Origin of the sequence: Sporosarcina sp. NCCP-2222, from assembly GCF_023168145.1 — a bacterium.
GTDB lineage: Bacteria > Bacillota > Bacilli > Bacillales_A > Planococcaceae > Sporosarcina.
The window spans coordinates 297,723-353,256 of sequence record NZ_BQYK01000004.1 but is presented as its reverse complement, the minus strand read 5'-3'; the positions used below and the strand labels follow the sequence as shown (position 1 = coordinate 353,256).

Below are 55,534 nucleotides of genomic sequence, written 5' to 3'. Positions count from 1 at the left end.
AAACAATTGAGCCAATTGGGATTGGGTGCGTGCGCCTACGAATAGGATATGATCTTCCACTCCATTGACTGCTTTTTTTAATTTAGGGCAGATGGGTGTTTTGTTCTGTGGATCCACTTTGTTCGTGTCGCCTCCCGCAATCACGAGCTTTGTAGATGTAGAAAGTTCGTTTTTTTCTTTTAATAAACGAAAAGCGCGGATAAGTGTGAAGATCCCTTTTGTCGATTCCAAGCGACCGGCAAAAGCGAAATAGGGGGAGTCGCTTTGTGTAGAAAAAGCTTTTGATTCAAAGCTTTTATCAACCCCGATCGGAATCACTTGGATTGGTGCGGGGTCCGTCACAAATCCTTGGATTAGATTCCGCTCCGTTTTAGTAGTAGCGACAATTGTGTCTGCATGCTCCAAGATGACACGTTCCGCCTGAAGGCGCTCTTGCTCGCGCTGACCTGTCGCTTGCGCTTTCGCAATTCCGAGTGAGTGGGACGTATGGATCCACGGCAACCCGTAATCTTTGACCATGTTTAAGCCGAGCAGGCCGGAAAGCCAATAATGGGTATGCATGGCGTCATATGACGACGGATCGATCGTCTCACACATTTCTGCGTAAAAGTCAGGAAGCAAGTCATACAAATCGCTTTTTGGCACGTATCCTTTCTTGCCACCAGCGATGCGAATGACACGGCATCGATTGCCAAATGATTCAGTATGTGGTTTTGATTCATCTGCCCAATGTGTAATTACATCGACTTGATGTCCTGTTTGATCAAGTGCCAGGGCCAGTTGTTTTACATAGTTGTTTTGTCCGCCTGCTTGTTCACCACCTAGGGCTGCCAGCGGATCGCCATGATCGGAAATGAATAATAGCTTTTTCCGCATAAAGATTCCCCTTTCCAAATTGGATTCTAGTGAACGTCTATCACTATATCTATACCCTGTTGTTTGTGACAGTAACATTACGTCTCTGTGAAGTTTGGAAAGAGCCGAGTGGTATCAAGTGAATTGGAAAAATGGAGAAGAATACTGAAAATGTTCTTGAATCGCCTGCCATGCAGGGGATGGCACAGGTACAGGCTCGAATACAGGTCCTGCCCTTTGGGGAGATGGTTCATTCAATGATGGAGCAGGAATTGCGCGTATGTCCAAAATGGCCGGATATATTCAAAATAACATGCCTGTAGGCCAGGCAGGCACTTTGACAGACCAAGAGGCGAGTGACTTGGCAGCTTTTATACTGTCAAAGGATCGCCCGGAATGGAAGAATCATGACAAAGATTGGCCAAAAGGCGATCGGCCGACTGATATTATGAATAAAGAACGACGCGATCAGATCAAAGACGGCACAATTGACTGGAACGAAGTGTTAGGAAAAGAGTAAAAAAAGGCGGTCCTGGATATCCAGGCCGCCTGTTTTAGGGATTTATTGCAAGATTGTCTTCTCCATAGCTTCAAGCAGTTCATCCGCCAGCATTGTGCGCTCGCCGCCGCCTTGGACGAATGCATCGTTGCCGCCCCCTTTTCCATTTAGGAGAGGAAGTACGCCGGAAGCGACTTGTTTCATGCTAGTCGAAACAGCCGCACCTCGTGCTGCAACGAATTGAAGCTTCGTATCATTTTTTGCCACGAGGAAAACAATTGCAGATTCATCTTCCTGGGCGATGAGCCGCGCCAGTTTTTGCAATTCCTGAACGGTCCGGTTAGTGAAAGCCGCCTTGATGACAGATGTCTCCTCTTTGGAATCCGCCAGCTCTTTCGCTTCGACAGCTAATAACGTCTCGTTCGCATCTTCCAATGATTTTTCGAGAATGTGATGGGAGGATTGCAGTTTTGCAATGGCTTCGCTGACACCATCCTCTGGGGCACTTAATAACTGGGATGCCTCCCGCAGCTCCGCATTTTTCTTATGAAGCTGTTTAAGCACCCGTCCGCCGCAAACGAAATGGACTCGGGTTTTCCGTTTTTGTTTTTCTGTGCCAAGAATCGAAATGAGACCGACTTCTCCTGTCGATTTCGGATGAGTTCCCCCACAGCCGTTATAATCAAAATCAGGGATGATGACGAGACGGATCTCATCGGTGACAGCCAGTTGTTTGCGCAAAGCGTATTGGTCCAGTTCTTCCTCCGTTACCCATTTCGTTTCGATCGGCCGGTTGTTTAGCAGGATGTCGTTGGCCAGCCGTTCTGCTGCACGCAATTGTTCCTCCGTTACCTCTTCAACATCCAGATCGATGCTGACAAGCTCTTTTCCTAGGTGGAAACTGACTGTAGGGAATCCGAACAATTCTACGAAGGAGGCGGTTAAAATATGCTGGCCCGCATGCTGTTGCATATGATCAAAGCGTCGCTCCCAATCGATAACCCCTTCCACCTGAACAGCTTCTTGAAGTGGTTCGGCCAGGTAATGACGGATCTCGCTGTCGACTTCTTCCACATCCACAACGGCTATCCTCTGGATTGAGCCCGTGTCATGAGGCTGCCCGCCGCCGGTCGGATAGAAGGCCGTATTGGAAAGGACGACATAAGGCCGGCCATTCTCGTCCTCCGCTTGCCGCAAAACTTCCGCTGTAAATTCCTTCTGATATGCGTCTTGGTAATAAAACCGTTCATGAAGTGCCATCTGACCACGCTTCTTTCCGTTATGTAATACAAATATTGTAACGCGGCAGAAGATGGAATCAAACTAAAAAACTCCCCGCTTATTTTAGCGAGAAGCTTCGTTCTGTCTTGAATGTAATAATCCAATCCAACATTTTTTCATACTGCTGGTGCCATAACTTCTTCATGGCGAGCGTTACGAATAAAAGAATGCCGATCAGGACGAGCGAGATAATGGTCGTCAGCTGGAAAAATAGGAGCGACTCTTCGAATCCGCCTGTTCCAAGAAAGATGGCAAGACTCGTAACGAATGTGAGAATAAAGACAGGAATCAATTGAAAAAATATATCGTAGTTCCTTTTTTGCAAGACTTTCATTAAGATGGGCGTAATAAATGCGATCAATGTGATGTACAACAGGATAATGAGCGTATCGAAAGCCGCGAGGATGATATCCATCGATTGTACCTCCTTGTCATGATGAAGTTCCCGCCAAGATAGCGGAATGCATAATACATATCAATCTATACCCTAACTGACTTGCAAGTATGCATAGACTCAAAAAAATAGTTATTTTAGTTTATTCAAAGGCGCGAAGAATGTCACAGCACTGGTATGGATTTCAGGTGATGAGTCAGGTACTTATTTTGTATAATGAAAATGAAAAGAAAGGGAGTTATTGTGGCATGAAACGAGTAGTAGTGTATGGTGATGCGTTCGTTGATTATGTAGCAGATGACGCAACAAATCGAACCTTTACGACGCATGTGGGCGGAACGACTGTCAACGTGGCAGTTGGAATATCAAGGCTCGGCGTTCCGGCATCTTATATAACGGTGACTGGGGATGATGATACCTCATCCGATGTCAGGAAGAAGATAGAAGAAGAAGGCGTCGACTTGTCTTTCGCTAAACGGGTTCCGGACAAGCGGGTAAGTGGTGTGATTGTTCATTTAACAGAAGGATTTGAGCGGATTTTCCATTCGTATATCGATGAGACGCCTGATATTCAAGTGCAGCCGGAAGACTTGCAGGAAGAGATATTTGATCAGGCGTCTATCTTTCACTTTGCATCGGGCACCATGTTTCATCCTACAGCGCTCCGAACGTCTCGGGAAGCCGTCAAGATGGCAAAGCAAAGAGGGCTTTTCCTTTCCTTTGATGCCAATATCCGGCTGAAGCGCTGGAAAAGCGAGATGGAGTGCAGGGAGACAATTACTTCTTTCCTCCCGGATGTGGATTTGTTGAAAGTGACAGAAGAGGAACTGTCCTTTTTAACAGGTTCCCATACAGTGGAGGGCGGAATCCGGCGGCTTTCCGGTTATGAAATTCCTGTTATTCTCGTCACAGCAGGCGAACGGGGCACGATCGGTGTCATCGACGGTGAACAGCATCGCGTTGGCGTAGAACCTGTCAAAGTTGTGGATACGACAGGAGCGGGAGATGCATTTATGGCAGGCATCCTTCGCGAACTCTATACAAAAGGGATACCGGAAGATCCAAAGGGATGGATAGAATTCATTCGCTTCGCCAATCGAATGGGGGCATTGGCAACGACAAAGCAAGGGGCATTGACCGCTTTGCCGAGATTACATGAACTTTAAGAAGCAGGAGAGAGACGGATTGTCGTCACTCTCTTTTTTATTTTTTTATTTTGTTATATACAGAATAGAACAGTCGTATTATACTTAAGACAATACAGAATAGAGGAAAGGTTGTGAGGGAATGGCTGAATTGGCTAATATCCCGTGGAATCTCATCTTGCCGATACTTGGCTTGCAGTTGATTCTAATGATTGTTGCGTTAATTGACCTAATCCGGAACCAACGGACGAACGGGCCGTTTATCATGTGGATTTTCATCATCCTCCTGCTGAATCTTGTCGGTCCTATTCTATATTTCATATTCGGGAGGCGACAAGCATGAATGTCCTGTTAGAAGCAACGGGTTTATCGAAACGGTATGGTGAGCAAAAGGCGGTCGATGCTGTCAGTTTTACATTGGATGCCTTTACGGCGACAGCGTTGATTGGGCCGAATGGAGCCGGCAAGACGACAACGCTGTCGATGCTGGCGGGCTTAGTCACGCAGACGGAAGGAAGCATTTCATTCGAAGGATCAGCGGATCAGGAAATTCGTTCCCACATTGGTTTCCTCCCGCAATATCCAAAGTTTTTCCCCTGGTTATCAGCAATTGAATTTACCGAAATGGCGGCCAAGCTCAGTGGTTTAGGAGCGCGAGAAGCCCGGGCTGAGGCACAAAAAACGCTTGAGTTCGTTGGTCTTGGGAAGGCATTGAATAAGCGGACGGGTACCTTTTCCGGTGGGATGAAACAGCGGCTTGGCTTGGCGCAAGCCATCGTTCACAAACCAAAACTCCTGTTGCTGGATGAGCCAGTTTCCGCCCTTGATCCGGTAGGGAGACGGCAAATCATGAATTTATTGAAGGAATTGCAGCATCAGACGACCATCCTTTATTCCACTCATATTCTGAACGATGCGGAAGAAATGACGGATCAGCTCCTGTTCATGCAGCATGGAAAGTTGATTGAGCAAGGTTCTCTCAATGAGTTTAGGCAGCGTTATGCGGAACCAAAAATCCGTATTGAATTTGAAGGGGCGGAGGAAACGCAGCGCTTTGAGCAGGCATCTCCGTGGAAAGTGGAGCTGGCAGGTGCGATTGGCTGGATTGATCTGACTGGGAAGCAAGTCTCAATGTCGGACGTGCTGGCGTTACTGAGCAGCGGGCGTTATGGCGTTCGCAAGGTGGAGAAACAGTCCGCGAGCCTGGAAGAAATCTTTATGAAGGTGGTGCAATAATGAAGGGATTTAGTGTGTTGCTTCATAAAGAATGGCGCGAACAGGTCCGGAATTTTAAGTTGCTTTGGATTCCTCTCGTCTTCATCATCTTCGGAATTATAGAGCCGGTGACCAATCATTTCTTGCCTCAAATCATGAAAAGTGTTGGGAATATGCCGGACGGAATGGATTTTCCATGGCCGGAATTCGCGCCAAAAGAGATCCTCGTCTCCCTAATGGGACAATATCAGTCAATCGGATTGTTGATCATCGTGCTTGCATTCATGGGGGCGATTTCGAGTGAACGGAAAAACGGAACAGCGACGTTGTTATATGTACGGCCTATTTCATATGCAAGCTATTTTCTAAGCAAATGGACGATGATCAATATCCTCGTGTTGGCCAGTGTTTGGGTCGGCTTTTTAGCAGGGTGGTATTATACGGCCCAATTATTCGGTTCCATACCTGCCGCGGACGTATTCGCCTTTCTCGCCGCCTACAGTTTATGGATCATCTTCGTCGTGTCAATCGTGTTAGCCCTCAGCGCTTGGCTGCCGACGGGCGGAGTGGCGGCACTTGGCTTATTCTTGACATTGATCATGGCGATATTAGACTCCGTCATCGGTGCCTACTGGACGGTGACGCCTTGGAAGATTTCTACGTATGCCTCTTATATCTTGATGGGAAGCATGGATTACCCGACATTTTGGAAGGCGGCGGGACTGACAGTGTTCTTGATCATTTTGCTCGTCCTATTCGGCTCCTACATGTCCGGGCGGAATGCGGCCAAGACAACAGTATAAAGAATAGAAAAGAGCGACGGAATGGGATATCCGCCGCTCTTTCTTATGTTAGTTGTATTATCCAGGAAATTTTTCTTCAGTAGAGGAATCACTTTTTGTCTTATGGTGATTCTCCTGCTTTTCTTCGTTCCATTCCATTTTGGCATCTTCGAGAGGGACTGTGTCGACCGTCTGCATATCTTCATGCATATCGTAAATACTTTCCTTGTCCGTCTTCATGTTTTCCGGATTGTCCATATACGGTCCTTCCGCATCCTTCCGGTCGTGCTCCGTAAAAACTCTCTTTCGATTCATGAAAACCACATCCTTTCGATGTTATGCTTGGCGAACTAATTTTAACAGCATATGCGCAAGCGCATGTTGCTCTTCCTTATCGCCGGCATTCCATAATTCCTGCAAAAGATACTGCTCACGGTTACGCGGTTCTTCGTGCTTGGATAAATAATTGGCTACAAATTCTGTCGTCTTGGCAAGCTGTTCCTCGTTCAAGCCTAAGCTCTCGCCTTTGCTTACTTTATCCGACAGATACATTTTAAAGCGATTGAAGTTTTCCAGAATATCTTCTTTCTTCTCCGCGTCCATTTGATTCAATTCCTTAGCCACACGATCTTTCGCGTCCATCTATCCACACTCCTCTTAGGTGATACTCCAAGTATTGACCTTTCAGATCATGTCTAAACATTTAATTTCGACTTGCTTTGCCAAGAGTAGAGGAATCGAATGGAACGATGGAGGACAGAAGCGAGTGGCTGGAATCCGCGATGCGATGGAAGCGGTTGCTGTGAAATACGATCGGTTTAGACACAGAAATGAGCGGTAACCAGGATATACGAGAGGTACGAAAACTTCATTTCAACGGGACGAAATGCCGGTGTGTGAATTCCATTTTACTGGGGTACAGTGAATAAAAAGGAAAAGGAGAGTGTCAGGATGGAAATGAAATATGTCGGGACATTTCATTCGGTTGATGTCGCTTTAGATAAGATCACCCAGCTCAAGTCGGAAGGCTATGAGGAATCTGCTATTCATGTAGTCGCCCAAAGGGAGGATGAGCTAGAGCGGTTGCGTAGTCAGTCCTATGTGAGGGTGATTAGCCAAGAAAATAATCAATTGTTAAGCAACTCTGGGATAGAAGATGCAAAAAAAGTGAGTGCGCGAGTGGAGGAAGACATCCGAAATGGCGGTATTGCCCTATTCATAGACAGCGATCCATTAGCGAAAGTCCAAATGGAACACGACAGCCAGGCGGCATTGTCTGAGAGCGGTGAGTCGTTGCAAAACGATGCGGATTATCAGCCAAGAAACGATAATGAAGGAACCGTACCGAGGCTTAATACAGAGGGATTGTAAAAAAGCCGCATTCTTATGGCTAGTATCGTGTAAATTGGCAATGGCACCGGAACTTCTACTGCGTAAATACAGCCGCCTTGGCTTCGAACGGCTATCTTGCCGAGGGAAGTCTTGGCGGCTGATCTATTAAAGTGGCCAAAGCCAATTTGTGTTGTTTATCAATAGGTGCCTTACAGCAGCCTGTTGTTACCATTTATCATCATTGTTTGCACGGTCTTTCATGTTGCCGACCTGCTTTTGCACTTCGCCTTTCATCTTATCCAATTTTCCTTCTGCTTGGAGCATCGGATCATCCGAAGCATTACCGACCTGGTCCTTCACTTCGCCTTTCGCTTTGCTGACAGCGCCTTTCATCTTATCTGAAAATCCATTGTCTTTCATAAGCAATCCCTCCATTTTTTGTGGTTATTACTATATACCCTTCATCAAATATGTTTAAACGAGATGAAAAAAGGGTAAAATTTATAATTACTATCATTTTTTTAGGTACAATTAACTGGTTAACTTTGGTAAAATGCATCTAAATCATCTATCTAAATTATCGGTACATTCGTATAATGAACGTAATCAATAATTCGGGGGTGACGGAATGATTCGGAAAGGACGCTTTGCCATTTGGAATGGAAAAGAATATGCACTCGTATCCTATCAACGACAGTATTATTTGCAGACTGAGGAAGTTGCTGAGGAAAGTAATGGGTTTGAACGGATGAACGGAAAAGAGCATGTACTAATTCGTTCTGTATCGTTGAAAGAGTTGCAAGAGGCCTATGAGGTAATTCCGTATACAATGCTCGAAGGGTATCGCTTTGCAGTGGAAGGAATTAACCATGCGAATGGAAAGGTCGCGCTCGTGACAAATAATCCATTTGTACAAGGAAAAGTCGACGTTCAGCCATATGGCAGCCTGGAGTATATTATCGAGATGCCGGTCGATCAAGTGGACGTTTTAGAAGAACGTTTTCCGCTTTACGGAATGTAATGCGTAAAAATACAAAAGATCAACGTGCTGTCAAACAAGGACAACCTGTTGATCTTTTTTCTTATGTCTTTAAAAGTTGAAGAACCGATTGGGCTTGCTGCATATGAAGGGATAATACATATTGTCCCGCCTGGAGCAGAATATTCGCTTTCGTCAGAGCCATCATTTCTTTTGCGATATCCACGTCCCGTATGCGTGATTCGGCGGCTGTCAAATTCTCCTCCATGGTCATAGCATTGTTGTATGCATGCTCCAGCCGGTTCGCGTAGGCTCCCAGTTTAGAACGCTCGGAGGATACATTGTCAATGGCTTTATCCAGCTTGGAAATGGCGTTATTTGCTCCTTCTTGGGTAGCAATGGAGACATCGTCCAAGCCCAAATTATTTAAATTCCCAATTTCCAAATCGATCGTTTGCCCCGCATTCGCCCCTACCTGAATTTTGATGGATTTTTGGCTGCCATCCAATAAAGGCTTCGTATTAAACTCCGATTGCGTTGCCTGTCGTGTAATTTCATCTTTCAACTGCTGGAACTCCTGATTGAGCAGCTCGCGGTCTTTGTCAGATAATGTCCCATTTGATGCCTGCACACTTAATTCACGCATCCTTTGTAAGACGGCATGCGTTTCATTCAATACGCCTTCCGCGGTTTGCACCATGGAAATGCCGTCTTGGATATTCCGTTGTGCTACTTGAAGACCTCGTATCTGGGCTCTCATTCTTTCAGAAATGGCAAGTCCAGCCGGATCATCTGCAGCCCGGTTGATCCGTTTTCCTGTTGAAAGCCGTTCCATGGATAACATCACTTGATTATTATGCATCGACATGTTGCGGATGATGTTCAACCCGGTGGCATTCCATTTACCCAGCAATTCGCTCCCCCTCCTTTACTTTACTATCGTCCATCTGGAAGATTTGTGAACTTGTTTCCAGTAAATTTTACTGATTTCTCCAAAAGCGCCGAGATTGCACTCGCCGATTATTTTCCGGTTACCTATGGCGGGATTTAATCTGGCTTAAATCTGTACAGCTTGTCATCATCCTGCTTCGGATTTCCTCTCCCATCCGTGTTGTTTGTAATGAAATATAGATATTCCCCGTCCGAATATATATCACGGATTCGACCATATCCTTCGATGGAATGAACAATTTCTTCTTTTTCCAGATCAATAACAAGAATTTTTTCTCCGCGCAAGGTGGCCACGTATAAAAGATTTTGGTGAAACGTCATACCGGACGGAGCCCATGTCTCATCGCTCCCTGAAGTAAGCAGCGGCGGCTGCAAGCCTGTAGCTGTTTCTGCTCCCTCGATAAGCGGCCACCCATAGTTGAATCCTTCTTGAATCAGATTAATTTCATCATTTGCCGATGGTCCATGTTCTGACGAATATAGTGTCCCTTTCTTATCCCATGCAAGTCCTTGAGGATTCCGGTGTCCTAACGAGAAAATTCGAAATGAGCCGTCCGGCTGCCGTTCTAAAATTTTTCCATTATATGCCGAAGGATGTTGTGCTGTTTCAGGTTTTGCCCCGTCCCCTACAGTCGCGAACAGGATACCGTCTGGAGAGATGGCAAGACGGCCGCCGTGATGAACCGGGCCAGATTCAATGCCATCAAGCAATACGTCTTGCTCGTTCCACATGGCTCCATCGTAGGAAAGAGTAACGATTCTGCTGCTAGGCGCCCCATCCAGATCGGCCGTGTAAAAGGCGTATGCCAAATGGGACGATTCAAAATCAGGTGACAGGATGAAGCCTAACAAACCTGCTTCTGCAACGGTAGACAATGGTTTGGATAACCTTACTGCTTCTCTTTTGGTGCTCCCATCCTTATCAACACTTGTAATGGTTCCTGCTCGTTCACTTATGAATATCTTATTGCCGTCAGATGTAATAGACCATGGGGCCTCCAAGCCAGTCGCTACAATCTCTGCTTGGTTTTCTTCAGAAAAATCTTGACTACAGCCGAATAATAAGAAAACGAGAAAAAGGTTGTGTAAGCGTTTCAATTGTATCGCCTCCATGCATTGGTAACTCTATCGTAACTATTTTAGCTGCCTAAACAAAACAATAATGACGAAACGTTCCATTAATTTTGGTAAAAAGATGTTTTCTCTGTATGAAAAGAGGAGAGTCACGGACATGCTGATAGGTAGTTACGTAATTTGAAACATAATAAAGGAGGAAATAGCATGGCAGAAGAACAGAAAGGGTTATCCAGGCGTGATTTCCTGAAAACAACGGGTATTGCGACCGGCGCCTTGGTTGGCGGAGGAATTATTGGCGGATTAGTTGGATATAACGTCAAAAAAGAAGATAAAGCATTGCAAGGAACGGAACAAGGCGGTACCCATACAGATGCGACCAGCGTACGCGGTTTAATGTTTTTCAGGAATCCGCATGATTTCCAAGTGCTGTCGCAGGCTGTCGAAAGAATTTTCCCTGAAGATGATTTAGGTCCAGGTGCTATTAAGCTTGGGGTTGCTTACTTTATTGACAATCAATTGGCAGGGAACTACGGCAGTAATGCCAGAGAGTATATGCAAGGACCATTTTTTGCGGGAGAAGTGACACAGGGCTATCAAAGCCGTTTAACCCGAGCAGAAATTTTCTCGCAAGGGATTGCAAAAATGGATGAAGAAGCGAATAAACGCTTCCAAAAGAGCTTTGTCGATCTAGATGGAGGACAGATGGATGAAATCATCACGGCCTTCCAGAAAAATGAAGTGGAAATGAAAGGGGTATCCTCTGAGTTCTTCTTCCGGCTTCTACGACAGGCCACATTGGAGGGAGCCTATGCCGACCCGATCTATAACGGCAACAACAATATGGATGGGTGGCGGATGAAAGGATTCCCGGGCCATCAGATGGCGTATATCAATGTCATAGAAGAAGAGAAGTTTCAAAAGATCGAACCAAAATCGATTAGCAGTATGCAACATTAAGGGAGAGAAGAACAATGGCAATTACGATGGATAAAGTAGACGTGGTAGTAATTGGAGTCGGTTGGACAGGCGGCATCATTGCGGCAGAATGCGCAAAGGCAGGCTTGAAAGTGCGAGGGCTGGAGAGGGGCGGTGCCAGAAGCACTGCTGACTACGTTATGGTCCATGATGAATATCGTTATGCGATTCGCTATGAACTTATGCAGGACCTTTCTAGGGAGACGATCACCTTCCGCAATAATCGTAAAATGAGGGCGCTGCCGATGCGCCAGATGGGTTCATTCCTGCTCGGCGAAGGACTTGGCGGTTCGGGTACGCACTGGAACGGCATGACCTATCGTTTCCTGCCGTACGATTTTCAAATTAAAACGATGACAGATAAAAAGTACGGTAAAAATAAACTGCCAGCCGAATACCTGATCCAGGATTGGGGCATTACGTACGAGGAACTGGAACCCTACTTTACGAAGTTCGACAAGACTATTGGACTTTCCGGTGAAGACAAAAATCCGTTTTGGGGCAAACGATCTGAAGAATTCCCGACGCCTCCAATGAAACGGACCCCGATTTTAAAAAAATTCGAGGATGCCACGACATCTCTTGGTTATCATCCATACATGGTTCCGTCGGCTAACTTGTCTCAGCCATACGAAAATCCAGATGGTGAGTCAATTGGCGCTTGTCAGTACTGCGGTTTTTGTGAAAGATTCGGCTGTGAATATGGAGCCAAATCATCGCCGGAAGTGACAGTCGTACCAACTGCGATGAAAACAAATAACTTCGAACTGACCGTCCATGCTAATGTTGTTGAAATCATGAAGTCTGGCAATAAAGTGACGGGCGTCCGTTATATCGACACACAATCCGGGGCGGAATATATCCAGCCTGCTGAAATGGTCATTTTAACAAGTTATGTATTAAATAATGCGAAGCTGCTTATGGTATCTAAAATTGGAGAACAGTATAATCCGGACACAGGACGAGGGACATTGGGCAAAAACTATGGCTATCAAATTGAACCGGGTACTACTGGATTCTTTGAAGAGCCGATGAATGTATTCATGGGAGCAGGAGCTCTTGGGATGACAATCGATGATTTCAATGGCGACAGTTTCGACCATTCAGATGTCGATTTTATTCATGGTGCCAGCATTACATTATCCCAGACTGGGGTACGGCCGATCCAGACAAACCCGGTTCCGCCGGATGTGCCGGTATGGGGCGCGGAATTTAAAAAGGAATCGATTCTTAATTATCCGAGAACACTATCGGTATATGGGCAAGGTGCTTCTATGCCGCATCGGGAAAATTTCTTATCGCTTGATCCTGATTATCGGGATGCATATGGCTTACCGCTACTACAGATGACGTATAACTTCACCGATCAGGATCGCAATCTGCATAAGTACATCACAGACCGCACGGCAGAGATCATGAAGGAGATGGGTGCCAAAACGGTAGTGCCTGGAGGCCCGATCAGTGATTATGACATTGTGCCGTATCAATCTACGCATAATACAGGCGGAACGACGATGGGCGATGACCCTGCAACAAGTGTTGTCAATAATTACTTGCAACATTGGGATGCGGAGAATTTATTTGTAGTAGGAGCCGGAAATTTCGCACACAATGGAGGGTATAACCCGACGGCCACAGTCGGAGCGCTTGCGTATCGCGCGGCGGAAGGCATCATCAAGTACAGCAAAAGCGGAGGTTCACTAGTGTGAATAAAAGGAGGATGACAGCATGAGTTTAGCAAGCATCGGCGTTCCGGGGTTAATAATCATCCTAGTCATTGTGCTAATTTTGTTCGGTCCTCGGAAATTGCCTGAGGTCGGATCCGCAGTCGGAAAAACGTTGGCTGAATTTAAAAAATCAGCCAGGGATATTTTAGATGAAGAGGATAAACCGGACACCCCTAAGAAAAAAGATCCTTCATGAGCAGGTGAATGGAATGGATCCTTACGAGCATCATCATCGCAAAATCTTAAGTCCATTAGATAAAAAACAGGAAACGCCAAGAGAGCAGGTCGAAGAATTGGTGGAAAAGCTGCCTAATTCGAAAGAGAAAAAGGAACCGAATCCGTCGCTTGTTGATCATCTTACTGATTTACGAAAGCAGCTCATCAAGAGTGCATTTGTATTCCTCTTTTTCTTTATCGTCGTTTTCTCAACAATTAATTTCTGGTTTCCGTTTGTGACGAGGGGACATGAATTGATCGTTCTTGGTCCGCTAGAAGTGGTGACATTTTATATGTCCATTTCGACGGCATTGGCTTTCGGTTTATCGTTGCCTTTCCTCTGCCATTTTCTTTGGCAATTTGTGAAGCCAGGTTTGCTTGAAAGGGAGAGCCAGTTCCTCAGTCTCTATTCCCCTGTGATGTTCCTTTTGTTTATCGGGGGTCTTTCTTTCGGCTATTTTATCGTCAACCCGCTTAGTTATGAGTTTTTAGTCTCAATCGGTAAAGTGAATTTTTCAGTATTAATTTCCGCACAGGAATACGTAAGATTTCTTCTCATGACAACGATGCCGGTCGGACTTCTTTTCGAATTGCCCATTGTTGCGATGTTTCTTTCGGCAATTGGCCTGTTGACTGCAGATGCAATGAAAAAAATCCGCAAATGGTCGTATGTGGTGCTGGCGGTTGTCTCGGCTCTCATCACGCCACCTGATTTTGTAAGTCAATTGATTGTCCTCATTCCGATGATTTTATTGTATGAGGCGAGCATCTTCATTGTCATGCAAGGGGAACGGCGGGCAAAGAAGATGGAAGAAGTGAGCGTGGATTAACAAAGCGAAAAAATCGGAGTCCTAATTAGGACCCCGATTTTTCATTTTACGGACGTTAGCTGTTTTTCATCATGCCCATTGCGCCCGTAAGCGATCCAAATTGTTTCATTAGCTTGTCACGGGCTTCTTTATTACGCATTAAATACGCAGCACCCAATCCTATAGCGGCTATGGCCATTTTGTTCATGGGACATACACCCTTTCGCTTCATGATTTTTTGAATCGCCTTATATTCACCGGAATTATATAAATTATACATGATCAGTAAGAAAATTAATCAAATAGTCTTATAAAATGTCATTTACCTCCGATGTATATAGTAAGGAGGGTTTATTATGAAGACTTCAATTCGTATAAAATTAATAGTCATTACGTTGGCTCTTTTGATTTTACCGAGTGTGACTATAGGCATATCAGGTTACTGGACAGCCAAAACCAACTTGGATGAGCTTGGATCTACAGGACTTGAAAATAATGTAATGTCGGCTCTCGATTTGATTGCCAGGCTGAATGAACAAGTCGAAAACGGTTCCATGACGCTTGAGGAAGCGCAAAACAAGGCGAAGGAGACATTGATCGGTCCTCTACAAGCTGATGGAACGCGCTCTATAGAGAATAAGGTGGATATGGGTAAGTATGGGTACTACTTCGTTTTGGATAAGGAAGGAAACGCACTTGTCCACCCGACGATGGAAGGGAAAAACTTATATGATTCCCAATCGAACGATGGGCGTTATACAACACGTGAAATGCTCAAAGCCGCGGAGGATGGAGGCGGTTTTGTCACATTCGATTTCAAAGTGCCCGGTGAAGAAAGGGTAGCGCCGAAAATCGTTTACGCCGAAACGGATCCTGCATGGGGATGGATTGTTATTTCAGGTACATACTTGAGTGACTTCAATAGCGGCGCGAATGATTTGCTAATTACGTTGGCAATAGTATTGGCCGTTTCAATCATTTTAGGTACAGTTCTTATTATTTGGTTCTCCGGCCATTTATCTAAGCCGATCCGGATGGTGACGGAACAGGTCGGCAAGGTGGCGGATGGCGACTTGTCGTCTGAGCAAATGGTAATTAAAAATAAAGATGAAATTGGTGAACTGGCTCGTTATGTGAACCGGATGTCAGGAAATCTGAAGCAGATGATTGAGCAAGTATCGACGGCATCCATGCAAGTGGCTGCAACATCAGAGGAACTATCCGCGAGCAGCGAGCAGACAAGCCGCTCCGTTGAGCAGGTCTCAGGAGCCATTCAGGATTTGGCCTACGGGACGGATGCCCAAATGGAAAAAATGGAACAATCCAACGAGGCAATCCATCAAATGACCGATGAAATGAAAGAGCTGTCGGCGGCCATGGGGAAAGCGAATGAGACGTCCAAGAAAACAGCGGATATAGCGGGTAATGGCGGGGAAGTCATCTCCCGAACCATTAACCATATGCAGACCATTCAACAGGAAACAGCATCCACGGCTGACTTGATTAACGAGCTTGGCAATAAATCCTTAGAGATAACTAAGATTCTCTCTATGATTACCGATGTTGCCGAACAGACAAACTTACTTGCTCTCAATGCAGCAATCGAAGCAGCACGGGCGGGAGAACACGGCAGAGGCTTTGCAGTAGTGGCGGACGAAGTAAAAAAATTGGCGGAGCAGTCCGCAAATTCAGCGAGCCAGGTCGGCCATCTCATTGAAGCGATTCAACAGGACATCGACCAATCGGTCATTGCGATTAACCGAGGACATTCTTCTGTAAATGAGGGAATTGACTTGGTCAACGGAGCGGGGGATGCTTTCCGCAACATTTCTACAGGTGTCGAAGAGGTGCTTATGCAAATGGAGGACGTATCCAAGTCATTGCATACGAATGTCCAAGAATTTGAAAATGTATCCATTTCAATAAAGGAAGCTTCCAAGATTTCAGTTGACTCGGCGGCCCATACACAAAATATTGCTGCCGCGGCAGAAGAGCAAACGGCTTCCATGGAGGAAATCGCAGCTGCCTCCGACACACTGGCGAAGATGGCAGAAGAACTCCAAGAATCGGTCCGGGCGTTTCGGTTATAAAAACAAAATTGGACATCATCCTCTCATTACCTATTATAATAGGTGCATGAGGGGGTGTTTTTTTATGGAAAAACTGAAAGGGTATACGGCTCGGGATACTGCGTTTTGGAGAATTATCTTGGGCACCGGAATGTCCTCGGTCTTCATCTTCGCAGCGATGTATGCCATGCAGCCTCTTCTCCCCGTTTTTACAGAGGAATTTTCTATTTCCGTTTCCTATGCAAGTATGGCGATGTCCGCCACGACAATCGGTTTAATTCTCGGCCTGGTCGTATTAGGTTTCATGTCAGACCGGAGGGGCCGAAGTATATTTGTAAAGTTATCCTTATTATGTTCTGTTCTTCCGTTTTTAATTATCCCGTCGGTAGACGCATTCTGGCTGATCGTCGTATTGCGATTTATCCAAGGATTTGCATTGGCAGGCGTACCGGCAGCGGCGCTCGCTTACATTAGCGAAGAGGTGGACAGACGGTATGCCAATTTGGCGACCGCTTTATATATTTCTTGCAACAGCCTCGGCGGAATGATTGGCCGCTTCCTGACTGGCTATATGGCGGAACAGGTTTCCTGGCAGTTTTCTTTATATATTTTGGCCGCTTTCGGAGCAGTGCTTTTTGGCTTCATCTGTTTCTTGTTGCCGAAATCGAAAAACTTTACATCGAGTACCGTCCGTTTTGCCGAAGACTTAGAGGGATTCTTCTTTCATTTGAAAAATCCTTCGCTGCTACTCGTTTTCGGTTTAGGAGTGGTGTTGCAATTATCGTTTACCGGTATCTGGACGTATGCGCCATTTCATTTAATGGCCCCTCCGTTTTCACTGTCACTTGAAACAATCTCTTATTTGTATCTTGTCTATAGTTTCGGTGTAGTAGGCGGTCCGATTGGCGGCTGGCTTTCTGGAAGATTCGGTTTGCGCAGTGTCCGCCTTGTCGCAATCCTTATATTTTCGATTGGAATTTTGTTGACGCTGACATCCGCCACATGGCTGCTAGTCGTCGGTTTCTGTTTGATCTGTCTCGGATTTTTCACGGCCCATTCCTTGACGGCCGCCTCAGTCAGCAAGGAGGCAACCCATCATAAAGGCAGTGCTTCCAGTCTTTACTTAGTCTCTTATTATATTGGCGTGACACTCGGAAGCACGCTGCTCAGTCCATGGTGGGGCGCGTTTGGCTGGAGTGGCCTCGTCGCATTGACCGCTATTTTGCCGGTTCTCTATGTGGTTTTTATTCAAAGCCGTCAAGGCAAACAAAAAGGAAGCGCAGTCTAATGACCGCACTTCCTTCTTTTATTTAAATGAATCCGGAATGGACGTTAGGTCAATTCCCCATACGAGCGGCAACAGAACATAAATGGCTACCGTCACGAGAATGATGCCAATGATATTGAGCGCAAATCCTGCTTTCGCCATATCCGGAATCCGCAAGTAGCCAGAGCCGAAAACAACAGCGTTTGGCGGTGTGGCGACCGGAAGCATGAAGGCGCAAGAAGCGGCAACACCTGCGGCAATCATTAATGCGTAAGGATGGAAACCGAGAGCAACTGCAAGCGAAGCCATGATCGGATACATCATGGAGGCGGTTGCCGTATTTGACGTAATCTCAGTCAGGAAAATGACTAGCGTTGTAACGATTATGATGACAACCAGTATATTAACACCTTGCAACCCTGACAACTGAGAACCAATCCATACAGACAGTTCGGAACTGACGAAGCCCGCCGCAATGGCCAGCCCGCCTCCGAATAAAAGCAGGATGCCCCACGGCAATTTCACGGCCGTATTCCAGTCCAGCAGATGATCCCCTTTTTTCTTGACGGAGGGGATAATGAATAAGAGGATGGCAAAGGTCATAGCGATGACGCCGTCTGAAACGCCAGGGATTACCTTTGCAATCAGGAAAGTCCGAGTGATCCATGACAAAGCTGCTAAAACAAAAATAATGAAGACCAGAACTTCCTCGACGGAAGCGCTTCCAAGTTTACTTCTTTCTGAGTTGATAACAGCCCTGCCTCCAGGGAGTGTCTTCAGTTTGGAAGGATACGCAAATTTAACGAGATAAAACCAAGCAATCAAAATGAAAGTCCAAGCGAGAGGGACACCAAACAACATCCATTTCGCAAATGAGAGCTCAATGCCGTACATTTTATCAATTGCTCCTGCGAGCAACGTATTAGGTGGTGTTCCGATTAAGGTGGCGATACCACCAAGTGAAGCTGAATAGGCAATGCCGAGCATGAGCGCTTTCCCAAAGCCAAAATTCTCTTTGGAGGTATCAATGGACGGATCATCCTTTAAGGCATCCGAGACTTGATAAATAATCGCAAGTCCAATCGGCACCATCATCATGGCTGTCGCCGTATTGGAAATCCACATCGATAAGAAACCGGTTGCTACCATGAACCCGAGCACAATGCGGTCCATATTTGTACCGATTAGAGAAATGATCGTCAAGGCAATTCTGCGGTGCAAATTCCATTTCTCCATCGCCAACGCGATCATGAAACCTCCCATGAAAAGGAAGATAGTTTCATCCCCATAAGCGGAAGCAGTCGGCTTCACTTCCATGCCACCCGATAAAGGAAAGAGCACAAGCGGCAATAAAGAAGTAACCGGAATCGGAATCGCTTCCGTAATCCACCATGTGGCGATCCAAAGGGTACTCGCTAAAATAGCCACTCCTTCTGGAGAAAGGTCCGCCGGATGAAAAAAGAAAAGCGTTAGGAAAAATAAAAGCGGTCCTAAAATAAGTCCAATTAATTGAGCGGGTGAATAACTCCGAGGCTCACGTCCCCCACCCTCATTATTAACTCCGACCGGCTGCCCACCACCGCCACCCGAAGCCATTTCCGAGCTGTTCGGATGAAAGAAGAATCGGAAAAGATCCTTCACCTGATCGTGCATATCCCACATGCGCTGCCAAGCAGTCGAAAACATCATGTTCTCCTCCTTCAAAAAAGTAATGGCTCCTTTCCAAATAAATGGAGCCTTGGTGATTTCTATGAGTATACTAATAAACGAATAATTAGACAAGTTAGATAGGAGAATCTGTGGAAAATTGTCGCTTCTTATAGAATGGTCGATACTTTGTGATTTGGGCTCGTTAGGGGGTTCGACGAGAGGTGACTGACAGAAGAAGAGTAGGGATTTGGCGTGTGATAAGATGATTTTGGAGCCAGTCCTGCAGTATTTGGGCACTCGGATAATCTGGCGTTCAAATCGTTATACTGGCGTTCATTCGGATAATCTGGCGTTCAAATCGTTATACTGGCGTTCGTTCGGATAATCTGGCGTTCAAATCGTTATACTGGCGTTCATTCGGATAATCTGGCGTACAGCTCGTTATACTGGCGTTCGTTTGGATAATCTGGCGTACAGCTCGTTATACTGGCGTTCGTTTGGATAATCTGGCGTACAGCTCGTTACTGGCGTTCGTTTGGATAATCTGGCGTACAGCTCGTTATCCTGGCGTTCGTTTGGATAATCTGGCGTTCAGATCATTATTCTGGCGTTCGTACGGATAATCTGGCGTACAGCTCGTTATACTGGCGTTCGTACGGATAATCTGGCGTACAGCTCGTTATCCTGGCGTTCGTTCGGATAATCTGGCGTTCAAGCCATTATACTGACGTTATCCCGGTTTAATGGCAATCAGGCTACTAGCATTCATCCATGATTGGCTCAAGTCAGAAATGATTTGGCGCTCCACACATGGGATTTGGCGAATTATCGATTTATATGGCGCGTCTCGCACATGATTTGGCGCAAATCAGGAGTAATTTGGCGCCCCTTGCTTAGGATTTGGCGAATTATCAATTTATTTGGCGCCATCCACGATGATTTGGCGTGGTCCAGCAATTATTTGGCACGTCTCGTACATGATCTGAATGCAGTTGGCAACAAGTTTGCGTGGAATCAAACGTAATCACCAGTCCGATCTTTTACCAGATAAAAGTCTTTAATTATTCCATTCTATGTGCGGAAGCATCAGAGCATACATAAAAATAAAAAAGGGTTAGTCTCTAGGACTAACCCTAATCTCACGATGTTGCGGTCAGCCCAGCAGATTGCCGAGCAACCCTTTGCGGCGACCGGTATTTTGTGTTTTTGCTGTTGTACTCGATTTCTCGCCTCGCATTGGTGTGGAACCGAATAAGTCAAATTGGTTTGAAAGTTTCTCCCGGGCATCTTTATTTCGCATGAGGTACGCAGCCCCTAGTCCGAGTGCAGCGAGTGCCATTTTCTTTTTCATGAAATGCTCCTCCTTATCGAAATTCAATTTTGTTCTGCTTTTTGTTTTCCCGATTTATAGATGCCTAAACTCGCATACCCTTCGCCCTTTCATAAAGATATTCATATACTGGAAGAACGATAAGGGAAAGGGGACAGGAGCTTGTATCGAATAGAAGTATCCGTGTCTAAGAGGCAATTAAGACTCTATGAAAATGATCGGCTTGTTAAAACATATCCGGTGGCTATCGGAAAAATGGTAACCGCTACTCCGATTGGGACGTATAAAATTATTAATAAACAATGGAATCCCGGTGGGCCCTTCGGAGCGTTCTGGATGGGGTTGTCACGGCCCCATTATGGAATTCACGGGACCAACAATCCATCCTCCATTGGAAAAGCTGTGTCTCATGGCTGTATCCGGATGTATAACAAAGATGTGCTCGAATTAGCAGCCATGGTGCCGGTGGGAACGTTGGTAAAAATACAAGAGAAGTAAGTAACCACAGTTGAACTCCTTCTTGTTCGTCATCCACACTTCAACTATAATCGAAGTGTTGAATGAAGAAAGGTTGATTGAAATGAGTATCAATGCAAATGTGGCTCAAGTTGTCTCTCTTCTTGGAGAAGCCTCTCGCGCATCTATTTTAACGAGTTTAATGGATGGTCGTTTTCACACAGCCACTGAATTAGCTTATATGGCAGGGATCAAACCCCAAACAGCCAGCTTTCACTTATCGAAATTGGTTGAAGGGAATCTTGTGAAGGCGGAGAAACAGGGGCGGCATCGTTATTTTCAACTGGCTAACATGGAAGTTGCCGCCCTTTTAGAATCGTTGCTGGCCATCTCGCCTCCACCTGAAATTCGTTCGTTAAAACAGTCAAATCAATTAAAGCTGCTTCAAGACGCGAGAACCTGTTATGATCATTTAGCTGGAAAATTGGGCGTGGGATTGACGGAATCCATGGTTTCTGCAGGTTATTTGGAGAAAGAAGAGAAAGAGTTTAGAGTGACTCTATTGGGAAACCAATTTCTTGCAGACTTTGGTGTGGATTTGGATGTATTGAAAAAGAAACGGCGTTCGTTTTCTCATGCTTGCATTGATTGGAGCGAGCGACATCATCATCTTGGTGGCTCTTTGGGCAATGGACTGATGGTTAGATTTTTGGAATTAGGGTGGATTACGCAAGCCCCTGCGATTCGTGCTGTTAACATAACAGAAACAGGAAAAAAGGGATTTAAACAATTCTTTGATTACCCAAACGAATAAACACGAAAGAAGCCGTTCCCATAAAGAAGGCTTCTTTTTTCGTCATTTAACTTTTATTTACTATCCCTTGATATTCACGTTTCGTCTGGAAAGTTCGATTGACAAGATAAATGCCGACTATGATAAACAGGCCACCCGCTAGGAGTGAAGGGTATAAACGTTCACCCAGTAAAAACCAACCGGATATGACGCCGAAGAAAGGAGCTAGAAACAAGTAGGCGCTTGTTTTTCCGGGATCACTCGTTGACAACAAATAATACCACACAGCAAATTGCAAGATAGATGACATGATACTTAACCATAACAAGAGGAGGATGGAATGAGCATTCAAATGGAAAAATGGTTGCTCAAATAGAAAACTGCCAACTAAAAGCAGCACACCACCGAACAGCATTTGATAAGCGGATAAGACCCACGTATCGAAAACGTCACCCCACTGTTTCACTAATAATGTCGCTAATGCCCAAAATACAGCTGAAAGAAAACCGAAGACTATTCCAACCTCAAATTTAATTTGGGCTCCCATGGTGATGATGACACCTATCATCCCTAGAAGAACGCCAATCCACTGATAAAATTTGTAGCGCGTTTTAAAAAATAGGGTGCCGAACACTACAACAAGTAATGGATTGGTGAATGTAAGAATGGAAGATTCACTTGCTGAGATGGTGCGCAAACTTAGGAAGATGCATCCCATTACGCCTGCTGTTTGAAGTGAACCAATACAGAACAATTTGAGCCAGTTTATTCCGGATGTTGGATGGGGCCTCTTCAACTTTATCACTATTGCACCCATGAGGATCCCGGCCAGTATAAAGCGGAGTGCTGCCAGCAGCAATGGTGAGGAGTAAGGCAATCCTAATTTAACGACAGCAAAAGAAGAACCCATTAAAAAGGTTGTAAAAATAGTTAGCACTGTAAATTTGATTGTTTTCATTCGTTCGTCTCCCAACAATTTTTTGATGAATCATCTTTTTATATTATAGTGCTAGGTTATTTCAACGCTTATCGAAGTGTGGAATCCGGTTTGATTTGTAACTATTGATGTGAAATCTTTTGTAATGAAGCCTGTTACAGTATGATATCTGGTTGTTGAGAGACGAAAAATTCAGTACAATGATGATTCCGATAGAAAGGGGTGGCAAGCTGTCGCCCCTTAGTTGGCTGGTTTGAGGGGGGAGACTGTGCAATTTATTGAAGAAAATAAAAAATGGTTCCAGAGGTACAATCGACCTTGGGGAATTGCAGGCGGGTGGGCGATTGACCTATTTGTCGGCAGAAATACGAGAGATCATTCGGACGTCGAAGTGGCAGTTCTACGGTCGGATCAACACGCACTGAAAACTGTACTTGCCGACTGGTCGTTCCGAAAAGTGGTAAAGGGAAAATTTCAAGAATGGGAGGGGGAACAGCTCGAACTTCCAATCCATGAATTGCATGCAGTACGTAGGGATACGAATGCTGAACTGGAGATTCTCTTAAATGAAATTATCGCTGAAGAGTGGGTGTTTCGCAGAGATCCGACAATTACCTTTCCGGCGTCTTCCTTGTTTCTAAAGACAAAAGAAGGCCTGCCCTATTTACATCCGGCAATTGTGCTACTCTACAAAGCGAAAGGGACAAGGCCAAAAGATACATTGGATTTTCAAAATGCCTACCCTTTGCTGGGAGAGCAGGATAAAAAGTGGCTGTATGACGCTTTGCAAACCCATACGCCAGGCCATGAATGGATTTCCCGAATGGAAGGGGAAATAAAATGAAGCGTGTCATGGTAATCGGTGTTTCAGCGGGTGTCGGTAAATCCACTTTTGCCAGAAGGATCAGCGAAAAGTTGGGGATTGAAGTGACGCATCTGGATCGTCTTTATTGGCAGCCGGGATGGAAGGAAACTCCGGCCGCAGAATTTTCGCAAGCTCAAGAGCAAGTTGTCCAAAGGGAACGGTGGATCATCGAAGGAAACTACACTTCCACGTTTTCTATTCGTGAGCCACATGCAGACACGGTCATATATTTAGAACTTCCACTATATGTATGCCTGTATAGAGTCCTCAAGCGACGTATTCAATTTCATGGCAAAACACGCGATGATTTGACGGAGGGTTGTCCAGAAAAGATTGACTGGCCTTTTCTCCGCTTTATCCTAACGACCTACAGCAGGCGGAAAAAGAAAATGAAAGAGCGCTTGGAGCGTTATACAGCCGAGGGGAAAACAGTCTATTATCTACATTCCTCCAAGCAAATTGAGGAATACTTGAAAAACGCGACTGTACACTAAAGAGAGGGGAAGATTGCTTTCATCATATGGTTTCGTCACTTACCACACATACATATGAATTTGGCAGAATGGACTCCTTTCATTCAAAACGATTGGTATCGAAAACATTATATGAAGTTTGTCTATCTGCTTCAGGTCATCCTATTTTTATTACCGAATTTTTTTGGAGCACAATTCACTCATCAGAAGATCTACTTTCTCATTGCCATAAGCATCCTTGTCTTCATCATCCACGAATGTCTGCACATCTTGGTCGTATACAAAGAAGGGGACATAAGCTTAACATTTAGCGGCATATTTTTTTGGCTGCATACCAATGCCGTTCTATCCAAGCCGAGATTTTGGATATTTATGACCTTGCCCTTTATTGGATTGACGATCGTGCCTGCCGTTTTGTCGTTCTATGTATCGGAGGATTTGAAATCCATCCTATTATTTGTTAGCTGGATCAACGCCATCATTTCCGCTGCAGACATTTATAATTCCGTTTTGATTGCAATTAAACCAAAGAACTCCGTTTTTTGCAGAGGGTACTTCCAAGTAAAATCGTAAAAGAGAAAAAGACCGATTGCGTGATCGGTCTTTTTCTAATAACTCAACTGATTGCGCCTGTAGCGTGAAAATATAAAACTGCAAATCATACCCCAGAGGATAGAAAAGGAAAATTTATTCACAAAATTATCAAGGAGCATCGTAACCACATACCCTTTGATTTTCTGCAAAAACGTAACTTCTGGAGCCCAGCAAATAATTATGCCTAACATAGATGGAATACAGAGACATACATAAGCAAGAATAAAACCGATTAAAAACGATTGGCTATTCAATCTACTCACTCCATATAGTAGCAGTTTTCTTCGTATTCATTTCGTCCTATATCACTACATATGATTATATACTATATTTTCCATATTGTCTTTGAGATGATTAAACACACAAAAAAACCGGAAAGGACAATGTTTCACTCATTTGTCCAATATCCGGATTGGGGGGGCTAAGCAACTTATTATTGCTATGCTTTAAAACTATATAATGATTAAAACCATCGATTGCGACAAGTGGCTCGGTTTCTGCAATTAGGTCGTATGTTGAAGTTTTCATTACTTCTGTTTGTAAGTTGATGATTACTAGAGGTTATACGCCTTCTTGATGTAACTCTGACTCTTCTTCTTTGTCCGCAACATCTTGCTCGAGATGTGACATTCATCCTGCTTGTGCGGCGACGGTTTCGAGAAGTGACGCGCATTCTGCTTGTGCGGCGACGGTTTCGAGAAGTGACGCGCATCCTGCTCGTGCGGCGACGGTTCCGTGAATTGACGCGCATTCTGCTTGTGCGGCGGCGGTTCCGAGAAGTGACGCGCATTCTGCTTGTGCGGCGACGGTTCCGAGAAGTGACGCGCATTCTGCTCGTGCGGCGACGGTTCCGTGAAGTGACACGCATTCTGCTTGTGCGCCGTTGATTCCTGGATGTAGCTCTTACTCTTTGCCCACAGCATCCAAATCGAGATGTGCGACGAACTCGGCTTGTTCTGCGATTTTTTCGAGACGTGCGACGTCGTCTGCTTGTACGGTGCCGGTTACTCGTAGGATCCTGAAACATAAAGTCATTCAATCCCAGTTGATTTGCTCTTCCCATGGCTCTTCGAATTTCTTCCTCAAAAAAGAGTGACATATATCAACACCCCCTTCCCGCTTGGCTGAGGTGAAACACGCAAAAACTATAGCTTTGAACGCATTCCGCCCTCCTATCTACCATACGCTCGTTTTTTGGAGGGAACAGAGTGAAGTGCACACCTTATCATCAATTCAGCATAGAAATGGAATAACGAGCAAAGGAGTGGTGTAGATCGAGAAGTTACAGGAATACCAGCTATTTATTCACCCTCTAGACATCATGGAATTGAGGAGAGATATTTGGATAGATGATTCTGTCCCTGCCAAGCTAACGATTAATGGGAAAAAGTATGAAGTGGATATTGCGTATCGCGGATCCCACATCCGTGATTTCAAAAAGAAATCTTATCAAGTATCCTTCTACAGCCCTCCCAAGTTTCGAAACGCAAAAGTTATTCATTTGAATGCGGAATTTAAGGATCCCTCGTTGTTAAGAAATAAACTATCATTCGACTTCTTTCATGACATCGGCTGCTTGGCGCCTCAAGCTCGTTTTGTTTCCTTAAAACTAAATGGGAAAAACGAAGGTGTCTATTTGGAATTGGAATCAGTGGACGAAAACTTTCTCGCTAATCGAAAGTTGCCGGAAGGGCCAATATTTTATGCGGTGGACGGGGATGCTAATTTTTCATTAGTGAGTGACCTGGATAAGCAAGTAAAAAAATCGCTATTAAAAGGATATGAGCAAATACACGGGACAAAGGAAGATGAGGATTGTTTGCGAGAAACGATTATTCATATCAATACCATTCCACGGGATGAGTTTGAAGGGACTATCATGAAGTATGTGAATATCGATGCTTATTTGCGCTGGCTTGCGGGGGTTGTATGTACACAAAACTTTGATGGTTTTGTTCATAACTATGCGCTGTATCAGCGCAGACAGACGGGTCAATATGAAATCATTCCTTGGGATTACGATGCAACATGGGGCAGGGATGTGAATGGGGAAGAGATGGAAAGTGATTATTTACGTATTGAAGGTTTTAATACATTGACAGCCCGCATCCTCGATTGTAAAACTTTTCGTACCCAATATAAGGACTTGATGGTGAATATCTTACAGAATCAATTTACAGTAGATTATTTAAAACCTAAAATACAAACGATGCATGAGCAGATTCGGCCGCATGTTCAACTCGACCCCTATAAAAAAAGAGGCTTGAATCGCTTTGATCAAGAGCCGGACTATATTCTAAAATTTATCGAAGCTCGATCGGCCTATATCCAAAAAGAATTGCAATTTCTTTAATTGCTTCACGCTTACGAGACTTCACTAGTGGAGTCTTTTTTTTATGTGTCTTTTTAATTTCTTCAATGAGCAGACTGAGAGCAGTTTCTGGTGGGCAAGTACCCGAAACAAACGATTGCGGCCATTTCGGGTACTTCAGTTTAATTATCAAAGTTACATCCACTGCTGCGACCATTCTTCAATTGCCTTCATAATCGGCGTCAAAGCCATCCCTTTTTCTGTTAATGAATATTCAATCCGTACCGGAGTCTCCGGATAGACTGCGCGAATGACAAACCCTTGCTGCTCCAATTCTTTTAATCGCTCGGTTAATGTTTTGCCGTTTACGCCGAGTTTCTCGGTCATCGTACAGAAGCGCTGGGGACCGGCCATCAGCTGGTATAAAATTAAGGCTGTCCACCGCTGGCTCAACAGCCCGACTGCTTTTTCGAATCGAGGGCATAATTCAAATTCATTCATAGGTATGTTCCTTTCCTATAAGTTCTTATCTTGTTGACAATAATAAGTATATCATATAAAGTTAGTTACATAAAGTAAGTAACTTACCTGGAGGAATTGACAATGAACTTTCATATATCACCTTTCACATATACAGGCGAAGTGCATTTATTCGTAACGGATTTGGAACGCTCTCTCAAGTTTTATACGGAGGTCATTGGGTTCAACGTCTTGGAACAGGGGCCAACAAGCATTATCCTCACAGCAGATGGAACGACACCGCTGTTGATCATTGAGCAACCTGAAGGCGTAAAGCCGAAGGAATCCCGCAAATCGGGGTTGTACCATTTTGCACTCCTGCTACCGACGCGTGCAGATCTTGGCAAAGTACTGATTCATTTATCTAACTGCGGCATCCCGCTTGGCGCGTCTGACCATAAAGTGAGTGAAGCTCTCTATTTATCCGACCCGGATGGCAATGGCATCGAAATCTATTGTGACCGGGATCCGGCAGAATGGGAATGGGGCAACGGACTCGTCTCCATGACGACAGATCCACTCGACGCTCAAAGCATTGTGGCAGAAGTGGACGGTCCTTGGGAGGGGCTTCCTGCTGGAACTGTCATGGGGCATATTCACCTGCATGTTGCGGACGTAGAGGAGGCGGAAGCGTTCTACCGGGCGCTCGGCTTCGCGACTGTCAGCCATTACCCGAATGCCGTGTTCATGTCGACGGGCAACTATCACCATCATATCGCCCTGAACACGTGGAATGGCAAGGGGGCGCCGCAGCCTTCAAAAAACAGTGCGGGCTTGCATTCGTTTACGCTCATCTATCCGGACGACCAGACTTTGAATGACGCGGTGAATCAAATTCGTGGGTTGAATAAGGAAGTCAAACAAGCAGGCTCTCATTACGTGACAGCTGATCCATCGGGAACAGGGATGATTCTTCGATTAAAATAAATAGAGGAAAGGCGATTGCTCACCAGCAATCGTTTTTTTATTTCGCCCAACCTTTCTCACCAATCTCTAATCTAGTTCACAGCAAGATCCAATTTGAAAGGATTAGGATAAAAGAACTTAAAAGAGAGGTTGTTGAAAGAAGGAGGCGGTTCCATGGCAATTGAGATTTTCTGCCGCAAGGAACAGAAGTATTTGATTACCCGCAAGCAGTATGAGCAGCTCATTGAGGAGATGGGTCCTCGTATGCGGAATGACAAGAATGGAACGGACGGGCGATATACGGTGACGAGCTTGTATTTCGACAACCGGGAGCATTCCATTTATTACGAGACGAAGAACAAGCTGAAATATCGTCAAAAGCTTCGGCTGCGGGTGTATGACGACGCAACGCTGTCGAGCACTGCGTTTTTTGAAGTGAAGCAGAAGCACAACAAGGTTGTGAATAAAAGACGCTTGCTCATGCCTCTTCAGGAAGCATACCGTTATTTGGGCGAGAAGGACCCAGATCCGGCCGATTATGAATCGACGAATGGCCAAGTGCTAAAGGAAATTGATTATTTCCGGCGTTTCTATCATCTAGAACCGGAAATGGTCGTCAGTTACGATCGGCATGCGCTACATGGAGTTGACAACGCAGATTTGAGAATGACATTCGATTTTAATTTGCGTTGCCGGAAAGAGGATTTAGCCCTGGAGCATGGACCGTACGGCGATCATTTTATTGATCCGGATCTCGTCGTACTTGAAGTGAAGGTGGAGCATAGTGTGCCGCTTTGGCTGGCGCGTATTTTGCAGGGGCTCGAATGTGAGCAGCGGAGCGCTTCGAAGTTTTGCACGAGTACCGAGATGCTGCATGAGGTAGTAGTACCGCAAACAACAAAAGAACAGACAACTATTGGAGGAATGGAAGATGAATCAGATCAACAACTTGTTTTCATTTAACGGAATGGCAGGCGATCATTCCATCTGGATGAGCCTTGTCGCCATGGTATTAGCCACAATTCTTAGCTTGGTCATCACTCAAGTTTACAAGGCAACATTTAACGGAGAACGGTATTCTCAGTCGTTCGTCCATACAATTGTCATGATGAGCGTTGTCGTCTCAGTTGTCATGAACGTCGTCAGTGACAATGCAGGGGTTGCCTTCGGGTTATTCGCCATTTTTTCCTTAATCCGTTTTCGTAGTGCTGTCACGAACGCTAAAGACATCGCATACATATTTTTTGGATTATGCGTCGGTATGACTGCCGGCTTGTATCAATTCGAACTGGCAATCGTCCTTACTTTCTTTGCAAGTCTCGTCTTTTACTTGCTATTCAAGTTTGATTATGGAAAAGGGAAGGACACGCAAATCTTGAAAGTGACCGTTCCGGAGAACCTGAATCATGAGGAGCTGTTTGAGGATATCTTGAACGACATGACAGAGTTCCATCAACTGCGCCAAGTGGAAACGACGAATCTTGGCACAATGATCCTTTATACATTTTCCATCCGCAGCAAAGTGGATACGCGTGACCAAGTGCTGCTCGATGCGATTCGTGAGCGGAATGCTAATTTGAAAGTATCATTATCGTATCTTTAATACCAAGCTCCCGACTTTTGATTACGTCGGGAGTTTTTATGTACGGCTAGCATGGGGTTTATTCCAAATTTATGGTATTATAATAGTTAGAAAATTGTATTATATTTTGGATGGAGAGGTGAAAACGAGTGGGTAAAAAATCCTTAATAGGATTACTACTTCTATTACTCCTAATCGGCTGTTCAACGAAAGCAACATTTACTCCAGAAATGGAGGTGGAGAAACTATTACAAAATTACCTGAAAGCCTTGGAAAATAATGATTTGTCAACCTTAGTTAAACTGTCGGATGACATAAGGTTCCCTGACAAAAAAGAACAGATGAAAGAATACCTGGATATTAATTCTGAAATCTCGGAAACACGAATTATTGGAATTTCAGCCATAAGTCCAACTGAATTTGAAGCAACAATTTCAGTGGTAGATGTTGATGGGGAACTAGAGTTGAAATTTCCTGTTAAGAAGGAAAAAAATAAGTGGAAATTAATTGTGGGACAAAGTTTTTAGACCGAATTAATTGTATAAGATGCTATAAAAACTGCACCTCTAATTAGTCATTAATTGGAGGTGCAGTTTTTATGTCAGAGTGAAGGTTCAATGTCTTATTACTCTTAGGGAGCGAAGCAGACGAAGTGTCCGATCCATGTCTGTGGCAAGGCATCCGACCAGATGGATATCCTGCTGTAGTATCCTGCTTTATGAATCAGTTAACCGAACGGTACGAAAGTGGTGTAAGAGAATGCAGGTTAGTCGTCTTTTCTAGTTCAATTTTGCTTAAAATCAAAAAGCGCGCGAGAAAAAAATTTCTGGTACGTTGTATAGAGTGTAAAGGCTTTTACGACGTTGAAGGAGATTGCATATGAAATCTACGAGTGACAATTTTATTAGGCGACTGAAAAAAGGGAAAGAGGATGCGCTGGAATTTGTCATTGATCAGTATTTGCCTTTGGTAAAAGGGGTTGCACAGAAGGTGCTTGGCCCAGTGGGGAATCAGGGCATGATCGATGAGTGCGTCAATGATATTTTTCTTTCTGTTTGGCATAATGCAAAAAAGTTTGAAGGGGACGGAATTGATTTCAGGAAATGGATTTGCGCAGTCGCAAAGTTCAGGGCGATTGACTATTACCGGAAAGCAACGAACCAAAAGGAAATTTCTTCGGACCAGATGGAGATGAACGCAGAGCGGTCTGTCGAAGAGCAACTGATGGACAAGGAAGACGAGAAGGATTTGATTCGGCTCATCAACCAGCTTGAGCCGATCGATCGGCAGATTTTCATTATGAAGTTCTTTTTAGGATACAAGACGGATGCGATCTCCGAAAAGCTTGGATTAAGCAGGACCGCCATCGACAACCGGGTATACCGCGGCAAAAAGAAGCTTTCGGAAAAAGCGTTGAAATTGAATCCAGGAGGCCATGCATTGTGAAAAATAAATCGATTTATGAGTTGTTATATGAACTAGATCTGGATGATACCGAATTTGAAGAGGTGGACGTGACGGAATTCGACAGGGCGAAAGTGAAAAAAGAGGTGAATCGATTGATTGGAAAAAGAAAAAGGAAAAGCTGGAAGATGAAAGCGGCGGCAGCGGTTGCGGTATGCGGGCTTTCCGTTAAGACGATTGGCTTGGCATTTCCAGCCTATGCAGGGAATATTCCGGTTATCGGCGATATTTTCCGGTTTTTGGACAATGGGAAAACCGGTTTATATGATGACTATCAGGCCTATTCTAGGGCGATCAACATGACGAGGGAAAGCAATGGCGTAAAGATTACATTGAATGATGCAATTTACGATGGGAAAACGGTCTCGTTAACATACACGATTGAATCGGAGAAAGACTTAGGGGACGATCCGTGGATTAATGACTTTCTAGATATAAAGGGAGCCGAAGGGATGGGAGGCTCCAATCAACTGGCGAAAGTGGGAGATCGCCAGTATGTCGGATTAATAACGGGCAGCAACCTCGGGACGAATGAACTTGATACGGTCAAGGTGAAATGGAAAGTGGACGGAATTACAACGGAACAGTCGGATGAGAAAATAAAAGGGCATTGGAATTTTGCACTCACCCTTCAGGCATCAGACAACAATGTGCAGGTCGTCAATCAAAGCGTACAGCAGGGTGGTGTCGAGGTGGAAATTGAAAAGATCACCGTGACGCCAATGTCCTTCATCGTTTATTATGATCAGCTAGTATCGAAAGAAGTAAGTGAAAAATGGCACGGCATGGATGCTGACATTGAAATAAAGGATGATTTGGGCAATATGTATCCGGGCGACATAAATGGCGGCTCTGGAGATATCGAAGGGAATATGAGCTGGAGTAAAACATTCAAAAAATTGGATCCGAAGGCAACGAAACTATACATCACACCTACCGTCAATCTATGGGAATATACGCCTGAAAATCATGGTGGCGTTGAAATTACGAAAGACGGAGAAACGACAATCAGCATTCCGACGAAGGAAGGAAAAGGCCGGGAAGAGTTCACGCTTGAAGAGATTGTCGTGGAACTAAACAAGTAATATAGTAAACGGGAGCAAAGCGATCTCAAGGAGATGCTTTGTTCCCGTTTTTGATTGGAAATGAAACTTCTTTTCGACAGTAGACGTATTAAACCGTATACTTAAACAAAAGAAATAGACGGTAAAGGAAGTGAGACATTGACGAAAAAATTATGGTTCCAAGTAGGAGTGGGCACGCTGCTCGCCATACTGATTATCAAATACTTCATGGAAATTAGCTTTATCTTTGCACCGATCGTCATTATTATTAAAGCGATCATCCTGCCCCTGCTGCTCGGCGGCGTCCTGTATTACATGACGGAACCGATTCAGCGCAAGCTGGAGGAACGAAAGGTGCCCCGGTGGGGAAGTATCCTTATTATCATTGTCGGATTGGTATTGCTACTTTGGGTATTCGTCTCCATTGTCGGGCCGGTTGTGACGAAACAGGTGAATACGCTGGTTGAAAATGCACCGGCATTGACAAAAGAGATCAATGAAATTGGGGAAACGATCTGGGATCAACGGGATGAATTACCACCACAGTTGAAAACCTCACTTGAAAGTGCGGTCAATTCCTTGCAATCGATTGCTGTGAAGTTCGGAAAATGGATTGTCCAATTCCTGCAGTCCTTCTTCCAAGCGGTCTTCCTGTTAATCCTAGTGCCATTCTTCTTCATTTTCATGCTGAAGGACCACGAGAAATTTGCGCCGCGGATTTACAATTTGTTCTCCGGTGAGCGCCGTGAGTGGATTAAAAAGACATTGAGCGATATTGACAACGTATTGCGTTCGTATATCCAAGGCCAATTTTTGATTAGTGCTATCTTGGCGACGCTTATCTTTATCGGCTATAAGCTGATTGGATTGGAATATGCACTCTTGCTGGCCATGTTTGCGCTCTTCATGAATTTGATTCCATTTATTGGGCCTTGGATTGCCGTAGCACCGGCTCTTGTGATCGGCTACTTGGATGATCCTAAAATGGTGATCTGGGTGGGGCTCGTTACACTTATCGCCCAGCAGATCGACAGCAATCTTATTACGCCGAATGTCATGGGCAAAACACTCGACATCCATCCACTCACTGTTATCACTATCATATTGGCGGCTGGTAACATCGCAGGTTTTGTCGGCATTATCGTTGCCATTCCGGTTTACGCCGTCATCAAAGTGATCGTATTGAACATCTACGAACGGCGGAAGGAAATCCGACGGGCGGCTACGAAGAATGTGTAGACAGGGTTTAGGTAGATGCTTCAACCTATTACATTGAACGAATACTGTCTCGAAGATAGACCAATCTTTGCAAACATAGCTTAAAACGTAAGAGCCGTCATAGGATCAGTATTACTGATTTTATGGCGGCTTGTTTTTGTACGTTGGTAAGATAGAGTTACTCGTTGAGAGCTGCTATAAATGCTATGTTCTCAACGAATAATCACTAATACTATTGCTCATCAGAGTCGCATTGAAGGATTATGCTACAATAAAAGTAAGAAATTGTTTATCGCTATTACCATTTAGGAGTGAAATAAATGCCGCTGACCTTCGCTCATCCTGCAGTCATCTTGCCTTTTTCGAGAAAGAGTCAATATGTGAATTTTTTAGCGATGGTTTTGGGGAGCATGTCGCCGGATTTTGAGTATTTTTTGCGTGGCAGGCCGTATGGTGAGATTGGCCATACTTTATGGGGATTTCTAGTTTTTAATCTACCCATTGTGATGATCGTTTATTTGATTTACCAGGCATGTATACACGAAACGTTATTTAGGCATCTGCCTTCGGCTTTGCAGGACACCTATTCTCCAAAAACTAGCTCGACTCGTTTCTTGAAGATTTGCGTCTTTTTCTATTCTGCCTTATTTGGAATGCTCACTCATGTGGTGTGGGATTCTTTCACCCATGCAGGCGGCTTTATGGTGAGGAACTTTTCAATCCTCACGTATCGGGTTCCTGTTTTAGATTTTGAAATTCCAGTCTTTAAGTTCCTTCAACACGGGGGCACGCTGGTTGGCATCTTTGCGATTATCAGCTATCTGTACATTCGGACAGCGAAGTATGGGAGGAGCCTTGACACAGAACCAAAACAAAAATGGCTATATTGGGGTCAAATCGCGTTGTTATCACTACTTTTGTTTGGTTTATGGTATCTCATTGACGCGGTTTCAATTGAGTCCTTTGGCATTATTATTGTACGAATAATCGATTCCGCGTTGATCAGCTTGTTGCTTGTCTCCATAAGTGTTCACCACTTTTATGAGCGGAAGCAAAACCGGCGCTCTTCCCAAGTGCGTGCCTAGTTAAAAAGGTTTTCAAGAGAGAGTGGCGAATAAGTGAAATATAAGAGACTTGTAACGGGAAAATAAAGGGGAATGGGAAATGGAACAATTACAAAAACGATTGAGTGAGTTTACAAAAATGCATGATGACTTCATTGTTTCTTGGAACGACGCAATGAAAACGGGTGACACCTCTCGGCTTGATAGAATGACCGATGACTATTATGTGGCTTTCTTTCAACCCGGCACGAGTCAACCAATAATATTTTCTAAACAACAGTCCATTGATGGCATGAAGCAGTCCGTCAGCCACTTTATCGGTGCAACAAAGAAGTTTGAAAACCGGGTCATCCGACTGAGGGATGCCGAGCAAGCCGTCGTTTTCTATGAAATGCTACTTGTTAAAGATGAAGAAGTCACAGCGAGGCTTTTTACCATCGAAAATTGGGAGCTCATCAACGAAAGATGGATGATAACAAGGGAAACAGAAGAACCGATTCATTGACGTGAAAATAGAAGTTTAAATGAAACGGAGGTATTTAGTATGAATAAAAAAACCAATCTACTATTGATTTCTCTTCTCCTTGCCTTTATCATAGCCGGCTGCACGAAATCATCTGGTGAAACCAAAAATGATGGGGTGACCGACGAGGCAGAGAATAGTGAAGATGCTTGGGAAGAGAGTGCTTTGTTTACGAGCGATAATTTTACCCTGATCGGTGAAGAAGGACGCATAGGTTTCATATATGACGACTCTGAATTATTACGTTTTTATCCGGATAAAGTCCAAAAGTATATGTGGCATTTTTGGGGTGCGGATGATGAACTGGATGGAGATTTGAAAGTAATCGGTACACATGAAAAGGATCAAGATGCCATCGTTGTATTGGAAACAGGTCTTGGTGGACCGAACAATGGAGCGGACCGGCATGCTCCATCGAATATGTCACTGCCGAAAAGTGGCATGTGGAAGTTGGATGCGTACATTGGAGAACAGTTATTTGGCACGGTATTTGTAAAAGTGCATGAGGAGGAGCAGTGACTAAATGCTGCTCCTCCGAACGTTTTATTCAAAATACAGTTCCCAATGCAGTCCGCAGCCAGGGTTGAACTTTGCTGCGCAGTTTGGACACATCGATAGGCAGACTTTATATTCATTTACTGTCAATTCATACCCACACTCGCCGCACAGAACAGCCTTCTCATCGAACTGGTCAGCTGGCCATACAGCTGGATTGCCGCAGCCTGACTCTTCATGGCAATCAAAACAAGGGTAATACGTATCACAGCAATAAAATTTTATGGCGATGATGTCGAGCGGGGAATGATAATGGATACAGCGTGTTTCCGAATCGATACCATTTCCTTTTACAACATGTCCGTGGCACATCATTTTATTTCCTCCTTCATGCATAAAGTGAGTCGACTCGGCTATCCTATGGATAAAAAAGGACTGATGACAAATGATGAACGAATATCCGATCATCCATACGAATATTTGGGACGCCATATGGGCAGTACCGGTTATTTTACTCGTTGTGCTCGCAGCCAAGTGGTTCTTTAAAGTGCCTTCTTCATGGTTATCTACAGTTGCTACCGTGTCTGCCTTGATCCTCTCTATTTTTATAAGTCATCGTGGCAATTTGTCTGCTGGTATTTTTATGGGCTTCTTTTATAGTGCCGCCACGCTCGGTCTTCTATATTCTTTGAAGCATAGTTATTCAGCATATCGGCAAACTTGATTAGATTGGAGACTCTTCTTCTCTTGAGGAGTCTCCATTTTTCATTTTAACGGGCAAAACCCACATTGAATGAGGCCGGGGACATCTTTAGAGAAGCAACAGGTCGTCCGGACAGTTGTATTCAACAGGGCAGACGGTTCGCTGCCGTTTAAGTATTTTGCAAAGCGTGAGAAGGGTGCGATGCCTGCCCAGGTTTGATCGTCTTTTAAGATGTTCAAGTCATGACGTGCCTCTGATGCGGTTGCAGGATGATTTAACATGACGTGATATTGCCACAAAAGGAAACCGAAGATGTTCTCCCATAAGGTGAGTGGTGAAACGGCCACGGCTTCACGGATTTGCTGAATTAAGTCATTGGCTTGAACAAGAAGAAAACGAATGGCCTCTTCCCGATGATCCACCAGCTTCCAATCGGCCTCATCTGTATATGTGCTGACCGTTCGGTTCCCGTATTCCACTTTTGCGCCAAATGTTAGACAGCCCGGCGTTCCTTGCCACATCTCATCATACATCGTCAGGTTGGTCAGCTGCATCGCGGCAAACATTCCATATCTTCTCATAAAGAAAGAGGCGGCAACTACGCTATTAGGACTACCGCTAATAACTTCCACGGTTTTTAAGCAGTCTGCGGTTTTAGCGGTATCCATGATATCCTCTAATGTAAATACAGGATGGTCTGGCTTCTCGGCATACACACTGTACTGATTTAATTGGATAATTTGGTCGTTTGATAAATTTTTCATAATTTCATTATATATTTCGAGGAACTTTACAACAAGTTGAGTGGGCACTCTGGCTACGTTATACTAGGGGAAAACAGGCCAGGAAGTGTACACGATGACCCGTATTTTACAGGAGAAAGAATTTATTCGTTTAATTGAACCACATACCGACCTGATCTTGCCTTTAGCGAATGGCGAGCCGTTTCGACTTTTAGATATAGTGGAAGAGAATAATAAATCATTGGACCATGTAACCGTGCACCAGATGCTCGCCTTGCAGGAGCGCCCATACATCAATGGAGAAATGAAAGGGCATGTATCGCATATTTCCTATTTTCTTAGCGGTGCGACACGCAAAGCATTCAGGGAAGGACATGTCGAGTTGATCCCAAACGTTTTTCAGGAAGTGTCCCGCTTGCTGGAGAAGACCGCCAAGCGTCCGATGGTGTTGGCGACCGCCTCCCCGATGGACCGGCATGGCTATTTCTCCCTCGGCACACAAGCGGATTATGTCGCTGATTTCATCGGGAAAGTGCCCATTGTGCTGGAAGTGAACCAATACATGCCCCGCACATTCGGACGTAACCAGATTCATATCAGCCAAGTGGCCGGATATATTGAAAACAATCGGCCGTTGACGGAAGAGCGGATTCCTGTTGTTACGGAGAAAGACATAAAAATTGCCCAGTACATTACGGATGATATAAAGGACGGCGACACCTTGCAGATAGGAATTGGGGCCATTCCGAACGCTGTTATGAAAATGCTGAAAGACCGCCGTCATCTCGGAATTCATACCGAAATGCTGACGGATGGCATTGTGGATCTCGTCGAGGCGGGTGCAGTGGATGGCATGCGGAAATCAACCCATCAAGGCAAAATTGTTACGACGTTCGCCTTCGGGTCGCAGCGTCTCTATGATTTTCTGCATGACAATTCATCTGTGGAATTTTTACCGGTTCGTATGGTAAATGATCCATATGAAATTGCGAAGGAACCTCATATCGTTTCCATCAATGCCACAACGGAAGTGGATTTATACGGACAGTGCGCTTCAGAAACGGTCGGGGGCAGTTATTATTCATCAACAGGCGGACAAGCGGATTTTGCCCGCGGAGTTCGCTTGGCGAAGCATGGAAAAGGATATGTCTGCATGCATTCCACTGCAAAAGACGATACGATCTCACGAATTAAACTTCATTTGACACCGGGATCCGTCGTGACGACATCTAAAAATGATGTCGATAACATCGTAACGGAATATGGAATCGCACGCCTTCACGGCAAATCATTGTCGCAACGAGCAAAAGCATTAATTCAAATCGCTCATCCGTCCTTCCGGGAAGAACTTACATTTGAAGCAAAACGATTCGGTATCTTGCATTGAGAGAAGCAACCTCGCTTCTCTCTTTTATGTTGTTTTTTTAATACCCCTTATGGTATATTGATACCTACAGGGGTAATAAATACGAAAACAAAGGATGATATAGATGGGCTGGATACTATTTCTCTTAGTTGTTGCTTTCCTCGTATGGCGAATGATGCCTGCCAAAGGAGTGCGTTCAATTTCAACAGAAGAGTTGAAAGGGATGCTGCAGGACAAAACAAAGCAATTTGTGGATGTCCGGACGCCTGCAGAGTACAAGGGTCGGCATATTAAGGAGTTCAAGAATATTCCTCTTCAAGGGTTACATGCGAAATTGGATCAATTGGATAAATCGAAAGAAGTCGTCGTCATTTGCCAAAGCGGCATGCGCAGTTCAAAGGCGGCAGCTTTGCTGAAGAAATCGGGTTTTTCCAATGTATTGAATGTCAGAGGCGGGATGAGCGCCTGGCGCTGAGCAGCAGTTCTGCCCAGTGCGTTAGACCAGAGATTTCATTTCAGAAGGAAAACAAAGCATCGTTACAGTCGAAATCGGCTGAACGATGTTTTTTTTTGTACAGATCATTCGCAGGGCAATAGCACATCCCCATAATTCCCGATATCTCGACGTTTGCCTATGTCGACCCATAGGCATAAACATATCATTTAGATGAAGAGGTGGTGGACATTGGATAGAAGAGGAACCATTGAAAAACATGATCCGTTTGAAATCGAGCAACAAGAGTGGAAGCGGAGACAGTCGAAGGAACGGTATAAGCAACTGTTGACCATTGTATCGCCCATCTTCCTATTGTTGCTGTGGGAAGTGTTGTCGAGAACAGGGATGATCGATACCCGTTTCTTTCCTCCGCCTTCCGCGATCATAGGGACTCTCTTTGATATGGTGGCAAATGGATCACTAGTAAAACATGTCGGGGTTTCATTGTATCGGATTTTTGTAGGTTTTCTGGCAGGGGTCATCCCGGGTGTCATCATCGGCCTTTTAATGGGTCTTTATTCGCCGATCCGGCATCTCATGCAGCCGATTGTTATGGCGCTGATGCCGATTCCGACGCTTGCGTTACTTCCAATGATAATTATTTTGTTCGGAATCGGTGATTTATCAAAAGTTGTCACAATTGCAGGGAGTGTGTTCTTTCCGGTCGTCATCAATACGGCAGCCGGTGTAATGAACATCGATCAAATCTATTTGGATGTTGCGAATAACTACGGAGCCGGAAAGCTGCAGTTCTTTTATAAGATTGCTTTGCCCGGAGCCTTGCCCGTTATGCTGGAAGGGATCCAAATGGGGCAGGCAATTGCGCTATTAACAATTGTCGCTGCGGAAATGATGGGTGCGACCTCGGGGATCGGCTACTTGATATGGACGTCGTATAAGGCATTCCTGCTGCAAGAAATGTATGTCGGGCTCATTCTCATTTCCTTCTTCGGCTATTTGTTCTCTGTACTGCTGCGGGGATTCCAGAAAAAATTGCTGCCATGGAGGTGATCGGATGAAAGGGAAAATTGCGATTGAACATTTGACGAAGGCATTTTATAAAAAACAAGGCAGTGTTACCGCTCTTGACGATATCTCCATGACAATCAATGAAGGAGAGTTTGTGTGCATTGTCGGTCCGAGTGGCTGTGGAAAAACAACGCTGCTCCGTATCTTGGCAGGCTTGGAGCAACCAAGTGTCGGTGAATTTAATATCGCGACCGATCATGAGGACCGTCCGCTCCAATCAATGGTCTTTCAAGAACGGGGCGTCATCCCTTGGCTGACAGTTGAAGAAAACGTCGCTTTCGGTTTAAAAATGAGGCGGCTGCCGAAGAAATTGATCGAGGAACGGACGAAATATTACTTGGAGAAGACAGGGCTTGAAAAATTTTCGAAGCTATATCCAAGGGAATTATCGGGCGGCATGAAACAGAGGGTCAGCATCGCGCGGGCATTTGCGAACGATCCGGAAATCCTGCTGATGGATGAACCTTTTGCAGCACTGGATGAGCAGAATAAATTCATCTTGCAGGAAGAATTATTGTCCATCTGGTCGGAGACGAAGAAAACAGTACTTTTCATTACCCACAGCATCGACGAAGCATTGCTGCTAAGCGACCGAATCCTTTTGATGAGCTCGCAGCCGGGCAAAATCATCAAAGAAATCAAAGTGACAACTCCGCGCCCGAGAACCATAGAAGATATCCGAAAAGATCCGGACATGGCACAGCAATTCATTGAGGTATGGAAGCATCTTCAAAGGGAAGTTCAACAATCGAGAGAACAAAAAGCATGAAAAGGGGAAAACATATGAAGAAGCGGCTGAAAGCAGGATGGATACTCCTGCTAAGTTGTATATGGGTGCTTGGGGCATGCGGCAAGACAGAGCCGGCCGCCCCGCCGGCATCCGAAACCAAACCACCGGGTGAAGCTGCCGCAGAAGCGCCGTCTGGCGACTTGGCACCACTTGAAAAACGAACGAAAGTATTGATTGCCGAAGATGGGGCGGCGTCGGGAGCAGGATTTTATATCGCGAAAGAAAAAGGATACTTTGAGGACTATAACATCGAAGTGGAATTCGCAGATTTTGCGAATAGCGATGATATGCTGCCAGCCCTTGCCGCAGGAGAAGTGGATATAGCAGGCGGTGTATCGACAGCGTCGTTCTTCAACGCTATCGCACAAGGCATAGATGTACGAATTATTGCGGATAAAGGCCATAACGTACCAGGCAATTCCTATTTCACTTTCGTCATCGGCAATCATATGGTCGATGAAATTAAGGAATACAGCGACTTTAAAGGGAAGAAGATTGGGGTTTCATCCCGTAATTCGATTGATGGCTATATTTATGAAGAGATGCTGAAGCATGCCGGCTTAACAGAAGACGATGTCGAGTATGTCCACATCGCTGATTTCGGTGCGATGCTAGGCGCCATTGATTCTGGAACAATCGACGCAGCGCTGAACATCGAGCCGCTCATTACCCAAGGCGTCGAAAAAGGATTCCATGTACGATTTGGCGACGCGACCGATTACGCGCCAGAATCACAAATTGCCATGGTACTCGCCTCACCGAAATTTATGGCGGATGATGAACTGTCACTCCGATTCATGCTTGCCTACCTGAAAGGATTACATGATTACAATGACGCCTTCTTCAAGGATATCGGCAAAGCGGAAGTCATCGACATCATGGTGAAACATACAGCACTGAAAGATCCTGCATTATGGGATAAAGTCCATGTCACCGGGCTAAACCCGAACGGCGACATGTATGTGGACGATATTAAAAAACAGTTCGATTCCTACAAAGCAAATGGCGCCATCCTAGGTGACATCGACTTCAATATCGCGATTGATACATCACTCGCGGATAAAGCGGTGGAAATACTAGGTGAATACGAATAAATAGAAGCCCGCGAGTTGTCGCGGGCTTTTGAATTGTTGTTTTTCAGGAGTTTAGTGTACGCCCATTACAGTTAGCCGCGCATACCCGGCCCACACCCGCGCATAGGCAGGTCGCAGCCGCGCATAAAGCGAGCCAGCCGCGCATACCCGGCCCGTAGCCGCGCATAAAGCGAGCCACCCGCGCATATCAAGTCCACACCCGCGCATAAAGTCTGGCACCCGCGCATACGCAGATCACACCCGCGCATAAAGTCTGACACTCACGCATACGCAGTCCGTACCCGCGCATAAATCGGGAAACCCGCATACCAAGGAAAAGTCCTAAAACAAATCCCAAATTGAACACAAGAACACAAAAATACGCACGGAAAGTCCGTGCGCATTACATATTTGAAAAAACTTAAAACCTCACAAGTTTCAGTTCTTCTGCCGAAGCATCCACCAGTACTTCTCCGCCAATCGGGAAGGTGAACATTGGCTGCGTATGTCCGAAATCGACATCATATAGTACAGGAATTCCTTTTAAGATCGGATGTTTATCAAGAATGAACAGCAGTTGTTCCTCGGAGATATTCGATGTTCGTTGAAATCTCCCAATCACAAGAGCTTTCAGGGATTTTACAGTTTGCAATAAAGACGTTAAATCCCTTGCAAAGGTCTCGGGGATGGTCATCTCATCATCCTCAACGAAGAGTACGGCATTCTCAAGATTTGGCATGTAGTCCGTTCCTTGCAGCAAGTTCAGTGTACATAGATTGCCGCCCCACAGTGTGCCGGCGGCCGTCCCTGCCTGATAGGTTTTCCAGGAAGTTTCTTCAAAGTTTCGATTTTCTTGATCCAAATACCAAGCATCGTCGCTCCACTGACTGGACGGTTTCAGTTCAAAAGGGGTGTCCTGCATAAGGCATTGCGTAAAGAAATGGGTTTGGTATTCCTGTCCCTTCACCATTTGAAAACTGGAGAAATGAGGTCCCGAGTACGTAACCATTCCCGTTTTAGCCGTAATGGCATTTGCGGTGGCTGTAATATCGCTGAAGCCGCAAAATATTTTCGGGTTCTTTTTAATTAATTCATAATCAATATAGGGCAGAAGTTCATTGGAATTAAAACCGCCGATAACGGATAGAATCCCTTTTACCTGCTTGTCACTGAACGCATCATGCAAGTCTTCCACTCTTTGTTCAATGCTTGTGGAATTTTGAAGGTCTTTTTCAAATACATGGCGGCCGAAAGAGACGGTAAATCCTAACTGCTGAAGCCTTTCTTTCGCCATTTGTATGCCTTCCTCGGATAAAATGCACGCACTGCGGCTCGGCGCAATAATCCTTATTTCATCGCCGCTTTTTAATTTCCCCGGTATTTGCAACATGTTTTTTCTCTCCCTTTCATCGCTAATTTACTATTTCACATGAAAAAACTTAAGAATCCAACGGTTTTCCAGAGATGATATGCCAATGAAGATGTTTGGAATCTTGATAATTGCCGAGATTGGTAATCACCCGGCAGGCTCCATGTTCTTCTGTCACCTTTGCTGCCACTGTTTTCACTACATGCATTAGCTCAAGCAAGAGTTCGTTATCGCCTTCCTCTAATGTCAGGAGTGAAGGGATATGCTTTTTGGGGATCGCCACAATGTGGACAGGATAAGACGGCTTTGTATGATAAAACGCCAGGGCGTTTTCGGTTTCTAACACCCTAGTTACTTCTGTATTGCCACTCAACACTTCATCACAATAAAAATCCGAGCTCATGAAAATCCTCCTCCCTATCTACTGTTTAGCTGATATGCAGGTCTGGATGTATAAAAATCATGCATTACTCGCCTTCAATCGCTTCTTCCCCGCAACGGCTGTCTGATAGCTATGAAGCGCCATCCCAATGATGATGACCCCAATCCCGGCAAGCGAGAGGGCGCCAGGCAAAGCGATATGTAAAATAATGATTTCACCGATCATCGCAAAGATCAGTTCTGTCGATTGGGTTGCTTCAACGGCTGCCAGTTTTCCCTGGTCGCCTTGCACCAAGTCTGTCGCCATGAAGAACAGGGAAGTGGCGATGACGCCTGAACTGACCGCGACAATTAATGACTGAACGACTTGACTCATCGATGGAAGTCCAACGGTCATGACGGCATAAACCGCAAACAATGCCCAGACGGGAAGGGTCATGAGTGTCATTGCGAGCACCCGTTGAAATGTATCCAGCCGGCCTTGCAATAAATCCATCATCTTCCGATTACCGAGCGGGTAGGCGAAAGCTGCGATGATGACTGGTAAAATGCCGAGCAGCAGCGTTTGCAGCTCAACACTTTTCGCGTTCGGTATTTGAATCAAGACGACTCCCGCAAAGATGATCAACGAGATGCCGAGGGAAATCAACGGGACTTGCTGCCTCACCTTTTTAACACCAGTGGATGTCTTCACAACAATGACAAAGAATGGAGCGAGCAATACTCCTGCCACAATCGTTAATTGCCATGTACCGGCCAGCAGCCAGCCCGGACTGTACGCTGCCGAGAAAGTGAGCGGGGCATAAAATAGGACGAATGCCACGACGCTCCATACAAAAAAAGGCGCAGGGCGCGCTGTCATGGCATCTTTCATATCACGGAGCCCGCCGCGCCAAGCGACAATCGCGATTAAAAACGGCACCATGAAAAAATAACGGAGGGAAGCGCTCCAAAGCCAGCTTCCCCCTGACATTTCCATTGATCGATTCAAAACAAACGTCACCGCAAAAAAGAGGGATGAGAGGATTCCAAGCCAAATCGCTTTCATCAAAATTCCTCCTTATGCCCGTTGTTCGTAAAGCTTCACTGCCTCGATAATGACTTCCGTTGCTTTCACCATGTTGTCAACAGAGATATATTCATACTTGCCGTGGTAGTTTTCGCCGCCTGTGAAAATGTTTGGAGTCGGCATGCCCATGTAAGATAACTGCGAGCCATCCGTTCCGCCACGTACAGGGACGATGTTAGGCTCAATACTAAGTACCTTAAAAGCATCCCCGATAATATCGACGATTTCCATTACCGGTTCGATCTTTTCACGCATGTTGTAGTATTGATCTTCCAGTTCTAACACGACCGCTTCTTCGCCATGCTTCTCTTTTAACTTCGCAGCCGTATCGACCATCAATTGCTTCCGCGCTTCGAATTGCTCGCGGTCGAAATACCGGATGATATAGCTCAATGTCGTCTTTTCGACGGACCCATCGACATCCATTAAGTGAATAAATCCTTCGTAGCCGTCCGTTTTTTGTGGAACTTCATCTGCTGGCATTGCTGCTTGGAATTCATTCGCAATCAAAATGGAATTGATCATCTTATCCTTTGCGGAACCTGGATGGACGTTTGTTCCATGGAACGTTACTTTTGCTCCCGCTGCGTTGAAGCTTTCATATTGAAGTTCACCGATTGGTCCGCCGTCCATCGTATAGGCGTATTTCGCGCCAAATGCTTCCACGTCAAATTTATGTGGCCCGCGCCCGATTTCCTCGTCTGGTGTAAACGCGACGCGGAGCTTGCCATGTTGAATTTCCGGATGGGCAATCAAATATTCCATAGCCGTCATGATTTCTGCAATCCCGGCTTTATTGTCCGCCCCGAGCAACGTCGTTCCATCTGTTGTCATGAGCGTGTGCCCTACGTAATTTTTCAATTCAGGAAACGTTTCTACCCGCATGACAGTATTGCTATTCAGTTGAATGTCGTTACCGTCATAATCATGGACAAGCTGTGGATTGACGTTTTTACCTGTGTAATCAGTCGCTGTATCGACGTGCGCCAAAAATCCGATGACCGGAATGTCTTTGTCGGTATTAGCCGGAAGTGTGGCGAATAAATAGCCATTGTCGTCCAGTGTGATGTCTTCCATCCCGATAGCAGCCAACTCTTTTTCAAGCTCATGAAGCAAGTCCCATTGCCCTGGCGTAGAAGGCGTCGTTGCGCTTTCTGCATCCGATTGTGTATCTATTTTTGCATAACGGGTTAACCGTTCGATCAATTTTTCTTTCATTCCAAAACCCTCCTCAAAATAGTGGTACGATTCTTTCATCTTATCAGATTGTTTGGATTTACGGAATACTTCACGAAGCGGTTCCCGATGCTCGAAGCGATCAGGACCTGTGCGGCATAATAGGTGACCATGACCAATGCATCACGATACGGGAGAGCTGTTACGAAACGGTCGATTGCCAACAAGGAATCCGAACAGATGAAGAGGAGTGCGCCCAAAATGGCGAAAGGCAACAGTGTCCGTATGGCCATCCAGCCCATTACTAATATGACAGCAATATAGGCGATGATTGCCGTGCCTACTATTGTTTGACCTGCTGAATATTGAGCTCCCGCAATCCATGCAGCCATAAACAATCCGTAGGCGACAAGGGGGATGCCCGCCCAAAGAGGCACCGGCTTCTGGCTTGCTTGGCGGAATGCCGCGATGTAAAAAAGATGGCCGAAGAAAAAGGTCACAAGTCCAGCCATAAACCAATAAATGACTCCATCTGCTACCATGCAGACAAATAAACCCGCCAAGATCATCCGCTTGTATGAAGTGGATACGAGCGAAGGCGTGGCAAATCCATAAATGAGGATGAGGGCCATGGGCAGAAGTTTCATGGCAATCTTCACATCCACGATTTCGTCAGGGCCAAAAAAGAGATAAATAAGTCCGGTTAAAATAATTGAGGCAAGCAAAAATTTCCGCATTGATGTCCAGCTCCTTCCATTCTGTTACCCTTCAATAGAAAGGGAGGGAATTCCTTCTCTTTTTTATATTCAATGGACAAATTTTCATGAGGCTAACGAAATATTGTGAAATATAGGGAACTCCTGCATAATGGTATCGTCTTGATTAGAACGCAAACATGGAAGGGGTAGGGTGTATGGGTAGAGAGAAGCAAGTTAAGAAATGGGGAGAGCTGAAATTGGTCGGCTATAGGATTTTATGCGAAGGGGATCAATACATAACCGAAATACCGAAAGCATCCCTTCGTTTGCAAGATAAGCAGGAAGATATCCCGCATGTTATCAATCCGTCCCAGCAGATCGGGGGATTTGTTGTGGATGGGGTACCGGAAAATGACGGCTACTGGATTTGTGTGGAAGTAAGGGGATTCGGGGATTTGCCAGAAGATCTCGTCCAGCTGACGATTCCTCCGCAATCATACGCCGTCGTGAGATACAAAGGTCCAAACGACAAAATCAGGGAGGCCTATTCCGATTTGCATGCCTGGATGGAAGAGAACCAGTATTCGAGACGTCTGGATGCTTGGCATTTGGAGAAGTTTCATAGCTGGGCAGACCGTGACAGCGTTGATGTCGAGCTGTTTGATACGATTGCTGACAGATAGGGGGTAAGCAAGATTATATTATGTCTTTCTCAATTTTATTCATGCTCATTATGCTAACCCTCTTTCTCATTACTGCTGGCTTGGGCATAACGTTATTTTTCCGACATCGAGAGGCTCAAAGAAAGCCCTCGATAACAGCATGGATCGCTTTTTTGCTTCAAGTCGGCATCTTCATTGCCTTTGTCACGGGAAGTTTCGCCAATAGTTCGGATCTATTATTAGACATTCTCTGGTGGGGCGTCGTGATCTTTGGTTTTATTTCTGGAATCAAGGAGTTTCGAAACAATGTTCTCGCAGCCATGCTCCTTATTGTAATTAGTATGTTTATGGCGGCTTTTATGCTTCTTCTGTTGTTCATCACTTCTATGTAACTAGCTGCAAACCTCTTGTGGAATGAAGGATTCACAGTAAGTGGAGGCGGTTTGTAATGAAAAAATGGCAGTGGATAGTTGTGGTCGCTGTGCTCATCGCGGGTGTGCTGATTACTATCGTTTTGAGCAAATCAAACGTTCAGCGAGAAGCAAGGCAAGAGGTCGAGCCGGATTGGGGTGCGGCCGAGCAGATAGAGAAGCTCTTTTCGCTTGAGTACGGAATGGACGATGGGCAAATCGGGAAGCCCCAGAGGATCCTAGAAGGAACTGACCTTGCGCCCGTGAGTTTTTTTGTGAAAGAGGATGTCTTTTATATATTAGACAATGCGGCCAAGCAAGTGGTGGTAACGGATGGGGAAGAGAAAATAATCAATTTCAGACTAGATGATGATGCTTCGCTAAAAGACATTTATGTCGACCAAGAAGGAACAATCTATGTATTGGATGAAAGACAAGGCGTCTTAATTTATGACAAGGAAGGCGTATTAGTAAATAACCTTCCGTTGCAGCAACACAAATTTATTCCCACAGGTCTAACGGTAAATTCGAAGGGAGACATCTTCGTCCATCAAGGGGGAAGTCGAACGCTTTCAGTAGCTGACAATCAAATTGAGCCATTCGTTAAGTCCTTTGGTGATTTGACAGTTGCACCAAGGCGAGTGGATGAAAAGAACGGGCAGCTCATTGTAACTGAATCAGAACATGAATCAGTTATCGACATACCATTCGAAGAAACGTATGGAGCCCTCACCATTCACGATGTACAGGCAAACCAAATCATTTATGAAAAGCTGGAAGTAAAGGACGAAAGCCCAATCTCCACCGTTTCACGTATCTATGTAACGGATAAAAAGGGGAAGGAAATAGGCAGTGTCCAGGTTCCTTACGAACAATCCATTTACTTTGCAGAGCATCCAATCCGGGTGGAGAATCAAAGAATTTATTTCATGTCTCCTCAGGAAGATGGCGTTTCTTTTTATGAATTAAAGCCTGGATTAGGGCGTTGAAGGTTAAACAAAAGGGGTTGGATACCGTTTCGATCCAACCCCATGTGTACTAAACCTTTAGATTTTAAATTGTTGTACCAATCCATTCAATTCTTCCGAAAGTGTTGCGAGCTGTTCGGAGCTTGCTGCCACTTCATCCATTGAGCTGGAGGATTGCTGGACAGAAGCAGAAGTCTGCTCCACTCCGGCTGCCGCTTCCTCAGCAACGGAGGCAATATCATCAATCGTATTATTAATACGCTTTGTACTCTCCACAATATCAAGTAAATTATTGGTGACGTGTTTGATGTTCTGATCCATATGAGATACCGTAGTGCTAATCTTTTCGAAAGTTTCTCCAGTGGTGCGAATCTGATTCGTGCCAAGCTCTACTTCCTTATAACCGGCGACTAAGGATTGGCTGACTACTTTTGTTTCATTTTGAATTCCTTCGACGATTGTTGAAATATCAGAGACAGAGTTTGTTACTTGTTCTGCGAGTTTCCTCACTTCATCCGCTACAACAGCAAAGCCTCTGCCTTGCTCTCCTGCCCGTGCCGCTTCAATTGCTGCATTTAAGGCAAGCAAATTTGTTTGAGCCGCGATGTCATTAATGACGGTAACAAGTTTAGAGATTTCTTGTGATTGAATGGCAAGCCCTTCTACTTTTTGCACGGAATCTTGAACAAGTGTATGGATCCGAGCCATCTGTTCTGTTGAAGTAGCCATTAATTGCCGGCCATCCGCGGTCATTTCCAATACTGTATTGGAATCCCTTTTAACAATTTCCCCATTTTCACTTGATTCGTCTACCTTCATTGCAAAGTCACTCATGATAGAAGCTAGGTCGCTCGCGCTGTTTGCTTGTGTTTCAGAACCAACAGCCAACTCTTGCATTGTCATTGCGACTTGGGATGTTCCTGCTTTCACTTCTGAAGCGGACTGTGTCAATTCTTCACTATGCGCGGCTACAGTACCGGCCACTGTATTAATCTGCTGAAGCAAATCATTTAGACGTGCAGCCATATGATTTGTCGCTTTTGTTAATTGGCCTACTTCGTCTTCTGTCGTGACAGGGAGGGGTTCCTGGCTGATATCCCCTTCAGCAATATTAACCATTCTTCCGGCTAAACGTTTGATTGGTTTGGAAATGGATTGAGCTGTCAACAAAGCAATCGTAATAGAAAGCAAGCTTATGCTAATTGCAAGTATGATGCTGATCATCATGTTCTTTTTGGTCATTGCAATCATATTGGCTCCAATTTCTTCAATTTCAGTTCGACTATCTTTCGCGAACTGTTCATATGCGAGTCGAATGTCAGTCGATTCTTGATCTTTGGTTGTCATATTGGCAATCGCTTGATCTTTATTTCCTTTGGCATAAACGTCGAATACGTTTTTTGAAAGGTAGGAACGCCATGCGACAGTCCGTTCAATCAATGCATCGAATTCCTCACTATCTTGCAGTTCATGGATAATCTTCTCGTTTTCGATACCAAAGTCGATGTATTCCTGGAATGTATCTAGCAGCCTTTGTTCGCCGGAAAGGAGATACCCGCGAGCCGCAGCGACACGAACAGACATAGAAGTAGACATATTTTGATAAGCATCAAGAAGTGCAACTTGCTTCGTCACAATCTGTTCAGTTCGCTGAATAGCCTCCTTGTTAACAAAATAAATGTACCCGCTATACATGCTGGTGAGCAAAAAGACAATCGCAAATCCGGATAATATTCGCATTCGCAGAGTTTTGAAATGAATTATTTTTTTCACAGTAGACACCTCAAATAAAATAGTAAAATAGTAATGACTGCTAGTTAGTTTAGACCTAAAATACATGAATGTAAATTATCCTATTAACTTTAATGTGTCAAATAGGTGAAGGAGAATTTACGAAAAAAAGTTAGCCATTTCAACATGATGTGCTTATTGAGATGAAGGATAAGCAGTTTTCTTCGCGAAAGAGAATTTGAAGTGAGATAAAAACGGAGATTTGAATAGTAAATTAAACAGCTAACCAAAGAAGAAGTAAATAAAGTACACAGCATAAATAAATAGCATCGACATCTTATGTGATAGGCAAATTAACTATTAAAATAAAATATTAATCAGCATCACACTGATTCTGCTTTTGCTTTCATTTAATGAGCAGGTCACTTTGAAAAAAGATATGATTGGGGAAGGAAGGAGCCAAATGAGCAATGCAAAATTTGATGAGTTTATTAGCATTTCAAGAAAACTAAACGACATTAATATAGTTCCTTTATTAATCGGATCGGTGGGTTTGGAAATTGTAACTGAAACGAGTTGGGATGCACAAGATGTAGACATTCTTGTACCTGGAGATAAGAGAGGTTGGGAAGTCCCGCCGGAATTATCTATATATAACTGGGACAAAGTAATAAATATCATGGAATCAATGGGATATAACTTAATTAATTTGCATGAACATGAGTTTTCTAAAGAAGGCTTATCCGTTGCATTTGGTATTATAGACACCCTTCCAGACTTTGCAGGAATACAACTGGATGAATTAGAATTGCATCAAATAGAAGAAATAACATATTATTTGCTAACTCCTGAGCAATATCTTTCTATATACGAGTCTTCCTCAAAAGATAGTTACCGGGCGAATAAAAATAATAATAAAGATAGTAGAAAAATTGAGTTCTTAAAAAGTATGGTATACACTGACTAACTACTAGAATGAATTAATCACAGAGCTTGCCTATACGAAGAAGCCAAGAAAGAAGAGTAGCCAAGTTACTCCTCTTTCTTAGCTTCAGTATGCAAACAGTATTTCATAGGATCTCCAACTCAAATCCCATCCGTATTCCCGCCAAACGGAGCCAACAGCTTACTCTCCCACAACAAATCGATAAATACTTCAAGCGCTTTGGTTTGAAAAGGTGTACCAGTTACGGCGGAGAATGTTCTTACGTACGGCAGCCCTTTCACATTCAAGACGCATAATTCCCCGTGCTTCAATTCCTTTTGTATGGACCAATAGGAAAGCAGACTGATGCCGAGTCCAGCCTCGACGGATTCTTTGATCGGCTGGGTGCTGCTGAAGTGCATGACGGAAGCGGGGCTTAATCCGTGTTGGGCAAACACAGTATCGATTGCTTCGCGCGTCCCAGAGCCGGCTTCTCGAATAATCCACGTTTCATTCTCCAAGCGTTTCATATCTATCGATTCTGTTTCCTTCCGGAACTCGGCAAGTGGGCTGGAAGGGGAACAGACCACGACCATCGTGTCTTCCGCCAACTCTTCCGCAATCAATTTGGATTCTTGAAACTGTCCTTCCACGACGCCGACGTCGAGTTTATGTCTTGCGACAAGCTGCGCAATGGTGGATGTATTGCCGATTGTGACGGTGGGTATGATAGCAGGGTAGCGCGCCTTTAATTCCGCAAGAATATGGGGCAAGACATACTCGCCGAATGTGTAGCTCGCGCCAATTGACAATGCACCGCTCGCTTTATTCGTAAGGTCGTCGACGAGATGTTGCATCTTTCCATAGAGTGCCATGATTTCCTTGGCATGATGATAGACGATGTCTCCTGCTGTATTGAGACGTACATATTTATTTGTCCGTTCAAGCAGCCGGACGCCGATCTCCTCTTCTAGTGAGCGGATATATTGGCTCACAGCAGGCTGCGTCATATGATGGATTTCGGCTGCGCGCGAGAAGCTCTGTTTCTCGGCAACCGTAATAAAAATCTGTAATTGCGTATCCATTCCCATCCCCCCGATGTTCTATCATAAGTTTTTACTTATCATAATCATTATTATAATTTATTTTACTTATATAAATACGGATATTATCCTAAGACTAGGAGGTGTACCAATGAACGGACAATCAAAAAACAAAACGGGTCTTTGGATTGCGGGAATCGCTTTTACATTCTTTATTGCATTTTTAGGATTTTTATTAGCAAAGGTACCGGGGTTCGATCATATTGGCCAATTGGCGAGCGCCATTATTATTGCTGTCGCCTACCGGCAGTTTTTCGGTTATCCGGAAATTTTGCGGCCGGGCATTACTTTTTCTTCAAAAAAACTCTTGCGGCTTGCAATTATTTTGTACGGATTGAAATTAAACATAGATGTCGTTTTCCGTGACGGGCTCGGCTTGCTTGTGCGCGATGCGTTTATCATTGCATTCGCCATCGGCTTTACGGTACTTCTGGCGAAATGGTTAAAAGCGGATAGAAACATTTCTCTTCTATTAGGGGTAGGTACCGGGGTATGCGGGGCAGCCGCGATTGCCGCGGTGGCGCCAATTTTAAAGACGAAAGATGAGGATACGGCTATTGGCGTGGGAATCATCGCCATGATGGGAACTGTATTTGCCATCGGGTATACGATTTTACGACCGATATTACCACTCATTCCGACAGACTATGGAATTTGGTCTGGCATGAGCCTGCACGAGCTTGCCCATGTAGCAATTGCAGCGGCACCCGCAGGAGAAGATGCGCTGGCTATTGCATTGCTGGCGAAACTCGGCAGGGTATTCCTGCTCGTTCCTCTCTGTTTCATTTTCATTTATTTTATGAAGCGTAAAAGCAAAGGAAATCCCGAGGAAGAACAAAGCAAAATCGAGTTCCCATGGTTTTTGGTCGGTTTCATTGTGCTTAGCTTGTTCGGAAGCTATGTACTTGGCCATTCTATTCCCGTGTCGGACAGCGTAATGGCTAGTATCAGCACGATTACCACTTGGTTATTGACAGCTGCCATGGTCGGTCTCGGTCTTAATGTCAGTTTGCGGGATCTTCGTGAACGTGCAATGAAACCGCTACTCGCTATGACGATAGCATCTATTGCGCTTTCCATTGTGGCGTATTTCATTATTTAAAGAAAAAAGAAGGACTGCCTCCGTTGCCATTTCGGCTGACGGGACAGTCCTTTTCAATCGCCTGCCTTAGCAGACAGAGTAGTTCTTATGTGAAACAACCGTAAGATCGGAGGCAGCGCCAATCCGTTCTGCATCCTCTTCGGAAATCTTCACGATGACAGAGTTCTCGAGAATCTTGTGGATCGTTCCGTTTACCTCGTAATCATTACGGACAAATGAAATCTCTTCGTCAATATGACGAGCTGCGACAAAATCTGAAATGTCTTTTTCCTTGCGTGGAAATGCCAATCGAAACCCTCCCATTGTGATTTTCATCTTTCTAGCAGGCCGGCAGTCTTTAGCAGACTGGGCAGTAGAAGATGGAAAAACAACTAGTCGAAGCCGATCTATTTCGAGTTGTCTAGTACTAGTATACCATAATTTGTCGAAGATTGCAGAAGCGGAGATTTTATTAAAATTGGTGTGTTGACAAAATACCTATTGGGGTATAATATAAGCGTAGAGCTGAACAGAAAGGAGGTTGCGACGTGGAGTATGATGATAAAATCAAAAACAGATTGCGGCGGATTGAAGGCCAGATAAAAGGCATTCTGCGGATGATGGAAGAAGAGCAGAACTGTAAAGATGTCATTACCCAATTGTCGGCTTCCCGGACGGCTATTGATCGGACAATCGGTGTCATTGTCAGTTCCAATCTCATCGAGTGTATACAAAATAAAGATGAAAACGATCACCGTACACAAGAAGAGATTGTGAAAGAAGCAGTCGAACTGCTAGTGAAGAGTCGGTAAGATGGACTCTTTTCTTTTTACAACATATAATACCCCATGGGGTAGGGGTAATCAAAAAGAGGAAGGAAGATGAATTTGTCAGAAACAAAAAAGACGACCATTGTGTTATTCAGTGGCGATTACGATAAAGCGATGGCCGCCTATATTATCGCGAATGGAGCGGCCGCTTATGATCATGAAGTGACGATATTCCATACATTTTGGGGCTTGAACGCACTTCGGAAAGAGGAACAGGTACCTGTCAAAAAAGGTTTTCTTGAGGGCATGTTCTCTAAGATGATGCCGCGCGGCGCGGATAAGATGGGCCTTTCCAAAATGAATTTTGCCGGCATGGGGCCGAAGATGATTAAACAAGTGATGTCAAAGCATAATGCGATGACGTTGCCCCAATTAATTGAATTGGCTCAGGAGCAAGATATTAAACTTGTCGCATGTACGATGACGATGGATCTGCTTGGGCTGAAACAGGAAGAGCTGTTGGATGGCATCGAATATGCGGGCGTTGCTGCCTACTTGGCAGATGCTCAAGATGGGAACGTCAATCTATTTATTTAAGAAGAGGAGTGAGTGGAATGAAGGAAATGACAGCGGCAGAAGTAAAAGAAACGTTGCCAGTAAAACATATTATTGATGTCCGAGAAGTAGACGAAGTGGCGGAAGGCAAAATTCCAGGAGCAATTCATATTCCGCTCGGCTTGTTGGAATTTCGGATGCAGGAGTTAGATAAGAACATAGAGTACACGTTGGTTTGCCGTTCTGGCGGCCGAAGCGGGAGAGCGGCGCAACTATTGGAGAGCCACGGATACAAAGTGGTGAATATGGCCGGGGGTATGCTTGCGTGGGATGGTCCGGTTGAATAAAAATTTTTATTGATAAGTATACCCCTATAGGCATAAAGGAGAGATGAAATGATACAGACAGATATGAAGTTAGATGCGAGAGGACTTGCTTGCCCGATGCCTGTCGTGAAGACTAAAAAGGTCATGCAGGAGCTGGCTCCGGGAAAAGTGCTGGAAGTGGAAGCGACGGATAAAGGATCGATTGCAGATATTAAGGCCTGGGCAGAGAGTGTAGGGCATCAATATATAGGCGTTCACGAAGAAGATGGAGTCATTACGCACTATTTGCGAAA

Annotated in this window: 66 protein-coding genes and 1 pseudogene (1 of these 67 running past the window's edge); 44 read left to right on the top strand and 23 right to left on the bottom strand. The window is 44.8% G+C overall.

What is annotated here, in order from left to right; all coding sequences use genetic code 11:
• On the bottom strand, nt 1-876 hold the 5' portion of the coding sequence (locus tag NCCP2222_RS11490; RefSeq protein WP_248512473.1) for a glycosyltransferase. It extends 345 nt beyond the left edge of the window; the window shows 876 of its 1,221 coding nt (coding positions 1-876); it begins with the start codon at nt 874-876; the stop codon falls past the left edge of the window.
• A 160-nt stretch (nt 877-1,036) separates the two neighbouring features.
• On the opposite strand from NCCP2222_RS11490, the pseudogene NCCP2222_RS11485 reads away from it, so the two are divergent.
• A pseudogene (locus NCCP2222_RS11485) lies at nt 1,037-1,375 on the top strand (c-type cytochrome); the annotation flags it as partial.
• Between the two features lie 42 nt (nt 1,376-1,417).
• On the opposite strand, the gene NCCP2222_RS11480 reads toward NCCP2222_RS11485, so the two are convergent.
• Both NCCP2222_RS11480 and NCCP2222_RS11475 read right to left on the bottom strand, forming a co-directional pair.
• A complete protein-coding gene (locus NCCP2222_RS11480; RefSeq protein ID WP_248512471.1) occupies nt 1,418-2,614 on the bottom strand; it encodes an alanyl-tRNA editing protein in 1,197 nt (398 codons plus the stop codon).
• Nucleotides 2,615-2,693: 79 nt separating this feature from the next.
• Nucleotides 2,694-3,050 (bottom strand): hypothetical protein, encoded by a 357-nt coding sequence (locus tag NCCP2222_RS11475; protein WP_248512470.1) that lies wholly within the window; start codon nt 3,048-3,050, stop codon nt 2,694-2,696.
• Nucleotides 3,051-3,277: 227 nt separating this feature from the next.
• On the opposite strand from NCCP2222_RS11475, the gene NCCP2222_RS11470 reads away from it, so the two are divergent.
• The 4 genes from NCCP2222_RS11470 to NCCP2222_RS11455 all read left to right on the top strand — a co-directional run bounded on the left by NCCP2222_RS11470 (nt 3,278) and on the right by NCCP2222_RS11455 (nt 6,192).
• Nucleotides 3,278-4,195, top strand: a complete 918-nt coding sequence (locus NCCP2222_RS11470; protein WP_248512469.1) for a carbohydrate kinase family protein — start codon at nt 3,278-3,280, stop codon at nt 4,193-4,195.
• Between the two features lie 121 nt (nt 4,196-4,316).
• The gene (locus tag NCCP2222_RS11465) at nt 4,317-4,517 is read left to right on the top strand and encodes a PLDc N-terminal domain-containing protein (RefSeq protein WP_238078975.1); all 201 of its coding nucleotides are present in this window, start codon (nt 4,317-4,319) and stop codon (nt 4,515-4,517) included.
• Nucleotides 4,514-5,410 carry an ABC transporter ATP-binding protein gene (locus NCCP2222_RS11460; protein WP_248512468.1) on the top strand — a complete coding sequence of 299 codons (897 nt, stop codon included), beginning with the start codon at nt 4,514-4,516 and terminating at the stop codon, nt 5,408-5,410. The genes NCCP2222_RS11465 and NCCP2222_RS11460 overlap by 4 nt, the downstream gene beginning before the upstream one ends.
• Entirely contained in the window at nt 5,410-6,192 is a 783-nt protein-coding gene (locus NCCP2222_RS11455) for an ABC transporter permease (RefSeq protein ID WP_248512467.1), read from the top strand. Before NCCP2222_RS11460 ends, NCCP2222_RS11455 begins: the two co-directional genes overlap by 1 nt.
• A gap of 57 nt (nt 6,193-6,249) precedes the next feature.
• Here the strand turns inward: NCCP2222_RS11455 and NCCP2222_RS11450 are convergent, their stop codons facing one another.
• Complete coding sequence (locus NCCP2222_RS11450) at nt 6,250-6,486, bottom strand: hypothetical protein (RefSeq protein WP_184211789.1); 237 nt, start codon at nt 6,484-6,486, stop codon at nt 6,250-6,252.
• A gap of 21 nt (nt 6,487-6,507) precedes the next feature.
• Nucleotides 6,508-6,813 (bottom strand): DUF3243 domain-containing protein, encoded by a 306-nt coding sequence (locus NCCP2222_RS11445; protein ID WP_248512465.1) that lies wholly within the window; start codon nt 6,811-6,813, stop codon nt 6,508-6,510.
• A 309-nt stretch (nt 6,814-7,122) separates the two neighbouring features.
• Here NCCP2222_RS11445 and NCCP2222_RS11440 point away from each other — a divergent pair, with 309 nt between their 5' ends.
• Nucleotides 7,123-7,542, top strand: coding sequence for a general stress protein (locus NCCP2222_RS11440; RefSeq protein WP_248512463.1), 420 nt, complete (start codon nt 7,123-7,125; stop codon nt 7,540-7,542).
• Nucleotides 7,543-7,728: 186 nt separating this feature from the next.
• Here the strand turns inward: NCCP2222_RS11440 and NCCP2222_RS11435 are convergent, their stop codons facing one another.
• Nucleotides 7,729-7,923: a CsbD family protein gene (locus NCCP2222_RS11435; protein WP_248512462.1), complete on the bottom strand. Its 195-nt coding sequence runs from the start codon at nt 7,921-7,923 to the stop codon at nt 7,729-7,731.
• Nucleotides 7,924-8,131: 208 nt separating this feature from the next.
• Between NCCP2222_RS11435 and NCCP2222_RS11430 the strand changes: the two genes are divergently transcribed.
• Complete coding sequence (locus tag NCCP2222_RS11430) at nt 8,132-8,524, top strand: hypothetical protein (protein ID WP_248512461.1); 393 nt, start codon at nt 8,132-8,134, stop codon at nt 8,522-8,524.
• A 61-nt stretch (nt 8,525-8,585) separates the two neighbouring features.
• Here NCCP2222_RS11430 and NCCP2222_RS11425 read toward each other — a convergent pair whose 3' ends face one another.
• Both NCCP2222_RS11425 and NCCP2222_RS11420 read right to left on the bottom strand, forming a co-directional pair.
• The gene (locus tag NCCP2222_RS11425) at nt 8,586-9,395 is read right to left on the bottom strand and encodes a flagellin N-terminal helical domain-containing protein (protein ID WP_282570694.1); all 810 of its coding nucleotides are present in this window, start codon (nt 9,393-9,395) and stop codon (nt 8,586-8,588) included.
• A gap of 134 nt (nt 9,396-9,529) precedes the next feature.
• A complete protein-coding gene (locus NCCP2222_RS11420) occupies nt 9,530-10,531 on the bottom strand; it encodes a PQQ-dependent sugar dehydrogenase (RefSeq protein WP_248512460.1) in 1,002 nt (333 codons plus the stop codon).
• 183 nt (nt 10,532-10,714) lie between these two features.
• Here NCCP2222_RS11420 and NCCP2222_RS11415 point away from each other — a divergent pair, with 183 nt between their 5' ends.
• The 4 genes from NCCP2222_RS11415 to tatC are packed head-to-tail and all read left to right on the top strand — an operon-like array spanning nt 10,715 to nt 14,258.
• A complete protein-coding gene (locus tag NCCP2222_RS11415; RefSeq protein WP_248512459.1) occupies nt 10,715-11,467 on the top strand; it encodes a gluconate 2-dehydrogenase subunit 3 family protein in 753 nt (250 codons plus the stop codon).
• Nucleotides 11,468-11,481: 14 nt separating this feature from the next.
• Nucleotides 11,482-13,194 carry a GMC family oxidoreductase gene (locus tag NCCP2222_RS11410; protein ID WP_248512458.1) on the top strand — a complete coding sequence of 571 codons (1,713 nt, stop codon included), beginning with the start codon at nt 11,482-11,484 and terminating at the stop codon, nt 13,192-13,194.
• A 19-nt stretch (nt 13,195-13,213) separates the two neighbouring features.
• Complete coding sequence (tatA, locus tag NCCP2222_RS11405; protein ID WP_248512456.1) at nt 13,214-13,408, top strand: twin-arginine translocase TatA/TatE family subunit; 195 nt, start codon at nt 13,214-13,216, stop codon at nt 13,406-13,408.
• A 13-nt stretch (nt 13,409-13,421) separates the two neighbouring features.
• Nucleotides 13,422-14,258 carry a twin-arginine translocase subunit TatC gene (gene tatC / locus NCCP2222_RS11400; RefSeq protein ID WP_248512454.1) on the top strand — a complete coding sequence of 279 codons (837 nt, stop codon included), beginning with the start codon at nt 13,422-13,424 and terminating at the stop codon, nt 14,256-14,258.
• Between the two features lie 55 nt (nt 14,259-14,313).
• Here the strand turns inward: tatC and NCCP2222_RS20730 are convergent, their stop codons facing one another.
• Complete coding sequence (locus NCCP2222_RS20730) at nt 14,314-14,445, bottom strand: hypothetical protein (RefSeq protein ID WP_282570693.1); 132 nt, start codon at nt 14,443-14,445, stop codon at nt 14,314-14,316.
• Nucleotides 14,446-14,593: 148 nt separating this feature from the next.
• Here NCCP2222_RS20730 and NCCP2222_RS11395 point away from each other — a divergent pair, with 148 nt between their 5' ends.
• Entirely contained in the window at nt 14,594-16,327 is a 1,734-nt protein-coding gene (locus NCCP2222_RS11395; RefSeq protein WP_248512452.1) for a methyl-accepting chemotaxis protein, read from the top strand.
• A gap of 64 nt (nt 16,328-16,391) precedes the next feature.
• Nucleotides 16,392-17,594, top strand: coding sequence for an MFS transporter (locus NCCP2222_RS11390; protein WP_248512450.1), 1,203 nt, complete (start codon nt 16,392-16,394; stop codon nt 17,592-17,594).
• 18 nt (nt 17,595-17,612) lie between these two features.
• Here the strand turns inward: NCCP2222_RS11390 and NCCP2222_RS11385 are convergent, their stop codons facing one another.
• Both NCCP2222_RS11385 and NCCP2222_RS11380 read right to left on the bottom strand, forming a co-directional pair.
• The gene (locus NCCP2222_RS11385) at nt 17,613-19,259 is read right to left on the bottom strand and encodes an SLC13 family permease (RefSeq protein WP_248512449.1); all 1,647 of its coding nucleotides are present in this window, start codon (nt 19,257-19,259) and stop codon (nt 17,613-17,615) included.
• Between the two features lie 1,117 nt (nt 19,260-20,376).
• A complete protein-coding gene (locus NCCP2222_RS11380) occupies nt 20,377-20,574 on the bottom strand; it encodes a hypothetical protein (protein ID WP_248512445.1) in 198 nt (65 codons plus the stop codon).
• A gap of 141 nt (nt 20,575-20,715) precedes the next feature.
• Here NCCP2222_RS11380 and NCCP2222_RS11375 point away from each other — a divergent pair, with 141 nt between their 5' ends.
• Nucleotides 20,716-21,051 (top strand): L,D-transpeptidase, encoded by a 336-nt coding sequence (locus tag NCCP2222_RS11375; RefSeq protein ID WP_248512444.1) that lies wholly within the window; start codon nt 20,716-20,718, stop codon nt 21,049-21,051.
• Between the two features lie 82 nt (nt 21,052-21,133).
• Complete coding sequence (locus NCCP2222_RS11370) at nt 21,134-21,823, top strand: ArsR/SmtB family transcription factor (protein WP_248512557.1); 690 nt, start codon at nt 21,134-21,136, stop codon at nt 21,821-21,823.
• A 46-nt stretch (nt 21,824-21,869) separates the two neighbouring features.
• Here the strand turns inward: NCCP2222_RS11370 and NCCP2222_RS11365 are convergent, their stop codons facing one another.
• On the bottom strand, nt 21,870-22,760 hold the full coding sequence (locus tag NCCP2222_RS11365) for a DMT family transporter (RefSeq protein WP_248512442.1): 891 nt from the start codon (nt 22,758-22,760) through the stop codon (nt 21,870-21,872).
• Between the two features lie 247 nt (nt 22,761-23,007).
• Here NCCP2222_RS11365 and NCCP2222_RS11360 point away from each other — a divergent pair, with 247 nt between their 5' ends.
• The 4 genes from NCCP2222_RS11360 (at nt 23,008) to NCCP2222_RS11345 (ending at nt 27,024) form a co-directional block, all read left to right on the top strand.
• On the top strand, nt 23,008-23,583 hold the full coding sequence (locus tag NCCP2222_RS11360; protein WP_248512440.1) for a nucleotidyltransferase domain-containing protein: 576 nt from the start codon (nt 23,008-23,010) through the stop codon (nt 23,581-23,583).
• The gene (locus NCCP2222_RS11355; protein WP_248512438.1) at nt 23,580-24,098 is read left to right on the top strand and encodes a P-loop NTPase family protein; all 519 of its coding nucleotides are present in this window, start codon (nt 23,580-23,582) and stop codon (nt 24,096-24,098) included. Before NCCP2222_RS11360 ends, NCCP2222_RS11355 begins: the two co-directional genes overlap by 4 nt.
• 12 nt (nt 24,099-24,110) lie before the next feature.
• The gene (locus NCCP2222_RS11350; RefSeq protein WP_248512556.1) at nt 24,111-24,650 is read left to right on the top strand and encodes a DUF3267 domain-containing protein; all 540 of its coding nucleotides are present in this window, start codon (nt 24,111-24,113) and stop codon (nt 24,648-24,650) included.
• A 1,342-nt stretch (nt 24,651-25,992) separates the two neighbouring features.
• Complete coding sequence (locus NCCP2222_RS11345) at nt 25,993-27,024, top strand: CotH kinase family protein (protein WP_248512437.1); 1,032 nt, start codon at nt 25,993-25,995, stop codon at nt 27,022-27,024.
• A gap of 153 nt (nt 27,025-27,177) precedes the next feature.
• Here NCCP2222_RS11345 and NCCP2222_RS11340 read toward each other — a convergent pair whose 3' ends face one another.
• Complete coding sequence (locus tag NCCP2222_RS11340) at nt 27,178-27,483, bottom strand: winged helix-turn-helix transcriptional regulator (RefSeq protein WP_248512436.1); 306 nt, start codon at nt 27,481-27,483, stop codon at nt 27,178-27,180.
• Between the two features lie 102 nt (nt 27,484-27,585).
• On the opposite strand from NCCP2222_RS11340, the gene NCCP2222_RS11335 reads away from it, so the two are divergent.
• From NCCP2222_RS11335 to NCCP2222_RS11290, 10 genes are all read left to right on the top strand, one after another.
• Nucleotides 27,586-28,428 (top strand): VOC family protein, encoded by an 843-nt coding sequence (locus NCCP2222_RS11335; RefSeq protein ID WP_248512435.1) that lies wholly within the window; start codon nt 27,586-27,588, stop codon nt 28,426-28,428.
• Between the two features lie 153 nt (nt 28,429-28,581).
• Nucleotides 28,582-29,370, top strand: a complete 789-nt coding sequence (locus tag NCCP2222_RS11330) for a polyphosphate polymerase domain-containing protein (protein ID WP_248512434.1) — start codon at nt 28,582-28,584, stop codon at nt 29,368-29,370.
• Entirely contained in the window at nt 29,339-30,010 is a 672-nt protein-coding gene (locus tag NCCP2222_RS11325; RefSeq protein ID WP_248512433.1) for a DUF4956 domain-containing protein, read from the top strand. The genes NCCP2222_RS11330 and NCCP2222_RS11325 overlap by 32 nt, the downstream gene beginning before the upstream one ends.
• 128 nt (nt 30,011-30,138) lie before the next feature.
• Entirely contained in the window at nt 30,139-30,516 is a 378-nt protein-coding gene (locus tag NCCP2222_RS11320) for a hypothetical protein (RefSeq protein ID WP_248512431.1), read from the top strand.
• 352 nt (nt 30,517-30,868) lie between these two features.
• Complete coding sequence (locus NCCP2222_RS11315; RefSeq protein ID WP_248512429.1) at nt 30,869-31,435, top strand: sigma-70 family RNA polymerase sigma factor; 567 nt, start codon at nt 30,869-30,871, stop codon at nt 31,433-31,435.
• Nucleotides 31,432-32,538: a DUF4179 domain-containing protein gene (locus NCCP2222_RS11310; RefSeq protein WP_248512427.1), complete on the top strand. Its 1,107-nt coding sequence runs from the start codon at nt 31,432-31,434 to the stop codon at nt 32,536-32,538. Before NCCP2222_RS11315 ends, NCCP2222_RS11310 begins: the two co-directional genes overlap by 4 nt.
• A gap of 138 nt (nt 32,539-32,676) precedes the next feature.
• A complete protein-coding gene (locus NCCP2222_RS11305; protein ID WP_248512425.1) occupies nt 32,677-33,756 on the top strand; it encodes an AI-2E family transporter in 1,080 nt (359 codons plus the stop codon).
• A 299-nt stretch (nt 33,757-34,055) separates the two neighbouring features.
• Entirely contained in the window at nt 34,056-34,820 is a 765-nt protein-coding gene (locus tag NCCP2222_RS11300; RefSeq protein ID WP_248512423.1) for a DUF4184 family protein, read from the top strand.
• Nucleotides 34,821-34,899: 79 nt separating this feature from the next.
• Nucleotides 34,900-35,304 carry a hypothetical protein gene (locus tag NCCP2222_RS11295; protein WP_248512421.1) on the top strand — a complete coding sequence of 135 codons (405 nt, stop codon included), beginning with the start codon at nt 34,900-34,902 and terminating at the stop codon, nt 35,302-35,304.
• A 39-nt stretch (nt 35,305-35,343) separates the two neighbouring features.
• Nucleotides 35,344-35,841 carry a DUF4871 domain-containing protein gene (locus NCCP2222_RS11290; protein ID WP_248512418.1) on the top strand — a complete coding sequence of 166 codons (498 nt, stop codon included), beginning with the start codon at nt 35,344-35,346 and terminating at the stop codon, nt 35,839-35,841.
• 24 nt (nt 35,842-35,865) lie between these two features.
• Here NCCP2222_RS11290 and NCCP2222_RS11285 read toward each other — a convergent pair whose 3' ends face one another.
• Nucleotides 35,866-36,192 (bottom strand): CHY zinc finger protein, encoded by a 327-nt coding sequence (locus tag NCCP2222_RS11285; protein ID WP_248512417.1) that lies wholly within the window; start codon nt 36,190-36,192, stop codon nt 35,866-35,868.
• 70 nt (nt 36,193-36,262) lie between these two features.
• Between NCCP2222_RS11285 and NCCP2222_RS11280 the strand changes: the two genes are divergently transcribed.
• A complete protein-coding gene (locus NCCP2222_RS11280) occupies nt 36,263-36,541 on the top strand; it encodes a hypothetical protein (RefSeq protein ID WP_309295957.1) in 279 nt (92 codons plus the stop codon).
• Between the two features lie 41 nt (nt 36,542-36,582).
• On the opposite strand, the gene NCCP2222_RS11275 is transcribed toward NCCP2222_RS11280, so the two are convergent.
• On the bottom strand, nt 36,583-37,284 hold the full coding sequence (locus NCCP2222_RS11275) for a hypothetical protein (RefSeq protein WP_248512416.1): 702 nt from the start codon (nt 37,282-37,284) through the stop codon (nt 36,583-36,585).
• Between the two features lie 94 nt (nt 37,285-37,378).
• Between NCCP2222_RS11275 and NCCP2222_RS11270 the strand changes: the two genes are divergently transcribed.
• From NCCP2222_RS11270 to NCCP2222_RS11250, 5 genes are all read left to right on the top strand, one after another.
• On the top strand, nt 37,379-38,650 hold the full coding sequence (locus tag NCCP2222_RS11270; RefSeq protein WP_248512415.1) for an acetyl-CoA hydrolase/transferase family protein: 1,272 nt from the start codon (nt 37,379-37,381) through the stop codon (nt 38,648-38,650).
• 103 nt (nt 38,651-38,753) lie between these two features.
• Entirely contained in the window at nt 38,754-39,104 is a 351-nt protein-coding gene (locus tag NCCP2222_RS11265; protein ID WP_248512414.1) for a rhodanese-like domain-containing protein, read from the top strand.
• 210 nt (nt 39,105-39,314) lie between these two features.
• Nucleotides 39,315-40,136, top strand: coding sequence for an ABC transporter permease (locus tag NCCP2222_RS11260; protein WP_248512413.1), 822 nt, complete (start codon nt 39,315-39,317; stop codon nt 40,134-40,136).
• Between the two features lie 4 nt (nt 40,137-40,140).
• Nucleotides 40,141-40,923 (top strand): ABC transporter ATP-binding protein, encoded by a 783-nt coding sequence (locus NCCP2222_RS11255; RefSeq protein WP_248512412.1) that lies wholly within the window; start codon nt 40,141-40,143, stop codon nt 40,921-40,923.
• Nucleotides 40,924-40,937: 14 nt separating this feature from the next.
• Nucleotides 40,938-42,038, top strand: a complete 1,101-nt coding sequence (locus NCCP2222_RS11250; protein WP_248512410.1) for an ABC transporter substrate-binding protein — start codon at nt 40,938-40,940, stop codon at nt 42,036-42,038.
• Nucleotides 42,039-42,438: 400 nt separating this feature from the next.
• Here the strand turns inward: NCCP2222_RS11250 and NCCP2222_RS11245 are convergent, their stop codons facing one another.
• From NCCP2222_RS11245 to NCCP2222_RS11225, 5 genes are read right to left on the bottom strand one after another with little or no spacing between them, the layout of a single operon-like run.
• Entirely contained in the window at nt 42,439-43,404 is a 966-nt protein-coding gene (locus NCCP2222_RS11245; RefSeq protein ID WP_248512554.1) for a S66 family peptidase, read from the bottom strand.
• Nucleotides 43,405-43,456: 52 nt separating this feature from the next.
• Nucleotides 43,457-43,789, bottom strand: coding sequence for an HIT domain-containing protein (locus NCCP2222_RS11240; protein WP_248512408.1), 333 nt, complete (start codon nt 43,787-43,789; stop codon nt 43,457-43,459).
• Nucleotides 43,790-43,846: 57 nt separating this feature from the next.
• On the bottom strand, nt 43,847-44,815 hold the full coding sequence (locus NCCP2222_RS11235) for a DMT family transporter (RefSeq protein ID WP_248512405.1): 969 nt from the start codon (nt 44,813-44,815) through the stop codon (nt 43,847-43,849).
• A gap of 12 nt (nt 44,816-44,827) precedes the next feature.
• Nucleotides 44,828-46,054 carry a peptidase T gene (gene pepT, locus NCCP2222_RS11230; protein ID WP_248512403.1) on the bottom strand — a complete coding sequence of 409 codons (1,227 nt, stop codon included), beginning with the start codon at nt 46,052-46,054 and terminating at the stop codon, nt 44,828-44,830.
• Nucleotides 46,055-46,089: 35 nt separating this feature from the next.
• Nucleotides 46,090-46,749 (bottom strand): lysoplasmalogenase, encoded by a 660-nt coding sequence (locus NCCP2222_RS11225; protein WP_248512401.1) that lies wholly within the window; start codon nt 46,747-46,749, stop codon nt 46,090-46,092.
• Nucleotides 46,750-46,925: 176 nt separating this feature from the next.
• Here NCCP2222_RS11225 and NCCP2222_RS11220 point away from each other — a divergent pair, with 176 nt between their 5' ends.
• From NCCP2222_RS11220 to NCCP2222_RS11210, 3 genes are read left to right on the top strand one after another with little or no spacing between them, the layout of a single operon-like run.
• Nucleotides 46,926-47,393 carry a GyrI-like domain-containing protein gene (locus tag NCCP2222_RS11220; RefSeq protein ID WP_248512399.1) on the top strand — a complete coding sequence of 156 codons (468 nt, stop codon included), beginning with the start codon at nt 46,926-46,928 and terminating at the stop codon, nt 47,391-47,393.
• A 20-nt stretch (nt 47,394-47,413) separates the two neighbouring features.
• Nucleotides 47,414-47,764: a hypothetical protein gene (locus NCCP2222_RS11215; protein ID WP_248512397.1), complete on the top strand. Its 351-nt coding sequence runs from the start codon at nt 47,414-47,416 to the stop codon at nt 47,762-47,764.
• Between the two features lie 56 nt (nt 47,765-47,820).
• A complete protein-coding gene (locus tag NCCP2222_RS11210; RefSeq protein ID WP_248512394.1) occupies nt 47,821-48,771 on the top strand; it encodes an NHL repeat-containing protein in 951 nt (316 codons plus the stop codon).
• 57 nt (nt 48,772-48,828) lie between these two features.
• On the opposite strand, the gene NCCP2222_RS11205 is transcribed toward NCCP2222_RS11210, so the two are convergent.
• Nucleotides 48,829-50,523 (bottom strand): methyl-accepting chemotaxis protein, encoded by a 1,695-nt coding sequence (locus NCCP2222_RS11205; protein ID WP_248512392.1) that lies wholly within the window; start codon nt 50,521-50,523, stop codon nt 48,829-48,831.
• Between the two features lie 385 nt (nt 50,524-50,908).
• Here NCCP2222_RS11205 and NCCP2222_RS11200 point away from each other — a divergent pair, with 385 nt between their 5' ends.
• Complete coding sequence (locus NCCP2222_RS11200; RefSeq protein ID WP_375709181.1) at nt 50,909-51,448, top strand: phosphoribosylanthranilate isomerase; 540 nt, start codon at nt 50,909-50,911, stop codon at nt 51,446-51,448.
• 119 nt (nt 51,449-51,567) lie between these two features.
• Here the strand turns inward: NCCP2222_RS11200 and NCCP2222_RS11195 are convergent, their stop codons facing one another.
• Complete coding sequence (locus NCCP2222_RS11195) at nt 51,568-52,491, bottom strand: LysR family transcriptional regulator (protein WP_248512390.1); 924 nt, start codon at nt 52,489-52,491, stop codon at nt 51,568-51,570.
• A gap of 109 nt (nt 52,492-52,600) precedes the next feature.
• On the opposite strand from NCCP2222_RS11195, the gene NCCP2222_RS11190 reads away from it, so the two are divergent.
• Complete coding sequence (locus NCCP2222_RS11190) at nt 52,601-53,611, top strand: YeiH family protein (protein WP_248512388.1); 1,011 nt, start codon at nt 52,601-52,603, stop codon at nt 53,609-53,611.
• Nucleotides 53,612-53,677: 66 nt separating this feature from the next.
• Here the strand turns inward: NCCP2222_RS11190 and NCCP2222_RS11185 are convergent, their stop codons facing one another.
• A complete protein-coding gene (locus NCCP2222_RS11185) occupies nt 53,678-53,899 on the bottom strand; it encodes a DUF2187 family protein (RefSeq protein WP_238078912.1) in 222 nt (73 codons plus the stop codon).
• A gap of 239 nt (nt 53,900-54,138) precedes the next feature.
• On the opposite strand from NCCP2222_RS11185, the gene NCCP2222_RS11180 reads away from it, so the two are divergent.
• The 4 genes from NCCP2222_RS11180 to NCCP2222_RS11165 form a co-directional block, all read left to right on the top strand.
• The gene (locus NCCP2222_RS11180; protein ID WP_248512386.1) at nt 54,139-54,402 is read left to right on the top strand and encodes a metal-sensitive transcriptional regulator; all 264 of its coding nucleotides are present in this window, start codon (nt 54,139-54,141) and stop codon (nt 54,400-54,402) included.
• A 69-nt stretch (nt 54,403-54,471) separates the two neighbouring features.
• Nucleotides 54,472-54,957: a DsrE/DsrF/DrsH-like family protein gene (locus NCCP2222_RS11175; RefSeq protein WP_248512384.1), complete on the top strand. Its 486-nt coding sequence runs from the start codon at nt 54,472-54,474 to the stop codon at nt 54,955-54,957.
• 17 nt (nt 54,958-54,974) lie between these two features.
• Complete coding sequence (locus NCCP2222_RS11170) at nt 54,975-55,262, top strand: rhodanese-like domain-containing protein (protein WP_248512382.1); 288 nt, start codon at nt 54,975-54,977, stop codon at nt 55,260-55,262.
• Nucleotides 55,263-55,310: 48 nt separating this feature from the next.
• The coding region (locus NCCP2222_RS11165) for a sulfurtransferase TusA family protein (protein WP_248512380.1) at nt 55,311-55,534 on the top strand (224 nt) is incomplete at its 3' end.

Coding starts and splice junctions, on each gene's coding strand:
- NCCP2222_RS11480 (WP_248512471.1), bottom strand. CDS start 2,614: ATGGCACTTCATGAACGGTTTTATTACCAAGACGCATATCAGAAGGAA.
- NCCP2222_RS11475 (WP_248512470.1), bottom strand. CDS start 3,050: ATGGATATCATCCTCGCGGCTTTCGATACGCTCATTATCCTGTTGTAC.
- NCCP2222_RS11470 (WP_248512469.1), top strand. CDS start 3,278: ATGAAACGAGTAGTAGTGTATGGTGATGCGTTCGTTGATTATGTAGCA.
- NCCP2222_RS11465 (WP_238078975.1), top strand. CDS start 4,317: ATGGCTGAATTGGCTAATATCCCGTGGAATCTCATCTTGCCGATACTT.
- NCCP2222_RS11460 (WP_248512468.1), top strand. CDS start 4,514: ATGAATGTCCTGTTAGAAGCAACGGGTTTATCGAAACGGTATGGTGAG.
- NCCP2222_RS11455 (WP_248512467.1), top strand. CDS start 5,410: ATGAAGGGATTTAGTGTGTTGCTTCATAAAGAATGGCGCGAACAGGTC.
- NCCP2222_RS11450 (WP_184211789.1), bottom strand. CDS start 6,486: ATGAATCGAAAGAGAGTTTTTACGGAGCACGACCGGAAGGATGCGGAA.
- NCCP2222_RS11445 (WP_248512465.1), bottom strand. CDS start 6,813: ATGGACGCGAAAGATCGTGTGGCTAAGGAATTGAATCAAATGGACGCG.
- NCCP2222_RS11440 (WP_248512463.1), top strand. CDS start 7,123: ATGGAAATGAAATATGTCGGGACATTTCATTCGGTTGATGTCGCTTTA.
- NCCP2222_RS11435 (WP_248512462.1), bottom strand. CDS start 7,923: ATGAAAGACAATGGATTTTCAGATAAGATGAAAGGCGCTGTCAGCAAA.
- NCCP2222_RS11430 (WP_248512461.1), top strand. CDS start 8,132: ATGATTCGGAAAGGACGCTTTGCCATTTGGAATGGAAAAGAATATGCA.
- NCCP2222_RS11415 (WP_248512459.1), top strand. CDS start 10,715: ATGGCAGAAGAACAGAAAGGGTTATCCAGGCGTGATTTCCTGAAAACA.
- NCCP2222_RS11410 (WP_248512458.1), top strand. CDS start 11,482: ATGGCAATTACGATGGATAAAGTAGACGTGGTAGTAATTGGAGTCGGT.
- tatA (WP_248512456.1), top strand. CDS start 13,214: ATGAGTTTAGCAAGCATCGGCGTTCCGGGGTTAATAATCATCCTAGTC.
- tatC (WP_248512454.1), top strand. CDS start 13,422: ATGGATCCTTACGAGCATCATCATCGCAAAATCTTAAGTCCATTAGAT.
- NCCP2222_RS20730 (WP_282570693.1), bottom strand. CDS start 14,445: ATGAACAAAATGGCCATAGCCGCTATAGGATTGGGTGCTGCGTATTTA.
- NCCP2222_RS11395 (WP_248512452.1), top strand. CDS start 14,594: ATGAAGACTTCAATTCGTATAAAATTAATAGTCATTACGTTGGCTCTT.
- NCCP2222_RS11390 (WP_248512450.1), top strand. CDS start 16,392: ATGGAAAAACTGAAAGGGTATACGGCTCGGGATACTGCGTTTTGGAGA.
- NCCP2222_RS11385 (WP_248512449.1), bottom strand. CDS start 19,259: ATGTTTTCGACTGCTTGGCAGCGCATGTGGGATATGCACGATCAGGTG.
- NCCP2222_RS11380 (WP_248512445.1), bottom strand. CDS start 20,574: ATGAAAAAGAAAATGGCACTCGCTGCACTCGGACTAGGGGCTGCGTAC.
- NCCP2222_RS11370 (WP_248512557.1), top strand. CDS start 21,134: ATGAGTATCAATGCAAATGTGGCTCAAGTTGTCTCTCTTCTTGGAGAA.
- NCCP2222_RS11365 (WP_248512442.1), bottom strand. CDS start 22,760: ATGAAAACAATCAAATTTACAGTGCTAACTATTTTTACAACCTTTTTA.
- NCCP2222_RS11355 (WP_248512438.1), top strand. CDS start 23,580: ATGAAGCGTGTCATGGTAATCGGTGTTTCAGCGGGTGTCGGTAAATCC.
- NCCP2222_RS11345 (WP_248512437.1), top strand. CDS start 25,993: ATGGAATTGAGGAGAGATATTTGGATAGATGATTCTGTCCCTGCCAAG.
- NCCP2222_RS11340 (WP_248512436.1), bottom strand. CDS start 27,483: ATGAATGAATTTGAATTATGCCCTCGATTCGAAAAAGCAGTCGGGCTG.
- NCCP2222_RS11335 (WP_248512435.1), top strand. CDS start 27,586: ATGAACTTTCATATATCACCTTTCACATATACAGGCGAAGTGCATTTA.
- NCCP2222_RS11330 (WP_248512434.1), top strand. CDS start 28,582: ATGGCAATTGAGATTTTCTGCCGCAAGGAACAGAAGTATTTGATTACC.
- NCCP2222_RS11325 (WP_248512433.1), top strand. CDS start 29,339: ATGAATCAGATCAACAACTTGTTTTCATTTAACGGAATGGCAGGCGAT.
- NCCP2222_RS11315 (WP_248512429.1), top strand. CDS start 30,869: ATGAAATCTACGAGTGACAATTTTATTAGGCGACTGAAAAAAGGGAAA.
- NCCP2222_RS11300 (WP_248512423.1), top strand. CDS start 34,056: ATGCCGCTGACCTTCGCTCATCCTGCAGTCATCTTGCCTTTTTCGAGA.
- NCCP2222_RS11295 (WP_248512421.1), top strand. CDS start 34,900: ATGGAACAATTACAAAAACGATTGAGTGAGTTTACAAAAATGCATGAT.
- NCCP2222_RS11290 (WP_248512418.1), top strand. CDS start 35,344: ATGAATAAAAAAACCAATCTACTATTGATTTCTCTTCTCCTTGCCTTT.
- NCCP2222_RS11285 (WP_248512417.1), bottom strand. CDS start 36,192: ATGATGTGCCACGGACATGTTGTAAAAGGAAATGGTATCGATTCGGAA.
- NCCP2222_RS11280 (WP_309295957.1), top strand. CDS start 36,263: ATGATGAACGAATATCCGATCATCCATACGAATATTTGGGACGCCATA.
- NCCP2222_RS11275 (WP_248512416.1), bottom strand. CDS start 37,284: ATGAAAAATTTATCAAACGACCAAATTATCCAATTAAATCAGTACAGT.
- NCCP2222_RS11270 (WP_248512415.1), top strand. CDS start 37,379: ATGACCCGTATTTTACAGGAGAAAGAATTTATTCGTTTAATTGAACCA.
- NCCP2222_RS11265 (WP_248512414.1), top strand. CDS start 38,754: ATGGGCTGGATACTATTTCTCTTAGTTGTTGCTTTCCTCGTATGGCGA.
- NCCP2222_RS11255 (WP_248512412.1), top strand. CDS start 40,141: ATGAAAGGGAAAATTGCGATTGAACATTTGACGAAGGCATTTTATAAA.
- NCCP2222_RS11250 (WP_248512410.1), top strand. CDS start 40,938: ATGAAGAAGCGGCTGAAAGCAGGATGGATACTCCTGCTAAGTTGTATA.
- NCCP2222_RS11240 (WP_248512408.1), bottom strand. CDS start 43,789: ATGAGCTCGGATTTTTATTGTGATGAAGTGTTGAGTGGCAATACAGAA.
- NCCP2222_RS11235 (WP_248512405.1), bottom strand. CDS start 44,815: ATGAAAGCGATTTGGCTTGGAATCCTCTCATCCCTCTTTTTTGCGGTG.
- pepT (WP_248512403.1), bottom strand. CDS start 46,054: ATGAAAGAAAAATTGATCGAACGGTTAACCCGTTATGCAAAAATAGAT.
- NCCP2222_RS11225 (WP_248512401.1), bottom strand. CDS start 46,749: ATGCGGAAATTTTTGCTTGCCTCAATTATTTTAACCGGACTTATTTAT.
- NCCP2222_RS11220 (WP_248512399.1), top strand. CDS start 46,926: ATGGGTAGAGAGAAGCAAGTTAAGAAATGGGGAGAGCTGAAATTGGTC.
- NCCP2222_RS11215 (WP_248512397.1), top strand. CDS start 47,414: ATGTCTTTCTCAATTTTATTCATGCTCATTATGCTAACCCTCTTTCTC.
- NCCP2222_RS11210 (WP_248512394.1), top strand. CDS start 47,821: ATGAAAAAATGGCAGTGGATAGTTGTGGTCGCTGTGCTCATCGCGGGT.
- NCCP2222_RS11195 (WP_248512390.1), bottom strand. CDS start 52,491: ATGGATACGCAATTACAGATTTTTATTACGGTTGCCGAGAAACAGAGC.
- NCCP2222_RS11190 (WP_248512388.1), top strand. CDS start 52,601: ATGAACGGACAATCAAAAAACAAAACGGGTCTTTGGATTGCGGGAATC.
- NCCP2222_RS11175 (WP_248512384.1), top strand. CDS start 54,472: ATGAATTTGTCAGAAACAAAAAAGACGACCATTGTGTTATTCAGTGGC.
- NCCP2222_RS11170 (WP_248512382.1), top strand. CDS start 54,975: ATGAAGGAAATGACAGCGGCAGAAGTAAAAGAAACGTTGCCAGTAAAA.